This is a genomic window from Flavobacterium anhuiense, assembly GCF_900101855.1.
Classification (GTDB): Bacteria; Bacteroidota; Bacteroidia; order Flavobacteriales; family Flavobacteriaceae; genus Flavobacterium; species Flavobacterium anhuiense.
The window spans coordinates 173,014-230,684 of record NZ_FMVC01000006.1 but is presented as its reverse complement, the minus strand read 5'-3'; the positions used below and the strand labels follow the sequence as shown (position 1 = coordinate 230,684).

Here is a 57,671-nt window from a genome sequence, read left to right as displayed (position 1 = left end):
CAATGCATCTTCTTTTTGCCCTAAAGCTAAAGCTGTTTTTCCAGCTTTTAACAAGAAACGAGGCGTTGTAAAATCATTTTTATTAGACTCAGCAGCTTTTACATAAAAATCTAAAGCTTCTTTTTGCTGATTTTTTTGAGAATAAGCATCACCTGTAGCCCCTTTAGCCAAAGCACTTAAGATTGCGTCTTCAGATTTAAATTCACCTAAATATTTAATTGCCTCATCAAATTTACCCGTATTTAGGTAAGCAATACCTGCATAGTAGTTTGCTAAGTTTCCAGCGTCTGTTCCAGAATATTCTTCAGCGATTTTAATAAATCCGAATTTACCTTCCGAACCATTTAATGATAATTTGAATAATGAATCGCTAGAAACACCGTTTACAGCTTTCTCAAAGTTTTGCTGCGCAACAAACATTTCACTTGCAGCTTCTTCTTGTTTAGGAGTTTCAATAAATTTTTGGTAAGCCAAATATCCAATTGTAGCGACTGCAATACCTGCAACTAAACCAATAATGATTTTCTGATTTTTAGCCACCCAATCCTCAGTTTTTGAAGCCGTTTCATCTAATTTTGAGAAAACTCCAGCCGTTGTACTGTCTTTTTCGTCAATAATTACTTGCTGCTCTTCAGTAACTACCTCTTTTACTTCCTTTTCTTTTGGTGTCTTATATCCTCTTTTATTGTAAGTTGCCATTTAAAATTTATTTAGTGAACGGCAAAAATAAAATTTTTCTTGAAACTGAGGTAAAAAATTTCAATTTTATCACTATTTTAAAAAAAATATTTTCCGTATTCGCTCATCCTTTCGCGGAAGCGGTAAAATAAATATGCCCAAGAAAGCGCCAAAGCCAATTATATTGATAATTTTCGGTAATTTGCAGCCTCAAATTTTTACTGTTCAAAAAGGGTAAATTTTATACGTGGAGTCCCGAAAAAAATGCATTTAAACAAAATCTCATTATTTAATTATAAAAACTTTTCAGAAGCAAGTTTTGATTTTGACATCAAAATCAACTGTTTTGTGGGAAAAAATGGCATTGGAAAAACCAATGTGCTCGATGCTATTTATCATTTAGCTTATGGAAAAAGTTATTTTAATCCGTTGGCGGTTCAAAATATCAAACACGGCGAAGAATTTTTTGTTATTGATGCCGAACTGGAAAAGAACGAAAGAACTGAACAGATTGTCTGCAGTTTAAAAAAAGGGCAGAAAAAGGTTTTAAAACGAAATGGAAAACCTTACGATAAATTTTCAGATCATATCGGGTTTATTCCGCTAGTAATTATTTCGCCAGCAGATCGTGATTTAATTATTGAAGGAAGCGAAACGCGCCGCAAATTTATGGACAGCGTGATTTCGCAGTTAGATGCCACATATCTCCACGAATTAATACAATATCAAAAGGTAATTACACAGCGAAATGCCCTTTTAAAGTATTTTGCCCTGAATCACGTTTTTGATAAGGATACCTTATCTATATATAACGAGCAATTGCAAGGTTACGGAAAATCGATTTTTGAAAAGCGAAAAGATTTTCTTGAACAATTTATACCTATATTTAATAAACACCATCAGGTAATAACGGGATCTGAAGAAAGTGTACAGCTGGTTTATGAAAGCCATTTATTTGAAAAAGATCTTTTAACACTTTTACAGGAAAATATAAATAAAGACCGTGCACTTCAATATACAAGTGTAGGAATTCACAAAGACGATTTGTCTTTTGAAATCGACTCGCATCCGATAAAAAAATTCGGATCGCAAGGACAACAGAAATCTTTTCTAATTGCTTTGAAATTGGCTCAGTTTGAATTTCTAAAAAAACAAAGTGGCGTAAAACCCATTCTTTTGTTTGATGATATTTTTGACAAACTGGACGAAACCCGCGTTGCCAAAATCGTTGAAATGGTAAACAGCGAAACGTTTGGACAGCTTTTTATTTCAGACACACATCCCGAAAGAACCGAAGCAATTGTAAAATCCACACATCAGACATATAAGATATTCAATTTGTGACTTGTAAAATTTGGTGTAATTTGTATCAGTTTTTAGAAGTAATCACAAAATAGAAATCAGTAAATTAGCCTGAGCAAAAAACTTAAAGACAACTGCAATAAAATATACAAGAAATATGCTAACGAAAGAATCATTGCAATTTTTAGACGATTTAAAAAAGAACAACAACAGAGAATGGTTTCAGGACAATAAAAAACGATACGAAGTTTTTAAGGAAGACTACCATCAGTTGGTGAGTGATTTTCTAGATATAATGAAACCTCTTGATCCGTCGTTGGAACTTCTTGAGATAAAAGACTGCACCTTTAGAATCAATCGTGACATACGATTTTCTAAAGACAAATCTCCTTACAAATCTCATTTGGGCGTTTGGATGTCAGCAGGAGCAAAAGGTGCAAATCGTTCTGGCTATTACGTTCATATTGAAAAAGGAGGAAGTTTTATTGCAGGCGGATTTTATTCTCCTGATGCAGAAGAACTAAAGAAAGTCCGTAAAGAAATCGCTTTTTTCTATGATGATTTACAGGAAATCTTAAATGATAAAAACTTTAAAAAAGAATTTGGAAGTTTGGACGTAAACGAAAACAATTCATTAAAAAGCATGCCACGCGGTTACGAAAAAGATCATCCTGCAATTGAGTTTTTAAAATTAAAAAGTTTTACAGCAAGCCAAACCTACGATATTTCTGAGGTTACAAAAAAGGATTTTGTAAAAAAAATGAGCGAAAAACTCATTGCTTTAAAACCGCTAAACGATTTTATAAATCGCGCTTTAGATACTGAAGAATTTTAGACAAAAAAAAATCGCCACGAATTCACTAATTATTCAAAATTAATTCGTGAATTCGTGGCGAAAAAACTTTTATAATGCAAAGGAAAATACTTTTTCTTGGAGAATCTTATCGCGCTGATGCCATCACTTGGATGAAAGGCCTTAAAGAATTTGGCGATTTTGAAATCATCACTTGGGAGCTTCAAACATCAAACAATCGCAGATCTAAACGCATTTTAGAATATTTCTTCGCTCCAATTTCTATTCGAAAAATAATTAAAAAAGAAAAGCCAGACATGGTAATTGCAGAAAGAACTACTAGTTATGGTTTTCTTGCAGCATTATCTGGATCCAAAACCATTGCGATCGCACAACAAGGCCGAACTGATTTATGGCCGGAAGAGTCTAAATTATATCCTTTTAAAAAATTCATTCAGAAATATGCTTTCAAAAAAGCGCATTTAATTCATGCTTGGGGTCCTGTAATGGCAATTCACATGAAAGCAGCTGGAGTTGACATGAACAAAGTTTTGGTCCTCCCAAAAGGAATTGACCTATCACTTTTTACACCTTCAACCAATAATTCAAATAAAATTGAAGCGATTGTTACACGTTCGCTACAGCCAGAATACCGACATGATTCCATTTTAAAAGCTTTCGGAATTTTAAATCAAAAAGGAATTGATTTTTCTTTGACAATTGTTGGCGACGGAAACAGATTGCAATTTTTAAAAGATCTTGCAAAAGAACTCCAAATAGAAAACAAAGTAATTTTTACAGGAAGAATTCCGAATACAGAACTTCCAAAATTACTGCAGCAATCAAATGTTTACATCAGCATGCCTACTACTGAAGGCGTTTCTGCCTCTTTATTTGAAGCAATGGCATGTAATTGCTATCCTATTGTTTCTGACATTCCTGGAAATCAAAGCTGGATTACACATCGAGAAAACGGGCAATTGATTGAAGTTGACAATATCGAAATGCTGGCCAATGAGTTAATTTGGTCTTTTGAAAATGCTGAATTACGAAACGAGACGATTATTCGAAATAGAAAATTTGTAGAAGAAAATGCGAATTATGATATTAATATGAAGGTTATAGCCGATCGATATCATAAATTGATTAATTCGAGAAAATAATTTAACCGCAAAGTTCGCAAGGGTTTACGCTATGAACGCGAAGCTTAGCGAACTTTGCGCAAACTTTGCGTCTTTGAGGTTAAACCAAAACTTATAATCCTTACTTTTGACTCAGATTAAAAAGCCTTTTATTTATGGAAATCCAATCCAATTTTTCTTTAAAAAAATACAATACTTTCGGCATTGAAGCTAGTGCTAAACAATTTGTTGCCGTTCATTCTATTACTGAATTGAAAACCATTTTGTCAGCAAACAAAAACGAGAAAAAATTCATTCTTGGCGGCGGAAGCAATATGCTTTTAACCAAAGATATTGACGCATTGGTTATTCATATTGATTTAAAAGGCAAAAAAATCATAAAAGAAGACGACGATTTTGTTTTGGTTGAAAGTCAGGCGGGCGAAACTTGGCATGATTTCGTTCTTTGGACGATCGACAATAATTTTGGCGGATTAGAAAATATGTCTCTGATTCCTGGAAATGTTGGTACAACTCCAGTTCAAAATATCGGTGCTTATGGAACCGAAATTAAAGACACTTTTGTTTCTTGCGAAGCGATGAATATTGCAACTCAGGAAATGAAAACTTTCAATAACGCTGAATGCAACTTTGGCTATCGCGAAAGCATCTTCAAAAATGAAGTAAAAGACCAATATATTATTACTTCGGTTATTTTTAAACTGACTAAACGCAATCATAAAATCAATACTTCTTACGGGGATATTTTGGCAGAATTAGCCAAAAACAATATTACAGAACCCACTTTAAAAGATGTGAGTAATGCTGTAATTGCCATAAGACAAAGCAAACTGCCAGATCCGAAAGAATTAGGAAATAGCGGAAGCTTCTTCAAAAATCCGATTTTATTGAAATCTGATTTTGAGAAAATCCATCAGAAATTCCCAGAAATGAAATTCTACGAAGTTTCAGAAACCGAAGTAAAAGTTCCAGCGGGATGGCTGATTGAACAAGCAGGTTTTAAAGGAAAGCGTTTTGGAGATGCCGGAGTTCACAAAAATCAAGCTTTAGTTTTGGTGAATTACGGAAACGCAACAGGACAGGAAATTTTAGCTGTTGCGAAAGAAGTTCAGAAAACTGTTTTTGAAAAATTCGGCATTCAGATTGAAGCGGAAGTGAATGTGATTTAAAACACAAAATTTCACTAATTGTCACGAATTTAACCCATTGTCAGACTGAGCGGAGTTGAAGTCTTCGCTATAAAGCATTTCGACTCCGCTCAATGTGACAAATTGTATAAACAACAAGATCATGTATACACCAGATTTATACAAAAACGAAAATCAGGAAGAAATAAGAGCTTTTTTGAAAGAAAACAGTTTTGGAATCCTGATTAATCATACTAACGGAAAGTTATGCGCAACGCATATTCCGATTGAATTGGAATTGAATGCTGATGGAAAAGAGATTCTTCAAGGTCATATTTCAAAACTAAATCCGCAAGCTGAAGGTTTTAGAGAAAATGATCAAGTTTTGGCTGTATTTACGGGTCCGCATAGTTATATTTCTTCTTCTTGGTATGATCACGAAAATGTTCCGACTTGGAATTATATAGCCGTACATGTTTATGGAAGAATCAAGATTGTAGATTATGAAAATTCGGTAGAGCAGTTGAAAAAGCTTGTAGACAAATACGAAGTGAATTCTAAGAATCCTGTGCGTGTTGAAATTTTATCTGAAAAAACCATGCGCGAAGCAAGAGGAATCTTTGGTTTTGAAATCGAAATTGAAGAAATTCAAGCTACAAAAAAACTCTCCCAAAATCGCGACGATCACAATTATAAAAACATAATTTCGGAATTGGAAAAAACCGAAAACCCTCAGTCTATTGCTGTTGCAAAAGAAATGTCAAAATGCCGAAAGTAAATCGGCTTTGGCTATTGAATTTAGCGAATTGATAAGTACATTTGCAGTCGCAGAACGTGAAATTAATAGAACCTAATAAATCAGATGCTTATATACATATTTTACTTTTTTATTGCTATTGTCGTAGTTCAATTATTTTATTATTTAGGAGTTTTTGGCAAATTTGCTTTTGCCAAACCACAGCATGTGAAACCTAAAAATCTTCCGGTTTCTGTAATTGTATGTGCTAAAAATGAAGAAGAGAATGTAAAAAAATACGTTCCGCTTTTGGCGCAGCAAGATTATCCAGATTTTGAAATTGTATTAATTGACGACGCATCTAGCGATGAAACTCTTGAAGTTTTTGAAGAATTTGAAAAAGAATTCTCTAATATCCGTCTAGTAAAAGTTGAAAACAATGAAGCTTTTTGGGGAAATAAAAAATACGCTTTAACGCTTGGGATAAAAGCTGCAAAGAAAGATTATTTACTTTTTACAGATGCAGATTGTTTTCCAAACTCTAAAGATTGGATTACTTCTATGGCTTCGCAGTTTACGATGAACAAAACAATCGTTTTAGGTTACGGAGGTTATGAAAAAGTAGAGCGTTCGTTTTTAAACAAAATTATTCGTTTTGAAACTGTCCTAACAGCACTTCAATATTTTTCATGGGCAAAAATAGGACTTCCTTACATGGGAGTTGGAAGAAATCTTGCCTACAAAAAAGAAGAGTTTTTTAATGTAAATGGTTTTATCGATCATATTCAGATTCGCTCTGGCGATGACGACTTATTCATTAATCAGGCAGCAAATAAAGCGAATACTACAATTTCTTATACACCTGAAAGTTTCACCTATTCAGAACCTAAGAAAACTTATAAAGAATGGTTTACTCAGAAAAGAAGACATATTTCTACTGCAGAACATTACAAGTTTTTTGATAAAATGCAGTTAGGATTATTTTTCCTATCACAATTATTTTTCTTTATTTTAGTTATTATACTGTTAGCATTTCAATTCCAATGGATTGCCGTATTAGCAATTTTAGCTACACGCTATACTATTGTGTGGACAGTCGTTGGATGTTCAGCAGGAAAATTAAAAGAAAAAGATATTAAAATTTGGTTTCCGGTTGTTGAGATAGCGCTTATATTAACGCAAATTAATATCTTTATAACTAATATCTTTTCAAAACCAGTATATTGGAAATAAATTCTAAAATAGAAAAAGCAAAAAAAGGCGATCAGATCGCCTTTACTTTTTTATTAGATCATTATTGGAATGAGGTGTACTCGTTTATGCTCAAACGTACCGAAAACGAAACCACCGCAGAAGATATTACGATAGAAACTTTCTCTAAAGCTTTTGACAAAATTGCTTCTTATAATCCAGAATTTCAGTTTAATACCTGGCTTATCGCCATTGCAAAAAACGTCTATATTGATTTGCTTCGAAAAAAGAAAACCAATCTTTTTATAGAAATCACGGACAACGAAGACCAACAGGCCTACAACATTGCCGACCCTACTCCATCTGCAGAAGACGCTTTAATCAAGGAACAGAATCTTTCCCGTCTGCTCTTATGCATCAAAGAACTCAAACCGCACTATCAAGAAGTAATTCAGCTTCGTTATTTTCAAGAAATGTCTTATCAGGAAATTGCTACTAAGATTGATGAGCCATTAAGCAGTGTTAAGGTAAAACTTTTACGCGCTAAAAAATTATTGGCCGAAATTATCGAACGTAATAGATAATTTATTATCTTTAATCAAAGAATAAATTATTCTCATATTTATTCTTAAAATAAAAACATTTCCACAACATTAAAACTACAACTTTTCGTTGCTAGCTCAAACCTAAACCTTTTCTGCGTATGATTTAAAGTTACTTAACCTTAAAACCCAAAAATTATGTCTAAATTAAGCATTTATGAAAACAAGTGGACCGATCTTGTTTTCGAGAACAAAAACAAGGAATACGGCGCGTACCAATTACGCCAAGAAAATTCTAAAAATTCTGTTACAGCTCTCTTTATGGGTTTATTGTTATTAACGGCTTTAGGGAGTGCATCTGCACTTATTAGCAAATTTAATTCCTCAGTAGTTCCAGTCGAGCCAGAACCAATGATTTACGACCCGATAACGCCCGTAAACATTGACCCTACTGTTGTGCCACCGCCGCCAGCACCACCTGCACCGATTGTAGAACAAACTGCAGCAAGTCAAACAGATGCGATTCAATTAACCAATCCTGTTGTTGCAAGAACTCAAGACGCTGTACAGGAGATCGCACCTAATACAGAAAATGCACCAGTTGTTGAAAACGCTAACGGAACAGGAACTTCGGTAAATGTATTGCCTACAACAGGAAGCGGAGGAGGAAATGGTGACGCTGCTTCAGTTGCACCACCAAGCAATGAACCTGTTTCAACAGCTATATTGGATAAACTTCCTGAATTTCCGGGCGGAATTGCTCAGTTCTACAAATATGTTGGAAACAATTTCCGCAGACCAGAACTTGACGTAGAAAAAACACTAAGAGTGTATGTTTCTTTTGTGGTTGAAAAAGATGGATCACTTACAGACATTATTGTAAAGAATGATCCTGGTTATGGAATGGGGAAAGAAGCCATTAGAGTTTTAAAATCATTAAAAACAAAATGGGCTCCTGGAATTCTAGACGGAAAACCAGTTAGAACTGCATACAATCTTCCTATCACAATAAAAACAGAAGTCGAATAATATAAATATTTTGAAAAGTGAAAGAAGCAGGACTTAGGTTCTGCTTTTTTGTTACATTTAATTCCTAAATCAAAACTAAAAATCAACTAAATGCCTTTCACTTTTTCGCATCCTGCAATAATTCTTCCTTTGAGATATTTACCAAAATCATGGTTCTCTCTAACAGCATTAGTAATTGGAAGCCTAACACCAGATTTTGAATATTTTTTGCGTATGAGAGTTAAAAGCGATTACAGCCACACTCTAAATGGTATTTTTTGGTTCGATTTACCTCTTGCTCTTTTATTGACTTTTCTTTTTCATAATCTTGCTAGAAATCTATTATTTCAAAATCTTCCTTCATTTATCAGAAGTCGAATTTTGATTTTTACAGATTTCAACTGGAATGTTTATTTTAAAAGAAATTGGCTTATCATCTTAATCTCTTTACTTATTGGAATATTTTCTCATATTTTGTGGGATGCCTTTACCCATAAACACGGCTATTTTGTGAATCAAATTGAAACTTTGAAAAGCACGATAGCAATCTTTGGAACAGAAATCCCATTCTGGAAAATAGCTCAGCATTTAAGCACATTTATTGGAGCTGTAATCATATTAATAACTTTCTTTAATCTTCCGATAAAATTTACTTCTCCAATTCCGATTAAAAAATTCTATTGGGTTTCCGTGATTTTATTTACAACCGCAATCTTATTTATGAGATTTATAATAACCCCAAAAGATTTAAACATTGGGAATTTAGTTGTGACTTTTATATCATCTTTCCTAATCGCAATAACATTAGCCCCATTAATAATTAAATTTAATTCAACCCAAAAAAATTAACAAAATCCACTACATTTACTCCTTCAAAACGGAAATCATTTTAACTAAATTAAAACAAAGTAATGGGAATATTTTCAGCTATTCTTGGCAATGCAGGTTCTGTAAGTCAAGAAGATTTAATTAAAAAATACGGGCAGCTTTTAACAGCAAATGAAGAAATTGAAATGGGTTTTAAACTTATTCGCGACACTTTCATTTTCACCAACAAAAGGCTAATCTTAGTAGATGTACAAGGAATCACAGGAAGCAAAACAGAATACAAATCTATTGCTTACAAAAACATCACAAGATTCAGTGTAGAAACTGCAGGAACATTTGATCTAGATGCAGAATTAAAAATCTGGATTTCTAGCGAACAGCAGCCAAGCATTGTAAAACAATTCAATAAATCCGTTAATGTTTATGAAGTGCAAAAGATTCTTGCTTTTCATGTACTAGGATAAAAAAAAAACAAACCCAGCAAATGAAATTGCTGGGTTTTATAATTTAAGAAACAACTCTTATTTCTTTTTTGTGGTAGTTGTTTTCTTTGTGGTTGTCTTTTTTGCAACTGGAGCTGTATTTACAATTTTTTGCTGTACATACGGTTTATACAAACCATCTTTCTCTGCTCTTTTTTTGGCATCGTCAGCCCTTTTCTTTGAATCTGGATGCGAGCTCATCATTTGGTCAATAAATGAAGCCTCAGAACCTTCACTCATTTTTGCTAAAATTCTAAACGCAGATTCTTCAGCATTTACATCGTAACCATTTTTCTTCATGAAATTGTAAGCAAATAAATCTGCTTCCGATTCTTGTTTACGGCTGTACTTGCTGTCAATAATTGCACTTCCAATTTTTCCAAGTTGGCTGTCTGTAACTGTCGCTACAGTTGCCGATTGAGAAGCCGCACCATCCATTAATGCTTCTTTCTGATAAGCCGCACGAATTGCATCTCTAGAATCGTTGTTTGCTACGTGTCCAATCTCGTGCCCGATTACAGCGATTAATTCATTATCATCCATGATATCCATTAATCCTGAATACACACGAACGCTTCCGTCTGCGGTTGCAAAAGCATTTACTTCTTTTAATTTATATACTTTATAATTTAAAGTAAATCCGTCTCCCGATGCATGTTTTCCAAAAACACGATTTAATCGTATTGCATAACCATCAGTTGGCCCAGCAATTTCATGCTCTGCATCTAATTTAGCTACCGCTTCTTTAGATAATTTTGCTGCATCGGCATTACTAAAAGTAAAACCAGTGACCCCTTTTTGAACTGCCCCAATTGCTTTATCTCCAAAATTAATCTGTGCAGTCATTTTAGTTAAACCAAATGCTGTAAATAAAAGTCCTACTATTATAAATTTCTTTTTCATATTTTTTATAATTACAATTTAACAACAAATGTAGCATAACAAAATGCTATTTTAAATTCACACAAAACTTGTTTTTCAACAAATAAAGATATAACATTTTTATGAACTGATAATCAACTATAACCGATTTTGGTTCTATACTAAAAAAGAAAAAACCGGCAAATTATTAGATTTACCGGTTTTGTATTATGTAGCGCTTATTTCTTCTTTGCAGTACTTGTTTTCTTTGTTGTTGCAGTTGTTTTCTTTGCTGCTGTTACTGGAGCTGTATTTACAATTTCCTGTTGCTCATACGCATGATACAATCCGTCTTTTGTTGCTCTTTTTTTAGCCGCGTCAGCTCTTTTTCCAGAATCAGGATGAGAGCTCATCATTTTAGTCATAAAAGACGCCTCCGCTCCTTCGCTTAAATTTTGAAGAATTCTAAAAGCCGACTCTACAGCATTCACATCGTAACCATTTCTTTTCATGAAATCATAAGAGAAATTATCCGCCTCAGATTCTTGTTTTCTGCTATGTTTGCTATCAATCATAGCGCTTCCTATTTGCCCTAATTGAGATTGGGTAAGAGTTTCTACTTTTCCTGATTGAGACGACGCAACATCTAATAAAGCTTCTTTTTTATAAGCTGCTTTTATAGCATCTCTTGTATCATGATTAACAACATGTCCGATTTCGTGACCGATAACAGCAAGCAACTGGTTATCATCCATAATATCCATTAAACCTGCAAACACACGAACACTTCCATCAGCACATGCAAAAGCATTAATATCTTTTACTAAATACACTTTATAGTTTAAAGTAACTCCTTCGCTTGTAGTATGTTTCCCAAATAAACGGTCTAAACGAATTGAATATCCATTTTTTGGATCTGCAACAGGATTGTTTGCATCCAATTCTGCAATAGATTGTTTTGCTAAAGCCGCAGCGTCTGCATCACTAAAAGTAAATCCTGAAACGCCTTTTCCTAAAGCTCCCATAGTTTTATCTGAAAGTATTTGCGCATTTGTTTTAGTAAGGCTTAAAATTGCAAATAAAGCTCCTAATACAATAATTCTCTTTTTCATGGTTTTAAAACTGTTAAATTAACAGCAAAATTAGTATTGCATGAATTTTGCAAGTTCCCAAGAAGCCAAATTTGTAACAGATTAAGACCGAACTTTTATATTCCACAAAAACCAAATGAAACATTAAAACATCAGACATAAATCAAAAAAAGCAACCACAAAATACACTTAAAACAATTTATTAACACTTGATTTATATTATCCTCAATATCTTCTATAAATATGATATGTAAAGGAAAAGCAAATAAACGTCTCAAAATAAACTACATTCCGTATCTTTGTACTTTGAACATTGATATATGGAAACAGTCGCTGAAAATACACAAACCACAAAACCAAAGTGGTTAAAAGTAAAATTACCTATCGGACAAAAATATACTGAACTTAGAGGTTTAGTTGATAAATATAGTTTAAATACCATTTGTACTTCTGGAAGCTGCCCAAATATGGGAGAATGCTGGGGTGAAGGAACAGCGACTTTTATGATTTTAGGAAATGTCTGCACGCGTTCTTGCGGTTTCTGCGGGGTAAAAACCGGAAGACCTGAAACGGTAGATTGGGACGAACCTGAAAAAGTAGCGCGTTCTATTAAGATTATGAATATCAAACATGCTGTCATTACAAGTGTTGACAGAGATGATTTGAAAGATGGAGGCTCTATCATTTGGATGGAAACTGTGAGAGCTATTCGTAGAATGAATCCTCAAACTACTCTTGAAACTTTAATTCCAGATTTTCAAGGAATTGAAAGAAACATAGACCGTATTGTAGAAGCAAACCCTGAAGTGGTTTCTCATAACATGGAAACAGTGCGACGTTTAACTCGCGAAGTTCGTATTCAGGCAAAATATGACAGAAGTTTGGAAGTGCTTCGTTATCTGAAAGAAAAAGGAATCAACAGAACCAAATCTGGAATTATGCTTGGTCTTGGAGAAACTGAAGAAGAAGTTTTCCAGACGATGAGAGATTTAAAAAATGCAAATGTTGACGTGGTAACAATTGGACAGTATTTACAGCCGAGTAAAAAACATCTTCCTGTAAAAGAATTTATTACTCCTGAACAATTCGCCAGATATGAACAATTTGGTCTTGAATTAGGTTTCAGACATGTCGAAAGCGGACCTCTTGTTCGTTCTTCATACAAAGCACAAAAACATATTTTATAAATTTTTAAGTTAATCGTTTAATCGTAGAGACGTTTAACGGTTTGAAAACAATTAAGCGATTAACCAATTAAACGAATAAACCAAATAATTGAAAACAAGAATTGCTATTAATGGATTTGGAAGAATTGGAAGAAATTTATTCCGATTGCTTTTAAATCACCCTGAAATTGAAGTCGTTGCTATAAATGACATTGCTGACAACAAAACCATGTCACATTTAATTAAATATGACAGTATTCATGGGGTTTTGCCATATGAAGTAAGTCATGACGAAAATAGCATCATTGTAGACGGAAGGCATTTTTTCTTTTTTCACGAAAAAAGTATTTCAAATTTAGATTGGAAATCACACTCGATTGATATTGTTATCGAATCGACTGGAAAGTATAAAACGCATGATGAACTAAATGCGCATCTTGAAGCTGGAGCAAAAAAAGTAATTCTTTCTGCTCCATCAGAAGTGGATACTATAAAAACAGTAGTTCTTGGAGTAAACGAACATATTTTGGATGGAAGCGAAAATATAGTTTCAAATGCAAGCTGCACCACAAACAATGCTGCCCCAATGATTAAAATCATTGAAGAATTGTGTGGAATTGAACAAGCTTACATTACGACTATACATTCTTTTACCACCGACCAAAGCCTTCACGACCAGCCACATAAGGATTTGAGACGTGCAAGAGGCGCCAGTCAATCGATTGTTCCAACAACTACAGGTGCAGCTAAGGCATTAACAAAAATTTTTCCTAAATTGCATAATAAAATGGGTGGCTGTGGTATTAGAGTCCCAGTTCCAGACGGTTCATTAACAGACATAACCTTCAATGTAAAACGTGCCGTTAGCATTGAAGAAATAAACAAAGCATTTAAACAAGCCTCAAAAACAAATTTAAAAGAAATATTAGATTATACCGAAGATCCAATTGTTTCGGTTGATGTAATTGGCAACACACATTCTTGTTTATTTGATGCTCAGTTAACTTCGGTTATCGACAAAATGGTAAAAGTTGTAGGCTGGTATGATAATGAGATTGGCTATTCATCAAGATTGATTGATTTAATTTTACTGATAAGAAAATAATAAGATTCATTGTAAAAGCATTGCCATACATGAAATACTGTCTTTTTATTGCTGTTTGTTTTTTTAACTCGCTTTTGTATTCTCAAGCCAAAAAGAATACGGATAGCTTGACCTATTATAACAAGCTGGCCAATTCTAATCTGAGCAATAAAAAGTACAATCAGGCTATTTTTTACACAGAAAAGTCTATTAATTTCTGTGAAGAAAATGGCAAAAAAGAGAATTTGGCCAATCAGACTTTTAAGCTTGGAAAAATTTACTACAATCAGGGAAAATTTGAAGATGCATTAAAAAATTTCCATAAAACGGTTTCTTTATTTGACACCTTAAAACCTAGCTGTACAAAAGTTTTAGCTCTGCATTATATCGGCGCAGCCAACACGGCCACAGGTGATTATAAAACAGCTGCCGTATATTACACAAAAGCTGCAGATCTACTAAAAGAACTGAACATCAATGACAATGCTGGAATTTTAGACTACCAGAAAGCCTTGGCATTTAAGACCAATAACGATCTTAAATCGGCAGCAAGAACTTTTAAGACTATTATTAAAAAACCTGACAATACTGCCAATATAAAAACCAAAATAGATGCGTATTATCAGCTTGGCTTAATTGAAAGCCAGCTTAAAAGAAATGATTCAACTATAATATATTTTAACAAAGCCTTAGATTACAACGCTAAAATCAATGATCTTCCCAAAAAAGCAAAAATCGTTTTAGCAATAAGCCAATACTACAAACAGAATAAAAATTATGATTTGGCGTATTCGTATCTAGATGAACATTATCAGCTGGAAAATTATCTTCTAAAACTAAAAAATGCCAAAATTGATTTGGACGAATATGAAAAATTCAAAAAAAATCAATCTTTAAGCAATAGCATAAAAAAAGAAAGCGAAGAAAAATTTCAGCTTAAAACCTATCGTTATTCTAAGTTAGTCAGCATTTTGGCAATTGCCTTGATTTCGATTCTATCTCTATTGAGTTTGGCTTTGTACAAAAACAATATCATAAGAAACCAAAACAATTTACTACTTCGCGAGAAAAACAAAGAATTAATTTTAGCCAAAAATAAAGCAGAAAAAGCATCAAAAGCCAGATCTGAATTTTTGTCGACAGTAAGTCACGAACTCCGGACACCGTTGAATGCCATTAACGGAATTACTCATATTCTACTTGAAGATAAACCAAAGAAAAAACAATTAAAATACTTAGAATCTTTAAAGTTCTCCGGTAATTATTTGACCACTTTTATCAATGAAATTTTAGAAATTAATAAAATTGATTCGACTAAAGCTGAAGTTGAAAATATCAGCTTTAATTTGAAAGAATTGCTTTTTAACATTCAAAGTTCGCTCAAAGAACTGGCGACAGCCAACAAAAACTACTTCAATTTAGAAATAGACAAAGCGATTCCAGACAATTTAATTGGAGACCCTACAAAACTATCTCAGATTATACTTAACTTAATCAACAATGCTTTAAAATTTACCCAAAACGGACATGTAAATGTAATTGCCAAATTATATTCGCAAGAAGAAGATAATGCAACAGTATATTTCGAAATTGTTGATACCGGGATAGGAATTCCAGAAGACAAGCTTCAATCTGTCTTTGAAAGCTTTTCTCAAGGTTCTATAGAAGTAAACAGAAAATATGGAGGAACAGGCCTTGGCCTTACTATTGTAAAAAAATTAATAGAACTTTTAGGAGGCGAGATAAAACTAAAAAGTGAAGTAGGTAAAGGCTCTACTTTTACCTTCAAATTAAATTTCAAAATTAACAACGAACCATTGGAAGTAATCGAAGAAGTAAAACCATATAACGACAAACAATTGAAAAACAAATCTATTTTATTGATCGAGGACAACAAAATCAATCAGATGATCACTCGTAAAATGCTCGAAAACAAAAACATTACCTGTGAGATTGTTGACAATGGAGAAGATGCTGTTGAGCTTTTAAAAATTAAGCGATTTGACATGATTTTAATGGATGTCCATCTTCCTGGTATTAATGGAACTACAGCAACCAAATTGATTCGCGAATTTGACAAAGCGACTCCAATTATAGCTTTAACAGCAATTTCGCTCGACGAAAACCGCGATATGCTTCTTTCTTTTGGAATGGATGATGTAATTACAAAACCTTTTGTTCCAGACGATTTCTATAGCACTATTGCTAAGTTTTTTAATTAGCTAAGGTTCTAAGTTTTCTTTTACATACTCTAAAATCGTAGCATCGAAGTCTTGCTGATGGTTAATGAAAGAGCTTTTTATTGGCAGATAATATAATTGATCAACCAATTCGGAGTCTTTCAAGCGAACATAATCTTTCTCAGTTGTAATGATTTTTCTTCCGTTTGCTTTGCGTAGAATTGAATCTAAATCTGCATCAGAAAAATGATGATGATCTGGAAAAGTAAGACATTCGTCACTCTCATTTTTTAAATAATCAAAAAATGGTTTTGGTTTTGCAATTCCAGCCAGCAACAATTTTGATTCTGATTTAATTTCGTTGACAGCAATTTTTTCATTTTTACCGAAAATGACCATATCATAATCTATAAAAGTAAAAAAGACTTGCTGTACAGCATTTAACTTCAATTTCAATCTAATTTTTGTCTGCTCTTCTTCAGTCAATATTTTAGGGCATTTTGTCACCACAACAATATTGGCTCTTTCTGCTCCGTTCCTGCTTTCCCTCAAATTTCCAGTTGGCAGCATAAAATCATCCGCATACAAATCTCCATAAGAAGTCAGCAGAATATAAAAACCAGCCTTTACTTTTCTATGCTGATAGGCATCGTCCAGCAAAATAATTTCAGGCTTTTCATCTTTCGTAAGCAATTGCTGAATTCCGTTTGTACGATTAGCATCTACGGCCACCATTACATTTGGAAATTTCTGATGAAACTGAAAAGGTTCGTCTCCCAAAATTTCAGCATTCGAATTGTCGTTAGCCAAAACAAAACCTTCCGATTTTCTTTTATAGCCACGGCTTAAAGTTGCGACTTTATATTTATCCGATAATAATCGAATTAAGTATTCTATCTGAGGCGTTTTTCCGGTTCCGCCCACGCTCAAATTTCCGACGGCAATAACAGGAAGATCAAATGAGGTCGATTTTAAAATTCCTTTATCAAAAAGAAAATTGCGGATTGAAGTAATGAATCCGTATAAAATAGCAAATGGGAAAAGTAATTTTCGAAGTAAGTTCATTTTACGAAAGTATAATTTTTTTCGTTAATTTGTTTTAGGTTTTGCACAAGTCAAACAACTTGAAACCTGAAACCAAAAACTTGAAACAAAAACTCAAAATGAAAATCAAAAATATTATATCGGTTCTTGAAGAAATGGCTCCTTTGGCTTACGCTGAAGATTTTGACAATGTTGGGCTTTTAGTTGGAGATTCCGAAACTGAATGCTCAGGTGTTTTAGTCTGTCATGATGCGTTAGAAAATGTAATTGGTGAAGCTGTTGCAAAAAACTGTAATCTTGTCGTTTGTTTTCATCCGATTCTATTTTCAGGAATTAAAAAGATTACTGGCAAAAATTATGTAGAGCGTGCCATCTTAAAAGCCATCAAAAATGATATTGCCATTTTTGCCGTCCACACCGCTCTTGATAATCATTCGCAAGGAGTCAATAAAATTTTCTGCGATGCTCTAGGATTGACAAATACAAAAATATTAGTTCCTAAAAATAATTTCATCCAAAAACTAGTCACTTATACTGTTCCAGAAAATGCCGATAAGGTTAGAAATGCAATGTTTGAAGCCGGAGCAGGAACAATTGGCAACTATGATAATTGCAGTTTTAACACTCAAGGTTTTTTTACTTTTCAAGGAAACGAAGACAGCAATCCTGTAATTGGAGAAAAAGGAAAACTTCATACTGGAGAAGAAATCAAAATCGAAGTAGTTTTTGAAAAACATCTTCAATCGCGAATTTTAAAAGCGCTTTTTGCCAATCATATTTACGAAGAAGTAGCATATGAAATTTACAATCTCGAAAATTCGCATCAAAATATTGGTTTAGGAATGATTGGTGAATTTGAAACTGAAATGGACGAAAAAGATTTTCTTCATTTTGTAAAAGATAAAATGATTGCCGACGGAATTCGTCATTCTGCTTTTTTAGGCAAAAAAATAAAAAAAGTAGCTGTCTTAGGAGGCTCTGGAAGTTTTGCTATCAGAAATGCGATAAGCGCAGGAGCTGATGCTTTTTTGACAGCTGATTTAAAATATCATCAATTTTATGAAGCCGAAAACAAGTTGCTTTTGGCAGATATTGGTCATTTTGAGAGTGAACGCTATACAAAAAATTATATTGTTGATTATCTTCGAAAAAAAATTCTTAATTTTGCAATCATTTTATCGGAAGAAAATACAAATCCAGTTAAGTACTTATAAAATATGACGAATACGAAAGAATTAAGTGTTGAGGACAAGTTAAGAGCAATATACGATTTACAGCTTATTGACTCTAGAATTGACGAAATCAGAAACGTTAGAGGAGAACTTCCTTTAGAAGTTGAAGATTTAGAAGATGAAGTTGCAGGTTTGAGCACTCGTTCAGAGAAACTGAAAGGTGAACTTGAAGTGATTGAGGAGCAAATCAAAGCAAAGAAAATTGCTATTGAGGAGCATAAAGAGGTTATTAAAAAGTACACTAAACAACAAGAATCAGTACGTAACAACAGAGAATTTAATTCTTTGACAAAAGAAGTTGAATTTCAAGAATTAGAAATTCAATTGGCCGAAAAGCAAATCAAAGAAATGAAAGCTTCTATCGAGCACAAAAAAGAAGTTATTTCTAATTTAAAAGAAAAACTTGACGCTAAGAGCTCTCATTTAAAACATAAAAAATCTGAATTAGACGCTATTATGGCTGAAACTCAGAAAGAAGAAGCATTCTTAACTGAAAAGTCTGCTGAATTTGCTGCACAAATCGAAGAAAGATTATTGGCAGCTTACAACAGAATCAGAAGCAGTGTTCGTAACGGATTAGCTGTAGTTTCTATCGAAAGAGGAGCTTCTGCTGGATCTTTCTTTACAATTCCACCTCAAACTCAGGTTGAAATTGCGTCAAGAAAGAAAATCATCACTGATGAGCACTCTGGAAGAATTTTAGTTGATACGCAATTAGCTGAAGAAGAAAAAGAAAAAATGGAACAATTGTTCGCAAAATTCTAAATATCAAGTCCCGATTAAATCGGGACTTTTTTTTTGCTTTTATTTTTGCTGTAATTCCACTAATTATCACTATTTACTTTTTTTATCTATTAATACTGAGAATAAAAATTCGTGCTCATTTGTGTAATTCGTGACAGACCTTTTTTTTACCTTTAGAAAAAAATTTAAGTTTTGGGAATTAAAAAAGGCATTCGTTTTATCACATTAAAATCAGTTGGATCTTATATTAACTTTTTGAGTTATGTGCGTCCGCAAAAGGCTATGGAACTTTCTTATGCTCTTTTTAGCCAGCCACGAATTGGGCGATTAAAAAAAGAAGAGCTTCCAAAAGTTTTGCGACATGCTGAAACAGAAATATTTCATCATAACGAACATCATTTTCAAACTTATGTTTGGAAAGGAAATGAAACTAAGATTCTTTTAGTCCACGGTTGGGAAAGCAATGCTGCACGCTGGAAAAAAACTTTGCCTCATCTTCAAAAATCTGGTAGCACAATAATTGCCATTGATGCGCCTGCACATGGACAAAGCAGCGGAAAAGAATTTAATGTGCCGCTTTATGCCGAATTCATCAATAAAGCGGTAGAAAAATATCAACCCGAAATTATTATTGGACATTCTATTGGGGGCGCTGCTTGTGTTTATCATCAATACTTATTTCCGAATACAAGCATTAACAAAATGGTTATTCTTGGCGCTCCTTCTGACTTAAAGACTTTGATTGATAATTATATTTCGATGCTTAGTTTGAATAGAAGAATGCTACCTCTTTTGGAAAGCAAATTCATAAATCGATTCAATTTTAAATTAGAAGACTTTTCAGGACAAAAATTCGCATCAGAAATTACTATTCCTGGTTTCATTGCTCATGATACTTCAGACAAAATTGTTGCTTTCGCAGAAGGAAAAAAAATAGCGCAAGGTTGGAAAAACAGTCAATTTATTGAAACTAGCGGTTTAGGTCACGGTATGCATGATGATGATTTGTATAATAAAGTGATTGAGTTTCTTTTTGAAGGTTCTGAACCATTAAGTCGCTAAGACACTAAGTTTTTCAAATCCAAAATCTACAATTAAAATGATAGCTGTAATTTTTGAAGTTATTCCTAATGAAGGAAAAAAAGAAGAATATCTGGATATCGCAGCGAGTCTGCGTCCGGAATTAGATAATGTTGAAGGATTTATTTCGATAGAACGATTTCAAAGTCTCTCCGATTCTTCAAAAGTGTTGTCTTTATCTTTTTGGCGAGATGAGGAAAGCATTCAGCAATGGCGAAATCTTGAAATGCATCGTGCCGCACAGGCAAAAGGAAGAAATGAAGTTTTTAAAGATTTTCATTTAAGAATTGCATCTGTAGTTCGTGATTACGGAATGTTCGACAGAAAAGAAACTCCAGAAGATAGTTCCATTTTTCATGATTCGTAGAAAAAAGATGCTAAGATTCTAAGTTTCTAAGTTTTTTCTAAAATCTAAAGTCTAAAATCTAAAGTCTGAGATCTAAAGTCTGAAATCTAAAATTCTAAGAAGTCTAAACTTTTAGCTACTTTTGCAGTATGGAAGAAAATTTAAAACGTCTTAATAAATTTATTGCTGAAACGGGCTTTTGTTCTCGTCGCGAAGCCGATAAATTAATTGAAGAAGGACGCGTAACAATAAATGGTGCTGTGCCGGAAATGGGAACGAAAGTTTCGCCAGAGGATGAAGTGCGCGTTGACGGAAAATTAATCGTTGAGAAAAACGAAAAAATGATCTATTTGGCATTCAATAAACCTGTCGGAATTGAATGCACGACCAATCTTGAAGTAAAAAATAATATTGTTGATTATATTAATTATCCGAAACGAATTTTCCCGATTGGAAGATTGGACAAAGCCAGTGAAGGTTTGATTTTTATGACCAATGACGGCGATATCGTAAACAAGATTCTTCGAGCCAGAAATAACCATGAAAAAGAATATACGGTTACGGTAAACAAACCGATCACTGAACGTTTTATTCAGAGAATGGGAAATGGAGTTCCGATTTTAGATACGGTTACTAAAAAATGTAAAGTCGAGCAGATCAGCAAATACACTTTTAAGATTATACTAACTCAGGGATTAAACCGTCAGATTAGAAGAATGTCTGAATACTTAGGTTATGAAGTTACGGCCTTAAAACGTATTAGAATCATTAATATCTCTTTGGACGTTCCGGTTGGCCGTTATCGTGAATTAACCGATGCTGAAATAAAAGAATTAAATCAGTTAATTGAACCTTCTAGTAAAACGGAAGAGGCTAGTTTTCCTAAGGTTGAAAGTTCGGCTTCAAGCGCAACTCCAACTAGAAGAAAAGCATTTATTTCAAAACACGATCCTCGATTTAAAAAAAGAGGTGATAATAAATAAAGAAAATCCCATTCGTTTAATATGAATGGGACTTTTTGTTATTTCTTTTCTTTATCCAAAAACTCATAATACAAAGCTTTTGACAAAAAACTTGAGTTTTGATAATTCAAAATCAATTCTTCTCTTACTGCTTCTACATATTTTCCATCCAGATTATTCTTTTGCAAATATTCACGACGAGCATCATCGTTGAAATTCAAACCGCTTAAAAAAACAGGTTCTACTCCTTTGTTTACAGAGATATTGTAATTTGTAATAAGGCTTCCCCAATTAATATAACTACACAAAAGAATTGTTCCGTAGAAATACCAAACCATCTGATTGAAAAGATAAGCGTTCGTTTTTTGTTTTCTTATCTTTTGAAATGAAACCACTAATCCGATAACAGCTAAAATTAAAAAAGCATAAACTCCAAGACGTTTGTATGTTAGGCCATAAAAAGAAACATACTCTGTATTCTTAACCATAGCACTCACAATTAAAACCAGATTTAAAACAAGCCAGGTTTTTGCCAAATTCTTTAAAGTTTTGGCTTTTTCATCAAAATTGAATCCGCCTTTAAAGTAAAACAAGATTACTCCAACTGCCATAAGAATTGAAAAAATTACAGCATTTACACGTTCGTGTGTATCTGCACTTAAATTTGTTTTTTCTACTGCTTCAAAAAACTGTTCATAGTTATAAGTTCCAATAAAAACCAAAAGCATGATATTTAGGAAAAACAATGTAATTTCTCCACTTTTCCTTTCGAAGTCCAAATCAAGAAATGAAAATGTGTTTCGGTTTTTAACTTCAGAAACATTTGTGAAATCGTTATTCAATTTTGGATTGAATTCATAACAAGCATCTGGAACCCAATAATTCCAAAAACTGAACGAGATATAAAACCCTAAAATACACATTGCAATTAATTGCGGCAGATTGATATCTAACTCATAATCTGTAAATAATGAAGAGAAATGATCGCTTCCGAAAGAGTAAACGATAAAAAACAATCCTAAAAATAGTATTGGAATAACTACAAACGCCACTAATTTTTTAGCAAAATCGTTATGAATTTTTCTTTCTGGAAGCCATTGGCTGAAAAGAAAAATACGTCCTACTGATGTAAATCCGTTTAAAATTATTAACGGAAAGATTTGAATCGTTTTGAGTTCGTCATCTTGAGTTTTAAATTGCAAAAACAGAATTGATAATGCTAAAGCAAAAAACGATGCTGCATCTCCATACCAAGCAAAAGCAAAACATGACAGAATAGAAGTCATTACCAAAATAAGGTGTGATCTGTCTACAAGCTTTTCTTGAAAGAAATAGCTAATTAAAAGCGTTAGCAAAACGCCAAAAATAGAAATATTGATACCGACAGATTCATTGTAAAAAAGCAGTATAAAAACCGCTGTACATGCGAAGATAATTTGATGTTTTTTCATGATTTTAGTTTTTAAAAGTACTTTGCAATTCAAAGTTTTTGGATAAAAAATTTTAGTTTCTAAGATTTCATTAATTTTTCGAGGTAAGAAAGGTGCTCTTTGAACGCCGCGCGGCCAAGCGGTGTTACCTGATAAGATGTTTTTGGCTTTTTGCCCACAAATTCTTTCTTAATCTCGATATATTCAGATTTCTCCAATGCGGAAGAATGACTCGCTAAATTACCATCTGTGATATTCAAAAGCGTTTTCATCTCGGTAAAATCTACCCAGTCATTAACCATCAGAACGGACATAATGCCCAGTCTGACACGGCTTTCGAAATCTTTATTTAGTTTGTCAATAATTCCCATTCAATTATTTGTATTTTTTGAACATTACCAATCCGTATAAGATATGAAGAATTCCGAATCCAAGAATCCAGAAAATCAATCCATATCCGATATAGAAAAGAGCAATTAATCCTAAACAAAGTTCGCAGAAACCTAAATATTTTACATCAGAAAAAGTATATTTTTCTGCATTAATAAGTGCCAAACCATAAAACAGCAAAGTAGATGGCGCAACCAATCCGAAGTAACCGTGATACATCATCGCTAGACAGAATACACCTCCTGCAAAAAGCGGAACTGTTAAGTTGAATAGCATTTTTTTTGTTGCAGATGTCCAAATTGGCAAATTGTATTTTCGGCTTTTTCTAATAGTGAAAAAGATTCCGAATGCAAATGCGCAAACTAAAATTCCGATCCCAATCCAGAATAATTCCGAAACCAAATTGGCAGAATACAATCTATGCTCGTCGGTCAAATAATCCATTCCATTTGCTTTGAACAACTGGCATACATAGATCCCACCAATTAAAGCCGAAAGACCTGCGAAAACTCCTGAAAGTCCGCTTAACGATATAAATCTGGAAGAGCGCTCCATCATGGAACGAATATGTGCTAAATCTTCTTGGTGCTTTTGATTCATAATTAAAGTACTTTGCGTTACAAAGTTATTATTTATTTTGAATTGGCAAATAAAAAACGTGAAAAAAATAATTGTTTTATATCTTAATCTGTACTCTGCCTTTTTAAATGTATAATCCCTACGGGATATCTTATGCGGGTATTTTGGGTTACCAATATTTAACTCCTAGCGGAGTTATCTCGGAGAGATTAAATATTGGCGCGCAAATTAATTTAATATTTGCCTTTTTGCCTGCCGAAGCCTACCGATATTTCACTCCTAGCGGGGTTATCTCGGAGAGATTAAATATTGGTAGAACAATAATTTACGTCGTTTTTTTTGTCCCGTAGGGACTATATTTAAAAGATATCCAACAAGACCTAACAGGTTTTAAAAACCTGTTAGGTCTCTCCGTAAAGTTGCGTGAGGGATAGTAGCAAGCTACCGAAGTAGCGCGGATAGCCCGACCCCGACCCGTTGAGAGGGCGCATAAGCGAAAGTATATTTGCCCTCTCGATGGGTCGGGGTCACGCCCAAGATATAAAAACGAAAAAGCCCATTCTTAACGAGTAGGCTTTACATATTTAAAGTTTTAGAACCATCTTCTGCGTTTGAACAAAAAGACTCCAAAAGTGGATAGAATTATTGAAACTAAAAGTAAGATCCAGATGCCGTATTTGCTTTCTTCTAATCCGTTTGGGACGTTCATTCCGTACAAACTGGCGATTAGGGTTGGAATCATCAAAATGATTGAAATTGATGTCATTTGCTTCATGATGTTATTCATATTGTTTGAAATTACCGAAGCATAGGCATCCATCATTCCAGTTAAGATGTTGTTGTAAATATTGGCTGTGTCTTGCGCCTGATTTAATTCGATTTCAACATCTTCCAATAATTCGGGATCGTAACTAGCCTTGTGCGCTTTTAGATTTTTGATTCTTTGAAACAAAACGTCATTTGCTTTTAGCGACGTGATGAAGAATACAAAACATTTTTCGATTTGAAGCAGTGCCTGCAATTCTTCGTTTTTGATCGATTTCTCTAAATTATCTTCGGCTAATTTTATTTTCTGGTTGATTTGTTTCAGGTATTTTAAATACCATACGCTTGAAGACAAAAGCAATCTTAAAACTAAATTGAAGTTATCTTCTATGTCAATGTTTTTGCGCTGTGAATAAGCCACAAAATCTTTTATGATTTCTGTTTTATAAAAACTGATTGTAACGCAGATATCATCTTTAAAAATGATTCCGAGCGGAACGGTATGAAATGGAATTTTCACATCGCCGCTTTTAATAGGAATGCGCATGATAATAAGTGTCCAACCGTCTTCGATTTCGATACGAGGCCTTTCGTCGATATCCTCTATATCATTGTAAAAAGCTTCAGGAATTTGAAGTTCTTCTAATAAATAATTTTTATCTGATTCTGTTGGAGATTCGATGTGAATCCAGCAATTTGAAGTCCATTTTTGGATTTCTACCAATCCGTTGTTGTTTGTGTAAAAGGCTTTCATTTCAAAATACAGGTTTTTAGCGCAGCATTTTGAAAATTTCAAAAGCTGCTTAATTTAATACTAACGAATAATAATAATCGTCCATTTGGAGAAGTGTTATTTTTAAAGTGCTGCAAAAGTATCCTTTATTTTTAAGACCCGAAACTTTAAACTATTAATTATATATTAAAATGGCTTTTTCTGTTAGATTTCTAAACACATAGAAACATAGATATTCTAAATGCAGAAAAGACGCTTCACTTTTTGTAAATAAACATAGCGTAGCTATGCGAGAGAAATTTGTTTCTCTTTTATATTCTTTTTAGAAACCAATTCTATGTTTCTATGTGTTTAATTTTGCGATTACTCAATAAAAAAAGCCTGCTCGATAGAACAGGCTTTCATAATATTAAAAAAAGAAATTATTGATTTCTTGCGCTTCTCATTTTTCTTGCTAAAAGTGTATTTTTAAGCAGCATTGCAATTGTCATTGGTCCTACTCCACCTGGAACTGGTGTAATGAACGATGCTTTTTTACTCACGCCGTCAAAATCAACGTCACCTTTAATAACATATCCTTTTGGGTTTGAAGCGTCGTCTACGCGAGTAATTCCAACGTCAATGACGGTTACTCCTTCTTTTACCATATCTGCTTTTAAAAATTCTGGAACTCCTAAAGCTGTAATGATAATATCTGCATTTTTGGTGAACTCTGCCAAGTCTTTAGTTCGACTGTGCGTTAATGTAACTGTAGAATCTCCTGGATTTCCTTTACGACTCATCAAGATGCTCATTGGACGCCCAACGATGTGGCTTCTTCCGATTACAACAGTATGTTTTCCTGAAGTCTCAACTTTATAACGCTCCAACAATTCCATAATTCCAAATGGTGTTGCTGGAATAAAACTTTCCATTTCCAAAGCCATTCTACCAAAGTTTGTTGGGTGGAATCCGTCAACATCTTTATCTGGATCGATTGCTAATAAGATTTTTTGCTCGTCGATATGTTTTGGCAATGGTAACTGAACGATGTATCCGTCAAGATTATCGTCTTCGTTCAATTCCTTAATTTTTGCTAAAAGCTCCTCTTCTGTAATCGTTTCTGGTAAAGCAACCAAAGTTGAATCAAAACCGATTTCTTGGCATGATTTTACTTTACTTCCCACGTAAGTTAAACTTGCTCCGTTGTTTCCCACTAAAACTGCTGCTAAATGAGGCACTTTTCCTCCCGCTGCTTTTATGGATTGAACTTCGGCTGCAATTTCGTTTTTAATGTCGTTAGATGTTTTTTTACCGTCTAGTAGCTGCATGTGTTGTGTTTATTTTGTTTCAAGTTTAAAGTTTCACGTTACTGGCGAAACTTAATAGTTATGTAATTAAAAAAGTTTCAAGTTTTGGCCTCTTAATTTGAACCCTTAAACTTGAAACTTTGTCTTATTTTATCTCGGCATTCCTCCTGGCATACCACCCGGCATCCCTTTCATACCTCCCATCATTTTCATCAGATTTTTTCCGCCTGGGCCTTGCATCATCTTCATCATCTTGCTCATTTGGTCAAACTGCTTCATAAGCTGATTTACTTGCTCGACTTTAGTTCCCGAACCTTTCGCGATTCTGGCTTTTCTTTTCACGTCGATAATGGCTGGTTTGCTTCTTTCAGCTGGCGTCATCGAATAAATGATCGCTTCGATATGTTTGAAAGCATCGTCTTCAATTTCTACATCTTTCATGGCTTTTGAAGCTCCTGGTATCATTCCAACCAAGTCTTTCATGTTACCCATTTTCTTCACTTGCTGAATCTGCGTTAAGAAATCATCAAAACCAAATTCGTTTTTAGCGATTTTCTTTTGAAGTTTTCTTGCTTCTTCTTCGTCAAATTGCTCCTGAGCTCTTTCAACAAGAGACACAACGTCTCCCATTCCTAAGATTCTCTCAGCCATACGATCTGGGTAGAAAATGTCAATTGCTTCCATTTTCTCTCCTGTACCTACAAACTTGATTGGTTTGTTTACAACCGATTTGATTGAAAGTGCTGCTCCACCTCGAGTATCACCATCTAATTTTGTTAAGATAACTCCATCAAAATTCAAGATATCGTTGAAAGCTTTTGCTGTATTTACAGCGTCTTGTCCTGTCATAGAATCGACAACGAACAATGTTTCTTGAGGCTGAATTGCTTTGTGTACGCGAGCAATTTCGTCCATCATTTCCTGATCTACTGCCAAACGACCTGCTGTATCGACGATTACAACATTGAATCCGTTTGCTTTGGCGTGTTTGATTGCGTTTTGAGCAATCTCTACAGGATTTTTATTTTCTGGTTCTGAGTAAACCTCAACACCTATTTGATCTCCTACAACATGCAACTGATTAATCGCCGCTGGACGGTAGATATCACAAGCTACAAGAAGTGGTTTCTTGTTTTTCTTTGTTTTTAAGAAATTAGCTAATTTTCCTGAGAAAGTAGTTTTACCAGAACCTTGAAGTCCTGACATTAAAATAACCGTTGGATTTCCTGATAAGTTAACACCAGCAACATCTCCTCCCATTAATTCAGTCAACTCATCTTTTACCAGTTTTACTAATAATTGTCCTGGCTGTAATGTTGTCAATACATCTTGACCAATTGCTTTGTCTTTTACTCTTGCTGTAAAATCTTTAGCAATTTTAAAGTTAACATCGGCATCAAGTAATGCACGACGAACTTCTTTTAAGGTATCAGCAACGTTTACTTCTGTAATTTTACCGTGCCCTTTTAATATATGGAACGCTTTATCTAACTTATCACTTAAATTATCAAACATATCATTTTCTTTATATGAAGTGCAAAGATAATCTAATTAGATATTTCAGGCAATTTATTTTTTAAGGTTCAAAGTGGCAAAGTAACAAAGGCGCAAAGTTTTTTCTTTGCTGCTAATTACACCAATTTCACTGATTATTTCTCTCGCAGATTTAGCAGATGATTCAAATTTCTATTTTAAATAATTAAAAATTTAAATCTGCTAAAATCTGCAGAATCTGCGCGAAATAAATCTTTTTAATCCTTTTAATCTGTGGCAAACAAAAAAAGGCGCAAAGAATAAAAACCTTTGCGCCTTTGTGCCTTCGTGGCCATATCTTTTTAGAACTGGAAATAAATAAACGGCTGTGAACCGGCTACTGCTGTCGCATAAACAATCCAGTATACAAATCCTAAGATTATTGCTTTTATCAGTAATGGCGTTTTGTCGAAAACAGATTTCATTCCGTTTGTGAAAGTTTCTGGCAAGAAATGCCAAACATAACCAAACAACATTAATCCGAAAACATTTTTATATCCAAGAACAATTGTTTTCCAAAGTTCTGGTTCGAAAGTCAATTGTCCGATATTATTAATTACTTGTAATGCTGTTTCAAAATCTCTTGCTCGGAAAAAGATCCAACAGAAAACTACAAAGTGAAATGTAATTACGATTGAGAAAAATCTCCATAAGAAATTCGGACTTTTATCTTTTTTGGATGGAAAAAATTCCATGAATATTTTATGAACCGCCAAAGCCAATCCGTGAAGCGCTCCCCAAACAATAAACTGCGCTCCTGCTCCGTGCCACAAACCTCCTAAAAGCATTGTGGTAAACAAGTTAAAATTGGTTACTAAGGTTTGTTTTATTTTGCTTGACAGTAAAAACGACAAAGCAAAAATTAAAATACTGCTTCCTGCAATGATAAGCGGAATTATACTTTCGTTATAACAAGACATTCCCCAAAGCAATAATCCGAAGAAGAATAAACTTGGGAACAAAAATCCTGCGAAAGAACCTTCACGATTTCCACCAATTGAAATGTATAAAAAGTCTTTTAACCAAGTCGAAAGCGAAATGTGCCATCTTCTCCAGAAATCGGTAATCGAAGTTGATTTATATGGTGTTCTAAAGTTGACTGGCAATTTAAATCCAAGCAATAATGCAATACCAATTGCCATATCTGAATATCCTGAGAAATCGCAGTAAATCTGAATGGCATATCCGTACGATGCCATTAAGTTTTCGAAAGAAGTATAACTCATTGGCGTATCAAAAACACGATCAACAAAGTTTACCGAGATATAATTTGAGATTACGGTTTTCTTTATTAAACCTCCAATAATCAAAAACAAGGCATTGTTTACGTCTTGTTTTGTCAAATTTAATTTTTGATAAATCTGAGGAAGAAAATCTTTTGCGCGCACAATTGGCCCAGCAACTAATTGCGGGAAAAACGAAACGAAGAATAAATATTCGATGTAGTTTTTTGTCGGTTTGATTTCTTCTCTATAAATCTCAATAATATAACTCATCGATTGGAACGTATAAAACGAAATTCCAACAGGAAGAAAAACATTATGCAGTTCAAAATTACCATGAAACATATCGTTGTATGTCCCAATCAAAAAGTTCATGTATTTGAAATAGCCCAAAAGCGCCAAATTCAAAATAACACTTATCACCAAGTAAAATTTCTTGACGCTGTCTCTGCTTTCTCTGTAAATAATTTGGCTCAAACCATAATCTACAACCGATGAAAGCAATAAAAGAAGGAAGTAAATTCCACTTGATTTATAGTAAAAGAACAATGAGAAGAGGATAACATACGTTAATCTCAAATAAAATGTTTTGCGTAAAAAACCATACACAAAATAGAAAACCAGAAATAAACCTAAGAATAAACCGGTATTAAATAAAAGTTTTTCGTCTTCATTATAAATGAACCAACTTTTAACTTGTTCTATTGTAATTGCACCAAAGTTTTGAATGAACCAATTATTAATGCTCTCTATTGTCGTCAACTTACTTCTTTAATTTAAAATTATCGTATGATCTTAAAATCGCTTGAGTAAACAAATCTCCCTGTTTCTCGTATCCTTTTTTTGAATAATGAACCCAATCTGGCCCAATTAATCCTTGCACTTTTAATTGTCTGATTCCGCTCATGCCTCCAAATTCGTCGTACAAATCCCAAACCGCAAGACCATCTTTCTGAGCTATATCTATAATTTGTCTCGCATAATTATCAATATAAGTATTGGGCTTTCTTCTTAGCAATGATGGCGGAGGTGTCATTACAATTATCGGTGCATCTATTTTTTGTGCTCTGATATTATTAATAAATTCTCGTAATTCTTTAATATAATTTTCCGAATCCAGATGATCATAGCTTTCATTTGTTCCCAGTGAAAAAACCAGCAGATCGGGATGCAATGATTTCAATTGTTCAAAGAATAATGGATATTTATTGTAATCTGAATATTTAGCTCCGTTTACTCCAATTCCACTATAAATAATACCAGGAGTATCTTTTTCCAATACAATTCCGTTTAACTCATAATCCTTTGCTTCTTTGTTCGGAATCAAGAATATTCGGCTTAAAGCATTTTCCGAGTTGTAATAATGCGAAAAAGAATCTGATTCGATTGCTAACGGAACAAACTCTGACATTGAAATGGTCTTTGCTCTAGTTTCGTTTGTGGCAATTTTTAATGTTCTTCCTGCACGAATATTATTCCCTTTTAAACGATTGTCTCTTTTAATTTCAGCAATTGAAACATTGTATTTGTCTGCAATGGTCCCAAGTACTTCGCCTTTTTTAATCTTATGGGTAATAACTCTTCGCTCGGTTGTCTGAATAGAATTGATTTTAGACGAAATTGCCAAATCGAACATATTCTGATTCTGGGGCGTAATAATTTTTATTGTATTGAATTTATACGCTGGATCTTTAACATTCATTTCCAGAACAAATCCGCCAGAATCTCTCCAAAGGCCAATTCCGCTTATCCCAATCGGGCATTGTTTAAATGGGTGAATATTTCTATAGCTTTCCCAAGTTCTGTTAGATCGAAAACGTTCGTTGTAAGATCCATTTGTTTTGGCCAATTGATATGGAAATACTAAACCACGCCCAGCATTACCAAACCTCTGCTGCAATTTTTTTCTGATTTCATTGGTCATCAAGTCGCCTTGAATATGCGAATCGCCAATATGCACAATATTGATTTTTTGATTCTTCTGATCTTCGTTTTTTTCTAGTTTTTCAAAAAAATCACTTATCGCTTTTGCGTTATAAATCTGGCCATCAGAAGGAGCATCAATTGCTGCTGTATCCACTTTTTGAATCATACTTTTGGGTGTTGGCTGTACGTCTGTTTTAGGAGTTTTATCATTTGTTGTAAAAAAAAGACAACAAAAGAAAACCATAAGTTTATTTATCATACACTATCTTTTGTTACTGAAATAGAATCGGGTCTAGCTCTTTTTACTGGTTTTGGCTTAGTCCCTTCAGCATCTCTTTTTTGTCTGAGTACTTTATATTCTTCGTATCCTTTATTCAATTGTCCGTAAAGCAAATTACCAATTGCTTTTGCGCCACGCTGGTTAAAGTGCGTATAATCTTTATTTGCTTTTGCCGGAGTTTCGTCAACCCACTTTATCATAGAGCCGTCTCCACCCATCAAAGTATATAAGTTTACAAACCCTGCATGAGTTTCTAAAGCATAATGTTTTTGCGCTTTCATTAAAGGAACTACCGCTGAATCGGTTTTCATTTCCAAATCATATTTAGTCGATTTATCAGCAGTTGAAACGATTAAAATTGAAACACCAGGGAACGATTCTTTAATTTTATTAACGGTCTTTGTCATTCCTCTTTCATACCAAGAATAATTTTTAGTTCCGTAATTTAAAACGTTGGTTCCGTAATGAAGGATAACCAAGTCATATTTCAAACTATTATTGAAAGCCCTCATTACATCAGCATTGAACATCGAAATCGGAAGTCCTGAATTTCCTCTCTGAGAAAAATTATCTACGTGAACTCCGCTTCCGTTATCAAAATTAAAACCGTAAATCGGAATTGAATCTGCCTGAACAAAATTAGCTTTAAAAGCTTTTAAACTTCCCGATGAAACTTTTAACGTGTTCACTAAATTATTTGGAGAAAGGCTTTTCTTAATTGTATCTTTTCCGATAATGAAATTCACTTTTCCTGTTTTAGTAGCACGCCCATAAAACAATGTGGCGTTATCTAAAGAAGTTGAATATTTGTTCAATCCAGCTTCGTACTGAACCCAAGTCGGATTAGATTTATCATTTGCAAAAAACACATGTCCGTTAACTCCGAAAGGACTTGTCGGTCTTTTTACATTTAAGTAAGATTGCGTTTTCCAGTTTTTAGAATAAGTTGATTTTACAGAACCTCTCGAAGCAGCAGATTCTGAAGTAATAGGAACAAATCCAACTCCATTTCCTCCAAAACGTTCTTGATAATTGGCACGAACATCTTGAACGATTAAATCGCCATCAGTCATAGAATCTCCATAATAAGCGATTCTAACTTTGTTCTGCGGATTTTTCTCTAGCTGATACAGTTTCTCGTAAAAAGAAATCAGGTATTGATATCCTTTATAATTTTCGAATGTTTCAGCAGGAAATTCAATTCCTTCAGTTTCATCAAAAACAATTTTCTGCTGATTCAGTTCTTTTTCACTTTCAGCAATACTGTCTTTGTCCAGAGAAAGAGAATCTTCTGCCACAGATTCTAAAAGCAGACTGTCTATTAATATATTTTTAGAATCTAACTTACTCTCAGAAAATATTTTGTCTGGAAGGACTTGTTTGAATCCAATAAAAGCAACCAATGCCAAAGCAACAATCGCAAAAGACTGAAAAAAATAAGATTTTGTGTTCACTTAATAATTATAAAAAATATGAAGGACTGCATTCAAAAATTAAACCAATTCAATAATGTTTAATCTACAGCAGAAAAAATTTGTGCAAAGATAGAATAACATTTTGTTTCTATTTCATTTTAACAAGAAAGTAGAACAAAAAAAAGAGGTTAGAAAATTCTAACCTCCTTATCAAAAAAAAAATAAAAAAAACAAAGCTAATGATTGACTAGATTTTTGATGTTTTATTTAAGAGTACATTTTATAAAACAAACTATTCGAGATTAATACTCTTTATTAGAATGTAGTAGTGCTATTTGCCTGGTAAGCGAAATTAAAAGTGTAGTATGGCGACTCAGAAGTTAATGTTGGACTTGCAGGTGCATCTTTATAATAACTCAATATTTCAAATTTTGCATATTTACCATCGTGTGTTTTTACTACAAATACTTTTCCTGCAATAGGAGAAATAATATGAGTTTCTGCATTATAAGAATACCAACCTTTTCCGCTTCCTGTCGGAATTGAATAAACTGTTGATGCATCTTGAGCAAAAGTACTTGCCGCAGGAAATGCAGTTACACTAGCAAATGTACCAGACACAATGCTTACTGCGCCAGATCCTGTTCTTTCTGGTTCATCTGTAAGACCAATTTTAGCTCCTCCATTTACAATGATTGTAGTCCCACGGAAAGCAATATCCCAGCTATTATCTGTTACCAACTTATTTTGAGAAAAACTAAATTTTGCAAATGCGCCACCTGCTGGTTGTCCCTGCCCGCCTGTCTGCGGCGCAGCAATATTAGAAACTTTTGTAGTTACTACTGGTACTACTTCATTTTTATCGTCATCGCTACTACAAGATACTGTAAAAATAAATAATGCTAAAAGCGAAAGCTGTAAGAATTTTGTTTTCATTTTGAAAAGGTGTTAAATAAATATTGATTAAAAATTATATTGAATTCGTACAAAAAACTGTCGTCCTGCCAGGTTGCTAATTTGGCTAGGATCTGTAAAATCAAATAAATTATTAGCTCCCGCTTGAAGCATAAATTTATCTCCGATATATTTTGAAATTGATAAGTTTGTCAAAAAGTAACCATCTACAAATGTGTCATATTTGTCCAGTATCTGATTACCATTGGTGTCAAACATCCCATATTTGCTTCTATAAAAAACGCGTAAGTTGATGTCGGTCTTAATTTTAGGAATAGTGTAAGCAAACTTAACATTGGCCGTATGTTTTGACCTGTTAAACAATCCAAAATAATCAGATTTTTTAATTTGAATGGTTTGTAAATCTGAGTTACGGATATATTGGTAATCTTCGAAATTATCCAGAACCGATTTGTCTTTTGCTGTTAAAAACTGATAACCAAATGATATTGATAATTGTTTTGTAAAATCATATGTTGAATTAAACTCTAAACCGTAGGTGAAAATTTTACTGATATTAAAATAACTGAAGACATTCTGACCATTATTTTTTTGAGCAACAACACGAGTATCAATTAAATTCTCTATTGAATTATAGAAAGCATTGACGTCCAATCTTAATTTATTTTTCTTATAAAAAGTTCCAAAATTGACATTAATTGAGCTTTCTGGCTTCAACGGCTCACCAAAACTTACCCCGTCAACCCTAGACAAAAGCTGTCCTTGTTCTTCAAGTTGATCTAAGCGATCTTCTGCAACGTTGTATCCTAAAACCGTATATCCAACTGATGGATTTGTAAAGTCAAAATACAATTGGCGAAAATCTGGCGCTTTATATCCATAGCCTACGGAAGACTTAAGAGAAAAGTTTTCATTAAACTTATAGTTGACTGCTAGTTTCGGACTAAACTGTGAAGCATATTCACTATGATTGTCATATCTAAATCCAGCAAGAACATTCCATTTTCCTGTCGGATTATAATCGTATTGAATATAAACATATTGCGAATTAAAATTGACTTGTTTCTCAAAATAAGTCCTGTCTAGCGTCTCATAATTTAATCCAACTCCACCAGTTAGTTTATCATTTTTCAGAGAAATTGTTGTTCGAAGTTCTGGTCGAATTAACCATTGATTGTAATAGGCACTTTCAAAAACGATATTATTCTGGTCTTTTAAAAATGAATCATTTTTATAGTTTGTAGCATAAAATTCATATTCAGAATATACTTTCGAACTCCATTTATGTTCAAATTTTAATTGCGAATTCCATTCTTTCTCTTTGGCATCCCCCGTATAGTTTTCAGAATCTATAATTGCTCTATTATCCATTTTCATATCATAAAAACGGTTATTCACAATTAATTTTAGATTCTCCGAAAAGTCGTAATATATCTTAGGCTGAATAGTAAAATTGTAAAATGGTTCTAGATTCTTTAACGGTGTATTTTTATCTAAATCATAACCTTCTGTAGAATAAAAATTAGCAAAAAGATTAGCTGAGAATTTCTTCTTTTTCCACAGCAAATTTGTATTGGCATCACTGGTGTTAAAAGTTGCATATCGATAAGAAAGACTACCTGTAAACATATCTTTTTTTGGTCTTTTTGTAATTACGTTTATCACTCCTCCCATTGCTTCAGAACCATATAATGCAGAAGAAGCGCCTTTAACAATTTCGATTCTTTCTATATTCCCTACTGAAACCCTTGATAAATCTAAAACACCAGAACTTCTCCCTACTAATGGTACACCGTCAATTAAAATCATGGTATAAGCGGCATCCAATCCCTGCATTTGAATTCCTTCAAAACCACTTTCGTCTGGAATTAAAATAATACCGGTCTGTTCGCTTAAAATTTCATTTAATCTTGTAACGCCTGACTTCATAATAGCTTCAGATGTAATAATTGTCATGGGTAAAGGCAATGACGAAAGCACTCTTTCCGTTCTAGTTGCAGTAGTAACTTTAACTTCTGATAATTCATTTGTTTCGACACTATCTTTTTGAACCTCTTGAGAAACAGAAATTTGACAAAAAAGCACAACAGTAAAAAGAGTTATTTTAAAATTCATTATTTTTATTCAGTCTTAATAATCGATGCAAATATATAACTATTTTTAATTGTTCTAAATAAAATTTATATATTTGCGAAAATTTAAACAAAACAATAAGTTATGATTTCAAAAAGCCTTTTTTTGTCAGCCGCTATGGCTTTAACATGTGGTCTTGGTTTTAGTCAGGACAAAAAACAACAAGACATAAAATCTATTAAATCAATGTGTGGTTGTTATGAGGTAAAGTTTAACTTCACAGAAACTTTCTCATATCCAAAAGATTCTCTTACTTATAAACCTTCTGAAACGAAACACGAATCTGCCTTAGAATGGGTAGAGTTATTAGAAGACACTCCTAACAAAATTGTGATGCAGCACTTATTGATTGTAAGCGACGATATGATTATCAAACACTGGAGACAAGATTGGCTATACGAAAACACAGACTTATATACATTTGACAAAGGCAATTCTTGGAAATACAAGAAATTAGACAAAAAAGCCGTTAAAGGTCAATGGACTCAAAAAGTATATCAGGTAGATGATAGCCCAAGATATGAGGGATCTTCAACTTGGGTACATGTTGACGGACAAGATTATTGGGCAAACGTTGCTGATGCTCCACTTCCAAGAAGAGAGCAAACAAAACGTAACGATTATAATGTTTTGAAAAGAAGAAACATACACGAAATCACTGCTACGGGATGGAATCACGAACAAGACAATGATAAATTAGTTCGCGACGATACTGGGAAAGATGTTTTACTAGCTCAAGAAAAAGGATTTGATGTTTACACTAAAGTTCCAGATGTAAAATGCATTGCTGCTCAAAAATGGTGGAAAGAAAATAATGCATTATGGAAAAACGTTCGCGATAAATGGCAAACTCTTTTTGACAGACATCAAGACTTAAACTTAGAAGCTAAAGTGGACAGAAAAGCTCTTTATTCTCTTTTATTTGATTTAAAACCAGATACTGCAAAAGCAGAAACAGATAAAATCATTGACAAATTTGTTAAGTAATTAGAATTGGTTGTTAAAACGAAAAACCCGGAGGTTTAAAAACCTTCGGGTTTTGTTGTATTGCTAAATTTAAAACAGAAACTAAAGAATCCTATCAGGTGGTAATATGGATAAATTTGCAGCAATAATGTTCTATAAATTGAAAAAGCTGGTAACTTAAATTACCAGCTTTTTACTTAAATACATTTAGTATTCATCTTCTTTAAAACCTGTTCTTTTTGTTCCAACATAATCATACTTAACACCAGGTTCGTTACTATACTCAACAGTAAATGAAATTTTATCGACAGTATGCCCTCCTTTTGATGTTCCTGCCTGTTTTTCAATTTTACCATTTGTAATCGTTACAGTTTGATTAGTCTGTCTCAGATTTGGAGTATTTGTATCAGACGCAAAATTTCCTGTACTCAAATTAATTGAATATTTGGCTTTCAAAAGTTGCGACGTGGGTTTAGTCTGAGACAAACCATTATCATCAATAAACATAGTATTGTCGTTTGCTGACGTATTGTAAGTAGAAAACCTGATAAACTTGCTTACCCCTTCTACCTTTACATTAATAAACCAATCACCTGCAAAGTCTTGCGTAGTCGTACCTCCTGCTTCAGGATCACCACCTGCATCACAAGACGCAAATGAAAACGAGATAAGAATACCGCAAAGTATTTTTATAATATTGTTTTTTAAATTTTTCATTTTCAATAATTTGTTTTTTTTATTATTTATTCCACCAAATTTTCACTGTTGCGGCTTGCAGTTCAGGAGCATTTGGGTTATAATTTCTTTCAGATAGAGGATAAGGAATTCTTTTTGGAAAAGTTCCATAAGGAACCACAACATCTGGACTTGCAGAAAAAGCAAATTGGCCACCTACATAACTTGAAATGTTTTGAGCCACTGGAGAAGTTCTCGGATAATCTGTTCTATTTTTCTCAAAAAAAGCTTCAAATCCATTTTCTGGAAAACTAGCCACCCATTTTTGAACAATAATTGCCTCTAATTTTTCATCGAATGTACCTGTTTCAGGGTAAGCGTACGTGCCACTAATAAAACTATTTGCTGTTGTAGAATTAATACCATTTTTTCTGAAGTTTTCGACTATTGCAGCGTCATATTTTGCTTTCCCGCTTAAACCAATTCTTTCTAACGCCTCTGCTTGTAAAAACAAACTTTCTTCTAATGACAATAAATAGACTGGCTTTTTAGCCCCATCATAAATAACAGCAGGTATAGACGAATTTGTCGGCCCTTTTGCATATCCTAAACTTGAATTTACGTCGTAATTTCCTTGATCTTGAAAAACATAAGCTTTTGGACTAGTATTTGCAGGATTCCAATAAATAAACGGATCTTTTCTTGGATCAGCTTTATCAGTTAAAAACTGTCCCAATGTTCTGCTCATTCTTATATTTGTTCTCGTATTTAATTTATAATTAAACTCAAACAAAGGATTTTCATAATTCGGTGATCCTGTAAAATTAGATTCCGCAGCATCAGTATCTAAGAAAGAAACATTTGGATCATTAAGTAAAGATGCAATCCCGCTGTCTGAAATCGCTTTGTTTTTTTCTGACTGTCTGATGTAAATTTTTAATTTCAGTGTGTTGGCAAATTTCTTCCAAAGTGTCATATTTCCAAGAAAAATGAAATCATCTTTACCAGGAACAGCTCCTTTTGAAACTTTTAAATCTTTAGAAAGTGCATCATCCAAGTCTTTAATCATCAATTCATATACTTCTTGACCAGTATTAAATTTAGGAGTCAATATTGTTGGATTACATCCTTCTTCGTAAGGAATATCACCATAAAAATCTGTCATTATTTGAGATGCTTGAACGTATAAAGTGGTAGCTATTAAATAATAATTCCAATTTTGTTCAGCTAAAGCCTTTCTCTGTATCATTCTTATATCGCTAAGTCCATCATACATAGTGTTCCATGCATAATTGTAGTCATTTGTCGTAATATTGTAAGAATCTATATTTCTAAATTGATTAGCACCTGATGACTGCGTGTAATATTGTGCCCAAAAACCTCCTATTATTGACATTATACCTCCTTCGGCACCAACAATACCAATAATTCCTGAAGGAAGTTGTGTTGCTAACGGAGTCTTTTCTGGAGTCAAAAGATCTGGATCTTGGTTAATATCCAAATCAGTACTGCATCCTATGAATACAGTAGATAAAATCAGTATGTTTATAATAATTTTTTTCATTTTATATTTTTTTAGAATGTTACTTTAAAACTTGCTCCATAAGATCTTTGAGAAGGATTCGTTGCAAATTCTCCAGCTTCACTCAACAATCCATCTCCATATGTTGATAATTCTGGATCCACATAAGGATTAGCTTTTGGTGTCCACATAAAAAGATTTTTCCCATATATGCTTAAACTCGCAGTTGCAATCTTAAATTTTTGCACGAATGTCGTCGGAACGTTATATGTCAAAAACAAATCTCTCAAACGAATGAATGTTTTATCGATAACATGTCCAGCTTCTATACCAGGGTTTGAAGAAGTATTCCAAAAGCTAGTCACTTTACTTGTGGTCATTGGTACTGTGTTTTCAGCATAAGTAATATTTCCTGTCGCATCTTTTACCTCTATTACAGAGTTTGGTATAATATAAGTATTCCTGTCATTGAAGGTTGTTTCTATACCATTTCCAGAAAATTCGTTAATTCTTTTTGTATAAGAATACATTTTACCACCTTGTTTCCAATCAAAACTACTACCTAATGTGAAGTTTTTATATTTAAAGTTATTTCGCAATCCCATTACAAACTTTCTCTGTGAAGTACCAACATTACTTTGATCGTTTCCAACAGTATAATAACCTGTACTAGGAGAAACAATTGGTCGTCCGTCTGGCGTTAACCTAGGGGTGAAGGCAGTAAACATACCTAAAGGCTGTCCTTTTTCTGCAACGAAATTTACTCCATACATAGATGCCAAAGTCAATTTATCTAAGCCATAAGCTATATCAAGAACCTTTGATACGTTTTTAGAAAATGTAGTGGTAAAATCCCATTGGAATTTTTTTACCTTAACTGGCACGACGTTTAAAACCACTTCAACACCTCTATTTTGAAGATCTAAAATATTATCTGTCTGTGATGTAAATCCTGTAGAAGCTGCTAATGGTCTAGAAAATAATAAGTCAGTAGTTTTTTTATGGTACACTGAGAAATCTAGATTAACCCTTTTGTTAAAAAAATTGCTTTCAAAACCTAATTCATATTCGGTGGTTCTTTCTGGTTTTAAATTTGGATTACCTAAATTTCCGCTTAACTCATATCCGTTTACGCCACCGATTGGAAGAAGAATATTTCCAAATCCTAATGCAGCATTAGCAGGAATCATAGAACTTTTTGTTTGATAATACCCCGTATCATTTCCGATTGAAGCAATACTACCTCTTAATTTAACAAAGTGCTGGGTATTGTCTAAGACAACTCCACTTAAGCTTAACGAAGGATAGAAATAGGAATTTTTGCCTTGCGGAAGTGTCGATGTCCAGTCGTTTCGACCTGTTACCGTAAGATAAATTTTTTCTTTATATGAAGCTTCAACAGAAGCAAACACACCATAACTTCTTCTTAAATAATCATCTTGAACAACAATAGGTGACAATATTGAATTTGATAATTCGTAGAAGTTTGGAACATCTAAATTTGTAACATTTGCTTTTAATGAAGACCCGCTTCTTTGGTTAGTATTAAATCCAATCATTCCATTAAAAGAAAAATCTTTGCCAACTGGAGTAACATACGTCAAATTGAAATTGGTATCTGTTTCAATATTTTCTGCTGTTTTTTCTGTAACACCACCCACTACAGGTGCTTTTGAAGCATCAGCATTTGCAGATCCTGGAAAATAATCCATTATTGCACCATATGATTTGATTTTTTCATTTCTGTAATCTCCTCCTATTTGGTACGTTGCCGTTAATTTATCAGTAATTTTATAACTCAAATTTACATTTCCGAAAAATCGATTTCCTTTAATGTTTGTTGAATTCTCTTGCAAATCCCAATATGGATTATCTACATATGGAGAGTAAAGATTACTTGGCGTATTGTATGGATTATTTTTATAATCTTTTAATCCAACAACATCAATATCTCTAGGAGTTTGCGCCAATGCTTGTGCAACTGTACCTCCTTCAGTACCACCTTGACCAGTATTAACTACATTTTGATTCTTGTTTATATAGTTAACACTCGTTCTTACAGTAAATTTGCCTGTCGAAATTCCAGCATTAATTCCTAAAGTATTTCTTTTATAAGCATCTGCTGTTGTTGGAAAAATACCGTCTGAATTAACTGTAGAAGCATTCAAAGAGAAATTAGAATTTTCGCCGCCTCCACTTATACGCATACTATTTGTAAATGTTGTACCCGTTGTGTAAAAATCTTTAATGTTACTAGGTAAAGCAACATACGGTTTAGCTTGCTGAACACCATTAATTATAGCGCCCCAAGGTCTTACTTCTCCATTATATTTTGCTCCCCATGAACCATTTTCATTACTTGCAGTATTATTGGCATTTGCAACTCCAGACCAAGTTGAATAAGAAAGCCCACTCCATCCTTGTCCAAATTCATTTTGTAAATGTGGCACTCTTGCCACTTGATTAAAGTCTGTTGAAGTTAAAAAATCGATACTGATTTTTGATTTGTTCTTTGCTGATTTTGTAGTAATTAAAACTACTCCATTTGCAGCTCTTGATCCATACAAAGCAGATGCTGCCGCGCCTTTTAGTATTGACATACTCTCAATATTATTTGGATCTAAATCACTAATACCATTTCCAGCATCAAAACTTCTAGTGCTATTAATTGATTTCCCATCGGCTGTTGTACCGCCACCATTACTACTATTATTGATAGGTGTTCCATCAACAACATATAGCGGACTGCTATTGGATAATGAATTAAAACCTCGAATAACAACCTTAGAGGAGGCTCCTGCTTGTGCAGGTGTTGTTATATCTGCACCCGCTACTTTTCCAGAAAGGGATTCAAATACATTAACATTGGTAACATCAGTCAAATCTTTGGCACTTACACTAGAAGTAGCATAACCAAGAGATCTTTTTTGTTTTTTAATCCCCATGGCAGTAGTGACAACAACACTTTCTAATTCTTGCGCTCCTGCATCTAACATTTTTACATTTATAACTGATGAATTTGCCGTAATTTCACTAGTTTTCATTCCAATGTAACTAAACACTAACACTTGATTTGATGATGCCTTAATCATATACTTTCCATCAAAATCAGTTTGAGTTCCCAATTTTGTACCCTTAACTAAGACACTAACACCAGGCAAAGGTATTCCCGCATTGTCCGAAACCACTCCTGTAATTTTTTTCTCCTGAGCAATGCTTGACTGCAGAATCAGAATGAAAAAAAGCATCATAAGTCCTTTTAATTTTTGTTTCATTATTTTGTTTTTTTAATTAGAGAGGGCGAACTTAAAAAATTAAAATAATTTTAACAAGAATCTATTTACTTTTAACATTATAATTTGAAATATTAATACTACAAATTACGTACTAAATAGCTTATGCGATATTAAAAAAGTTTTTTATGATAGCTTTTGGAGGAGGAAATTAATTACTGAACTTTAATTAAGAATAAAAACCATCCAGTATATAGATGGTTTTTTCATTCTTTTCATCTCAACTAAAAGCGTACTAATTCAAAATAGCTAAAAATGAATATTTGAAGAATATAAATTGACTTGGAATTTATCACTTGCATTGTAACACTTACAAAGCCAGTGCAAAATTATCTAAGAATGAAACTACAGAAATGCCGGTAAAGCCAAAAAAGCAATAAAAAAAGCCAATAGTTTAAAACTACCGGCTTTTCTTCCTTAACTAGGTCTATATTTTTTTTACATTCTCTCTGGAACTTCAATTCCTAGCAAATGAAATGCCGATTTAATTACTTCGGCTACTTTTTGAGACAGCTGTACTCTGAATATTTTTTTCGTTAAATCTACTTCTCCTAATATATGCACTGATTGATAAAAAGAATTGTATTCTTTTACTAAATCGTAAGTATAATTCGCAATTAATGCCGGACTATGATTTTGAGCCGCATTCTGAATTACTTCTGGGAAAAGCTCGATTTGTTTTACCAATTCTTTTTCCTTCTCGTGCAATTCTTCAATTTCAATTTTATTAGAAAAATCAAAATCGGCTTTACGGATTATGGACTGAATTCTCGCGTATGTGTATTGGATAAATGGACCTGTATTTCCAGCAAAATCTACAGATTCTTCTGGGTTGAACAAAATACGTTTTTTAGGGTCTACTTTTAAAATGTAATATTTCAAAGCTCCTAAACCAATTGTTTTATATAGTTTAGCTTTTTCCTCATCAGAATAGCTGTCTAGTTTTCCTAAATCTTCTGAAATCTGTTTTGCTGTATCGGTCATATCTTGCATCAAATCATCAGCATCTACAACAGTTCCTTCACGGCTTTTCATTTTTCCAGAAGGCAAATCTACCATTCCGTATGATAAGTGATATAAACTGGAAGCCCAGTCAAATCCTAATTTTTTAAGAATTAAGAATAACACTTTAAAGTGATAATCCTGCTCATTTCCAACAGTGTAAACCATTCCTCCAACATCTGGCATATCTTTTACACGCTGAATTGCTGTTCCGATATCTTGCGTCATGTAAACCGCTGTTCCGTCAGAACGCAAAACAATTTTACGGTCAAGTCCTTCGTCTGTCAAATCAATCCAAACAGAGCCATCTGGATCTTTTTCAAAAACTCCTTTATCTAAACCTACCTGAACAACATCTTTCCCTAATAGATAAGTATTGCTTTCGTAGTAATATCTATCAAAATCAACTCCTAGATTCGTATAAGTTGTAGCAAAACCATCATAAACCCATTCGTTCATTTTTTTCCAAAGTGCAATCACTTTTTCGTCGCCAGCTTCCCATTTCTTAAGCATATCTTGCGCTTCGATAATAATTGGAGCTTGTTTTTTGGCTTCTTCTTCAGTTTTACCAGCTTCTACCAAACCGTTAATTTCGTTTTTGTATGCTTTATCAAACTCTACATAATATTTACCAACCAATTTATCTCCTTTTAAACCAGAAGTCTCAGGAGTTTCTCCGTTTCCGAATTTCTCCCAAGCCAACATCGATTTACAGATATGGATTCCTCTATCGTTGATAATTTGCGTTTTGTATACTTTTTTACCTGAGGCTTTTAAAATCTCTGCAACAGAATATCCTAACAAATTGTTACGAACGTGTCCTAAGTGCAAAGGTTTGTTAGTGTTTGGAGAAGAATATTCTACCATAACTGCTTTTTCATCTGGATTTGGAGCCACAAATCCGAATTGTTTTTGGTCTTTTATTCCGTTAAAGAAATTCACATAATAACTGTCTGAAATCACAATATTCAAAAAACCAGAAACTACATTAAAACGGGCAACTTCAGAAACATTTTCAACTAAATAATTTCCAATTTTATTTCCCAATTCAGCCGGATTGCTTTTAATCACTTTTAGCAAAGGGAAAATTACCATTGTAATATCTCCTTCAAACTCTTTTCTGGTAGTTTGAAACTCGATTTTATCAACAGTAACATCAAATAATGCTTGTATTGCTTTTTGTATAGAAGGTGTAAGAATTTGTTGTAATGACATGTAAACTTATTTTAAAGTGAGCAAAGATACTGCTTATTCATCAATTAGAGAAAATCAAAAACATATTAAATTAAAGAAAAGAGTTTCAATTTGACAAAAAAGAGCATTTTTTAATTGTTAAAATTATCAAAAAACCAAAACCCTAATCTCTTACAAAACAGCCAATGAGAAAAAAAATATATTTTTTTCTAGAATTTCTTGTAACATATCAACCGTAAAAGAGTCTTAATAGAGACTTTAATTTTTTGAAGTCAGGAAAAAACAAAAAAAAGAAAAACTAACAAAACGAAATCATCATCAATCAAATCAAAAAATAATCAGTAAAAAAATCATGAAATTAAAATTCTTTCTGTTTGCGTTATTAGGAATAATCGCAACTGCACAGGCCCAGAATACTGGAAGTGTTTCTGGAAAAATTACAGAAAAGTCAAACAACGCACCCATTTCTTATGCAACAGTTTCACTAAAAGAAAATGGAAAAATAGTTTCTGGCGTAAACACAGACGATAACGGGGACTTTTCATTTAAAAATATTGCTTTAAAAAGTTATACGATCGAAATTCAATATATAGGATTTAGAAAATATATCGGTTCTGTGCTTTTGAGCGAAAACAAAAAAACGGCAACTGTAAATGTTGCTCTTGAAGAAGAAGCAACACAACTTAAAGGTGTAAATATCGTTGCTGAACGTTCGACTATTGAACAAAAAATCGATAGAAAAGTGGTGAATGTTGGTAAAGATCTAACTACCGCTGGAGCTTCCGCATCAGATATTATGAATAATATTCCTTCTGTGAATGTAGATCAGGATGGAAAACTTTCGCTTCGCGGAAATGATAATGTTCGTGTATTAATTGACGGACGTCCAACAAATATTGATCCTGCTCAATTATTGAAACAAATTCCTTCAACTTCTATCAAGAAAATTGAATTAATCACTAACCCAAGCGCCAAGTATAATCCAGAAGGAATGTCTGGAATTATTAATATTATTTTGCATAAAAATGCAAACACTGGTTTTAACGGAAGCTACAGTGGCGGTATTACTTTTGGTGAAACGGCAAAATACAATCAGTCTTTAGATTTAAACTATAAAACTGGAAAAGTAAACTTCTTCGGAAACGTGGGACAAAACTTTGGAAAATACCATAATAAAGGTTTCATTCAAAGATTTGATGAAGATATTACCCAAAAAATAGATGTTTTGAATGATAATGATTCATACTTATACAAAATCGGAATGGATTATTTAATCGATGATCACAATACTTTATCTATCTATACTAATCAGAATAAATCTACAGGAAAAGGTTATGTAGATACTGATATTGATTACAATAATGTAACCGGTTCTGATATTTCGAATATCTTTCAAAAATCAAGATATTGGGGGCCAGATCAGGTTGGGACATACAATTTAGCATACAAACACATTTTCAAAAAAGAAGGTCACACTTTAGATTTTGAAGCCAACTACAGTGACAATAAAGAAACTCAAAATGCTTCTTTTGATACTGAAACGACAAAAACAGACAATACTGCAGGGAATGTCTTCTATGAAGATTATTTAAAAGGAACCAGAAAATTAAGCACGATAAACGTAGATTATGTTAATCCGTTAAACGAAAAAACAACGCTTGAAGCTGGTGCTGAAGCAAGAATTACAAGAACAGAAAACGATTATATTACCGGAAATCCTTTGCTACCTGTTGCAGATCAAATGTCTCACTATACTTATGACACAGATATTTATTCTGCTTATGTAACATTTGGGCAAAAATTCAAAAAACTAAGCTATCAAGTAGGTGCACGTTTTGAAAGCTATAAAGTTCAAGCCAACTTAAATTATGGTAAAGATAAATTTGATGACGATTACATTACTTTGTATCCATCAGCTTATTTAACATACAATATCACTGAGAAAAATACTTTACAGTTAAGCTACAGCCGTCGTGTTGACCGTCCGAGTTTAGAGCAGACAAAACCTATTCGTGAATTTGCTACTCCATTGGTGACTTCAATAGGAAATCCTGATTTAAGACCTCAGTTTACCAATTCTGTCGAGTTAAATTATACTAAAACCCTTGAAAAAGGAAGTTTTACAGTGGGTGTTTTTGTGAGAAGCATTAATGATCAAATTAGTAGAATTTTATATCCAGACCCTACGGATACAAGCGGGCAAAAACAGATCATGAGTTTTACAAATTTTGATCATAATACAGCTTACGGATTTGAAATGTCATTCAATTATAAAATCACAAAATGGTGGGATATTCAGCCATCGATTGATTTTTCTAGTATTGATCAATCAGGAGTTATATATGGTTTTATTCCAGAAAAAAATGAAATTGGGCCTAAAAACAAAACAGTTACTGTTTCTGCATTTAATGGACGTATGAACTCTAACTTTAAAGTAAACAAACGTTTAAGCTTCTTAGCTTTCGGATTCTACAGAGGCGCTACAGACGGACTTCAAAACAATAGCCACGAAATGTACAAAATGGATATTGGTACGCGCTACACATTGTTAGACAACAAAATGAATTTAAGTGTTCGTTTCAATGACGTTTTCAATACAATGAAATATGCTTTCGATACTGAGAATCCATATCCACAAGCTGGTCAGTTTAAATGGGAAAGCCAAACGGTTTACTTTGGTCTGACTTACAACTTTGGTGGTGGAAAAATCAAAAATTTACAGCGTAAACAAAGAGATGACAATACTAACAAAGGCGGGGGCGGAATGTTCTAACCTTGTCTGAGAAGATTTTTTAAATAATTTTTGAATAATTTCTTGTAGAAAAAAAGTCTGGAGCTTGCCAACTCCAGACTTTTTTTGTTTTTTAATTCTGCTAAAAATACTTTTGAAAATAATTTTTCACGCAGATTTAAAAAGATTAAAGCAGATTTACACAGAGTAAATTAAGTAGCTTGGTAATATCACCCAACAAATTTTAATCTATAAAAAATTGCGTAATTCTTTTATTTCTTCGGGATTGGCAATTTCAGAATTATCTGTGATCGCAGAAGAATGATAAAAAGTTAAATCTAATTTTTCTTGGAGTAATTTTATATTTGAAGATCGCAAGCCGCCACCAGGCATAATTTCTATTCTATCTCCTGCCAATTCCTGAAGTCTAGCCAAAGCCTGAATGCCTTCTTCGACATTTACACCTTGCCCAGAAGTTAAAATTGTTTTGAAACCACAGTCAATGATAGATTCAAGCGATTTTTCGGGATTTTTTACCACATCAAAAGCACGGTGAAAAGTACAAGATAATGGGTGCGCCAAATGCACTAATTCTTTATTTTGCTTTTTATTTATTTTTCCGTTTTCTTTTAAGATTCCAAAAACAAAACCGTCAACCCCCAGCTTTTTATAGTGCTTAATATCTTGCTTCATTTCGGTAAGCTCTTCATCCGAATAAACGAAATCTCCTCCGCGAGGTCTTATAATGACATGCATTTTTATATTCAAACTTTCACGCACTTTCACTACCAAAATAGAATTTGGAGTGGTTCCTCCCAGTTTCATGTTTTCACATAGCTCAATTCTGTCCGCGCCATTTGCTTGAGCAATTAATGCCGATTCATAATTAAAACAAGCTATTTCCAGTTGATTTTTTTTCATTTTGATTTAAATAGTTTTTCTCCAAATGAAACCTAACAGGTTTTTAAAACCTGTTAGGTTTGAGTACGCAATTTATAAAAAAACCTGCTCCCAATAAGAAGCAGGTTTTAAAAAATATAAATGTAAGATGATTATTTTACCATTTAATAATAGCACTAGCCCAAGTAAATCCACTTCCGAAAGCTGCTAAAACTACAGTATCTCCAGATTTGATCTTTCCTTGTTCCCAAGCTTCTGTCAGAGCAATCGGAATAGACGCTGCTGTTGTATTTCCGTATTTCTGAATGTTGTTGTGAACTTGGTCGTCTGTTAATTTAAATTTGTTTTGAATGAATTGTGAAATTCTCAAATTTGCTTGATGTGGAATCAGCATATCAATGTCTGAAACTTGCAGCCCATTTGCTTCTAATCCTTCATTGATTACTTCTGCAAAACGAACTACTGCATTTTTGAACACAAACTGTCCATTCATATATGGATAATAACTTTCGTCATTTGGATCATTGTCTGCAATAATATCTGTTACCCAACGCGCACCCATTCCTGGCGCTTGCAAAGCTAACTCTTCAGCATGTTCTCCTTCTGAATGTAAATGAGTTGATAAAATTCCTTTTGTTAAGTCTTCTTCACGGCTCAAAACTGCCGCTCCTGCTCCATCTCCAAAAATTACCGAAACACCGCGTCCGCGAGTAGTCATGTCTAATCCTGTAGAATGAACCTCAGAACCAATTACCAAAATATTTTTATACATTCCGGTTTTAATATATTGGTCTGCAACAGAAAGTGCATAAACAAAACCAGAACATTGGTTTCTAACATCTAATGCTCCAACTGTTCTTAAACCTAAATCTCTTTGAACCAAAACACCTGGTCCTGGAAAATAATAATCTGGACTTAATGTAGCAAAAACTACAAAATCAATATCTTCTTTGGCAACACCAGAACGCTCTATTGCAATTTTAGCTGCTTTTACTCCCATTGAAGTCGTGGTGTCTTCTCCACGAATGATGTGTCTTCTTTCTTGAATTCCAGTTCTTTCCTGAATCCATTCATCATTGGTATCCATTATCTTAGACAAATCATCGTTAGTCACCACATTGGAAGGAACATAATATCCTAAACCAGCTATTTTTGAATGATACATAATCAATTATTATTTATTAAAAATTTGGATTGCAAATTTACGCATACTTTAAAATATACGTATACAAAATACTATTTTTTTCGTTATTAGCAATTTAATATATTCTAATTATACAACCACTTATAATCATTTACTTCTTGAAAAGACAGCATTCAGACGCAAACATTGAAAAAAATTAAAAATCACGCATTAGATGTAACAACATAAAAGTATTTTAGACAAACATTTTGAATACTATTACAAACTCCTAAAATTTAAACTATGAAATTAAAGATTACGCTGTTTTTATTTCTAAATATAAGTTTTTTCTCTTTTGCTCAAGAGAATCTAACTTATCAAAAACCTTCTAAATCTATTTTAGATTTGGCAGATTACCAAAGAGCGCCTTCTGTATCTATGGATACCAAAAAAGAAAACATGCTTTTAATGTATCGCAGTACCTATAAAACACTAGACGACCTCAATCAAGATGAAGTTCGTTTAGCAGGCTTAAGAATTAATCCCGTTACTAATATCTCAAGTACTGTAACTTATCTAAACAACTTAAAACTAAGAAAAATAAGCGGTAAGGAAGAAATTCAGGTAAAAGGCCTGCCTGAAAATCCAAAAATAACAAACATTCTTTGGTCGCCAAACGACAAAAAAATCCTATTCTCCCATACTACAAATTCTGGGGTTGAACTTTGGGTTTTGGATGTGGCAACAGCACAAGCTACAAAACTTACAGAGGCTAGAGTAAATGCAAATCTTGGAAATCCGTTTAGCTGGTTTTTGGATAGTGAAACTATATTAGTAAAAATGCTTCCTAAAAATAGACAGCCACTTTTGGATTCTAAAAAAGATCTCCCAACAGGTCCGATTATTTCTAACACTTCAGGAGAAAAATCACAAAACAGAACCTATCCTGATATGTTGAAAAACAAAAATGACGAAGCTAATTTTGAAAACTGCATCACTTCTGAATTATATAAAATAAAACTAAATGGCGACGCTGTTTTATATAAAGAAGCGGCTATGTTTGCCGGAGAAAGAATCTCGCCAGATGGCAATTACATCATGCTGACAACCATTCAAAAACCATTTTCTTATGTAGTTCCATTAAATAGATTTCCATCCAAAACCATTGTTTATGATTTAAGCGGAAGAGAAATTAAAACGGTAAATGAGGTTCCTTTAAATGAAATTATGCCTAAAGGTTTTATGGCTGTCCGAAAAGGAAAAAGAGAAATGGCTTGGAGAAACGACAAACCTGCAACTTTATCTTATGTTGTGGCTCTAGATGAAGGTGATCCAGCAAATAAAGTTGATTTTAGAGATGAAGTTTTTCTTTGGGATGCACCTTTCGACAAAGAAGCTTATTCATTAGCAAAAACACCGCAGCGTTTTAGCGACATTATTTGGGGAGATGATAATCTAGCCGTTCTTTCAGAAGAATGGTACGACACGAGAAACACCAAAACATTTTTGATAAATCCATCAAATCCAAGTCAGCAGCCAAAATTGATTACTGATAGAAATTCTCAAGATGTTTATTCAGATCCAGGAGTTTTAGAAACAAGAAAAAATGCCTACAATAAATATGTTTTAGCTATCGAAAAAAATAATCTGTACAGAATTGGTGAAGGTTATACTAAAGACGGACAATTCCCTTTTGTGGACGAATTCAATCTGGAAACTTTAAAATCAAAACGTATTTATACTTCTCCATACAAAGACAAAAAAGAAGATATTTTAGAAATTGAAGATTTTAAATCTGGAAAAATATTAGTTCAAATTCAGTCAAAGACAGAATATCCTAATTATTATTTCAGAAATATTAAAAAACAAAACAGCTTAACACAAGTTACTGATTTCAAAAATCCGTTTGAAAGCATTAAAAATGTTAGCAAAGAAGTAATTAAGTACAAACGTAAAGACGGTTTGGAACTTTCAGGAACCTTATATCTTCCTGCTGGTTACGATAAAGCTAAAAAAGAAAAATTGCCGCTACTGATTTGGGCTTATCCTGCAGAATATAAAGATCGAAATAGCGCTTCGCAATCGACTCAAAATTCTAACGAATTCACATTCCCTTATTATGGATCGTTTGTATACTGGGTTACAAAAGGATATGTTGTTTTAGACGATGCCGCTTTCCCAATTATTGGCGAAGGAACAACAGAACCAAACGACAACTTTATTTCGCAATTGGTAGATAATGCAGCGGCGGCTATTGACGCGGTTGACGCTTTGGGTTATATTAATCGCAAAAAAGTAGCTGTTGGCGGACACTCTTACGGAGCATTTATGACAGCAAATTTATTGACGCATTCCAATCTTTTTGCCTGCGGAATTGCGAGAAGTGGGGCTTACAATAGAACTTTAACCCCATTCGGATTCCAATCTGAGCAAAGAAACTACTGGGAGGCCCCAGAAGTTTACAATGCAATGTCTCCATTTATGAATGCAGAAAAAATGAAGACTCCAATTTTATTGGTGCACGGAGAAGCTGATAATAACCCTGGAACTTTTACTTTGCAGACGGAACGTTATTTTCAAGCATTAAAAGGTTTAGGAGCGCCTGCAAGAATGGTTATTCTTCCAAAAGAATCTCATGGCTATGTTGCTAAAGAAAATATTCTTCATTTGCTTTGGGAGCAAGATCAGTTTTTAGAAAAGTATCTGAAAAACTAAATTCCTAATTTAATTCCAAAAGTAAACCCGACAGGTTTCGGAAACCTGTCGGGTTTATTATTTTAACAATTAGAAATTATCTAATTTTCTAATTGAGACATTCCCAAGTTATAAATAATTTAAAGCTAAAAACACTTCTTGTTCGAGCGGTAAATCTATTTCGCTTTCAAAGAAAATCAATTGCCTCTTATAAACCGTTTCAATCAAATAATGGCTTCCTCTAAAATAAGTTCTCCTAATTTTCACCATCAGTTTTGACTCTGAAACCATTTTAAATTGGTGTGGATAAACTAATGTTTTATGAGTTTCGTCTTCATATGACAATAATAAATGAGTCGGAATTTCATTCACTTCACCAAACAAAGAAGCAACATATTTAATTTTAGGGTCTTCATATATTTTTGCGGGATCATCCTTAACTAGCACTTCTCCGTTTCGCATCACTATGGCCTGATCTGCAAAAGACAAAGCATCGGTACTGTCATGCGTTGCAATAATGCAGGTAATTCCTTTTTGCTTTAAATAACGGAACAAGTTACGGCGTAAAGCATTTTTTCTAAAAGCATCAATCTGACTGAATGGTTCATCCAGTAAAATCACTTCTGGTTCTAAAGCCAAAACTCTTACCAAAGCCACTCTTTGCTGCTGTCCTCCACTCAAGAATTTTGTTTTCACATTTGAAAACTGCTCCATTTCTACCATTTCCAATAATTCTTGAACACGAAGTTTTTTCATGTTTGCAAAACCATTTGATAGAAACTTACCGACGTTTTCTGCAACAGTCTCGTATGGAGACAAATCAAAATCCTGAGCCAGATATTTCATGTAAGGCATTCCTGGAATCAAATTAAACTTTGGTCCCAAAACTGGTTTATCCCCATAAAAAATCTTTCCCTCGTCTAGATCATAAAGTCCATATATAAGCTTGAGCAGCGTACTTTTTCCGCAGCCACTCTCACCAATAATGGCAATGTTCTGGCCTTTTTCAATAGAAAAAGAGATGTTTTTTATAACGGGACTTTCGGTGTACGAAAAAGATATATTTTGTATGTCGAGCATGAGTTGTAATATGAGACGTCAAATTTACAATGTTTAATTTCTAAAGTCAAAAAAAAGCTGCTTCAATTATTTGAAACAGCTTTTCTGATAATTTATTTTATTAGAAACTATTTTCCAGCTTCTGCTTTAGCATCGTTTACCATTTTGTCGTTTGCTGTAATGGCAAATTCAACACGACGGTTTTGAGATCTTCCTTCTGGCGTATCATTAGTTGCTATAGGGTCTGCAATTCCTAAACCTGAAGTTTTGAAACGGCTTGCTTTTAATCCTTTAGAAACTAAATAAGCTTGAACAGAAGCTGCTCTCTGGCCAGAAAGCGTTAAGTTATATTCTGGTTTTCCAGTATTATCAGTATATCCGAAAATTTCAATATTGGTATCTCCGTAATCTGTAAATACAGGAACTAATTTGTCTAAGTTTGCTTTTGCTTGAGCTGTCAAAGTAGATTTGTTTGTATCAAAACGAACAGCATTTTCATTTAAAGTCAAGTGAATTCCTTCACCAACTCTTTCAACATCTGCACCTGGCAAAGCTTGATCAATCTCACGAGCTTGTTTATCCATTTTGTTTCCAATCAAAGCTCCAGTTCCACCACCTACCGCAGCTCCAATTGCAGCTCCTAAAGCAGCGTTTCCGCCTTTACCTAAATTATTTCCTAAAATACCACCAATAACACCACCTGCTACAGCACCAATTCCAGCTCCTTTTTGTGTATTATTTGCATTTTTTACTGAATCGCAGCTTGTAAAAAAGCTAGCTAATACTAGTAAACTACTTAATCCTAAAACCGTTATCTTTCTCATTTTTTATACTTTAAAATATTAATTAGCTCTTTGAAATTGGTAAGTCACGTCTTTTACTTGACCTCCAACATTAATGTTATCGATTAACTGAAAAGAGTTATCAGTCACACCAGCTACTTTTAGCAGATATCCTTCTTTAACGTTTTTAGATTTTGTTCCTGGATTTACAATTTTAAGAACAAAAAGCCCTTGATTGTTGATACTCCAAACAATTGGCGAATTAAAAGCTGTACAACTAGGAGAATTTAAAGCCATTGTGCCTTTATTGTTGTTAGAAATAAAACTCCAAGAACTTCCGATAAAACACTTAGAATCAGCCAAATCAAAAGAAGTTACTTTGATATAATCTGAACCAGGATAAGACACATTGGTAAGCACCCAATTTCCTTTTAACGCTACTTGAGTCGGTCTGTCTAGTTTTGTTGAAAGTGTAGTAGCCTCAGAGGACGAAGCTGTTGTCGACGAAGATGATTTACACGCAAAAAACAAAGCGGCAATCATACATATAAAAATACTCTTCTTCATTTTGTACAATTTTTTTAGATTAATAACTTGCCTTTTTAACAATTATTGTACCACAAATATACGATTCGTTGAGATAATTTTCGTTTTAGAATCTATTTATTTTCTTTCAAAATTAACATTTCCGACATTTTGTCACCCAAAAAACAATTGGTATTCTATTTGAATAAATGAAAATCATCAAATTAAATCAAAAAATAAAAAATATGGCAACAGGTAAAATTAATGTTTCAGTAGAAAACATTTTTCCTTTAATTAAAAAGTTCTTGTACAGCGACCATGAAATTTTCTTGCGTGAGCTTGTTTCTAATGGTACTGATGCTACTTTAAAATTAAAACACCTTATCAGCATTGGCGAAGCTAAAGTTGAATACGGAAACCCGATTATCGAAGTAAAAGTGGACAAAGAAGGTAAAAAAATCCACATTATAGATCAAGGTTTAGGTATGACTGCTGATGAAGTTGAAAAATACATTAATCAAGTAGCGTTTTCTGGTGCTGAGGAATTTTTGGACAAATACAAAGATTCTGCTAAAGATTCTGGAATTATTGGACATTTTGGTCTTGGTTTCTATTCAGCGTTTATGGTAGCTGAAAAAGTTGAAATCATTACAAAATCGTACAAAGATGAGCCAGCTGCACACTGGACATGTGACGGAAGTCCTGAGTTTACTTTAGGGCCTGCTGACAAAACTTCACGCGGAACTGAAATCATTCTTCACATTGCAGAAGATTCTCTTGAGTTCTTAGACGATTCTAAAATCAGCGGTTTATTAAACAAATACAACAAATTCATGCCTATTCCGATTAAATTCGGAACAAGAACTGAAACGCTTCCAAAACCAGAAGATGCTCCAGAAGATTACGTTAATGAAACTGTTGAAACTGACAACATCATTAACAACCCTAATCCAGCTTGGACAAAACAGCCTTCTGAATTATCTGATGAAGATTACAAAAACTTCTACAGAGAATTGTATCCAATGCAGTTTGAAGAGCCGTTATTCAACATTCACTTAAATGTAGATTATCCGTTTAACTTAACTGGTATTTTGTATTTCCCTAAATTGGGTACAGATATGCAGATCCAGAAAGATAAAATTCAGTTGTACCAAAATCAAGTTTACGTTACTGACAACGTAGAAGGAATTGTTCCTGAATTCTTGACGATGTTAAAAGGTGTAATCGATTCTCCAGATATTCCGTTAAACGTTTCTCGTTCTGGTTTACAGGCAGATGGAGCGGTTAAGAAAATTTCTAACTACATTACTCGTAAAGTAGCTGATAAATTAAAAGCTTTATTCAACGAAAACCGTGCTGATTTCGAGCAAAAATGGAATGACATTAAAATCGTTTTAGAATACGGAATGCTTTCTGAAGAGAAGTTCTACGAAAAAGCAGGTGCATTTGTTCTGTACCCAACGGTAGACGACACTTACTTCACTTTGGATGAACTAAAGGAAAAACTAAAAGAAAACCAAACCGACAAGGATGGTAAACTAGTTATTCTTTATGCAGGAAACAAAGATGCACAGCATTCTTACATCCAGGCAGCAAAAGATAAAGGTTACGAAGTATTGCTTTTAGATTCTCCGATTATCTCACACTTAATTCAGAAAATCGAAAACGACAATAAAGACTTGACTTTTGTTCGTGTCGACTCTGACCACATCGATAACTTGATCAAAAAAGAAGAAAATGCTATTTCTAAATTATCTGATGACGAAAAAGCAGCTTTAAAAACTTCTTTAGAAGCATACATTCCTAAAGCATACAGCGTTCAGCTAGAAGCTATGGATTCTCAAGCTGCTCCGTTTATCATCACGCAGCCTGAATTTATGCGAAGAATGAAAGAAATGAGCCAAACTGGCGGCGGAATGTTCGGAATGGGTAATATGCCAGAAATGTACAATTTGGTTGTAAACACAAATTCTGACTTAGCTTCAAGTATTTTAAATACTGAAGACAAAACACACCAAGAACATTTAGTGAAACAAGCTCTAGACTTAGCTAAATTATCTCAAAACCTTCTAAAAGGTGAAGCACTTACTGCTTTTGTTAAGAGAAGTTTTGAAATGATTAAATAATCATTTGAAAATAATATTTCTGAAATCCTGCAAATTAAGTTTTGCAGGATTTTTTTTTGATCGAAAATCGCTCTTAAAAAAGGGTCATTTTCCCCTTTTCTCAAAAACAAACATCGCATATATTTGATTACCAGAATATTAAATAAAAAAATCTAAAATTCTAGAAATCATGGACAAGAGAAAGTTTACAGAAAACGGAGAAGTTCTAGCAATTATAAAAGATTTAAAAGAACAGATTAAAGGCAAAAAATTTTCTGATATTATAGATGATAATAACTGCCAATATGTTGATCTTGTACAAGAAGGCGGAGGCGTCCTTGGAATTGCATTGGTCGGCTATGTATATGTTTTGGAGCAAATGGGAATTCGGTTTTTAAGTCTGGCAGGAACCTCAGCAGGAAGCATCAATACCATGCTGATGGCTGCTGCAGGAACATGTGATATTCAAAAATCAGAATGGATCCTGGAATGTTTATGCAACAAAAATTTATATGATTTTGTTGATGGCGATCATGACGCCCGCGAATTTATCGACGCTTTGCTAAGTGACGCCGGAAATCTGAAATTAATAATGAAAGGCTGTCAGGTTGTGGATAATTTTAAAGATGATTTAGGATTAAACCCTGGAAACAATTTTCATCAATGGATGACGAATCTTCTTTCGCAAAAAGGAATAAAAAACTATGCTGATTTGAGAGCTTTAAGAGAAAAAGGCGTTTCTGACAAAAACAAGTTATATCGAATTAATCTGCCAAATCACGGAGATAAAATAGAATATACCCGAGTGGATCATTGGAGCCAAATGGCAATAATAACTGCTGATATTACCACCGAAAGCAAAATCATTTT

The 57,671-nt window shown here is 33.5% G+C and carries 47 protein-coding genes (2 of these 47 only partly in view); 23 read left to right on the top strand and 24 right to left on the bottom strand.

Features of this window, described 5'->3' with window-relative positions:
* A protein-coding gene (locus BLP44_RS17045) for a tetratricopeptide repeat protein (RefSeq protein WP_008464552.1) crosses the window boundary here: on the bottom strand, positions 1–699 show its 5' portion. It extends 84 nt beyond the left edge of the window; only the first 699 of its 783 coding nucleotides appear in the window; its start codon is at positions 697–699; the stop codon falls past the left edge of the window.
* A 243-nt stretch (positions 700–942) separates the two neighbouring features.
* Between BLP44_RS17045 and recF the strand changes: the two genes are divergently transcribed.
* The 10 genes from recF (at position 943) to BLP44_RS16995 (ending at position 9,811) form a co-directional block, all read left to right on the top strand.
* Positions 943–2,022: a DNA replication/repair protein RecF gene (recF, locus tag BLP44_RS17040; protein WP_091134709.1), complete on the top strand. Its 1,080-nt coding sequence runs from the start codon at positions 943–945 to the stop codon at positions 2,020–2,022.
* A 115-nt stretch (positions 2,023–2,137) separates the two neighbouring features.
* Positions 2,138–2,815 carry a DUF2461 domain-containing protein gene (locus tag BLP44_RS17035; protein ID WP_091134707.1) on the top strand — a complete coding sequence of 226 codons (678 nt, stop codon included), beginning with the start codon at positions 2,138–2,140 and terminating at the stop codon, positions 2,813–2,815.
* A 74-nt stretch (positions 2,816–2,889) separates the two neighbouring features.
* Positions 2,890–3,936, top strand: coding sequence for a glycosyltransferase (locus BLP44_RS17030; protein ID WP_091134705.1), 1,047 nt, complete (start codon positions 2,890–2,892; stop codon positions 3,934–3,936).
* A 134-nt stretch (positions 3,937–4,070) separates the two neighbouring features.
* On the top strand, positions 4,071–5,084 hold the full coding sequence (gene murB, locus BLP44_RS17025; protein WP_091134703.1) for a UDP-N-acetylmuramate dehydrogenase: 1,014 nt from the start codon (positions 4,071–4,073) through the stop codon (positions 5,082–5,084).
* A 121-nt stretch (positions 5,085–5,205) separates the two neighbouring features.
* A complete protein-coding gene (locus BLP44_RS17020; protein ID WP_091134701.1) occupies positions 5,206–5,820 on the top strand; it encodes an FMN-binding negative transcriptional regulator in 615 nt (204 codons plus the stop codon).
* A gap of 84 nt (positions 5,821–5,904) precedes the next feature.
* Complete coding sequence (locus tag BLP44_RS17015) at positions 5,905–7,011, top strand: glycosyltransferase (RefSeq protein ID WP_091134699.1); 1,107 nt, start codon at positions 5,905–5,907, stop codon at positions 7,009–7,011.
* Entirely contained in the window at positions 7,002–7,553 is a 552-nt protein-coding gene (locus BLP44_RS17010; protein ID WP_091134697.1) for an RNA polymerase sigma factor, read from the top strand. Before BLP44_RS17015 ends, BLP44_RS17010 begins: the two co-directional genes overlap by 10 nt.
* Before the next feature lie 156 nt (positions 7,554–7,709).
* A complete protein-coding gene (locus BLP44_RS17005) occupies positions 7,710–8,540 on the top strand; it encodes an energy transducer TonB (protein ID WP_091134694.1) in 831 nt (276 codons plus the stop codon).
* A 90-nt stretch (positions 8,541–8,630) separates the two neighbouring features.
* A complete protein-coding gene (locus BLP44_RS17000) occupies positions 8,631–9,368 on the top strand; it encodes a DUF4184 family protein (RefSeq protein WP_091134693.1) in 738 nt (245 codons plus the stop codon).
* A gap of 62 nt (positions 9,369–9,430) precedes the next feature.
* Positions 9,431–9,811 (top strand): PH domain-containing protein, encoded by a 381-nt coding sequence (locus BLP44_RS16995; protein ID WP_008464535.1) that lies wholly within the window; start codon positions 9,431–9,433, stop codon positions 9,809–9,811.
* A 57-nt stretch (positions 9,812–9,868) separates the two neighbouring features.
* Here the strand turns inward: BLP44_RS16995 and BLP44_RS16990 are convergent, their stop codons facing one another.
* Both BLP44_RS16990 and BLP44_RS16985 read right to left on the bottom strand, forming a co-directional pair.
* Positions 9,869–10,732, bottom strand: a complete 864-nt coding sequence (locus BLP44_RS16990; RefSeq protein ID WP_008464532.1) for a M48 family metalloprotease — start codon at positions 10,730–10,732, stop codon at positions 9,869–9,871.
* Between the two features lie 197 nt (positions 10,733–10,929).
* Positions 10,930–11,802 carry a M48 family metalloprotease gene (locus BLP44_RS16985; RefSeq protein ID WP_091134691.1) on the bottom strand — a complete coding sequence of 291 codons (873 nt, stop codon included), beginning with the start codon at positions 11,800–11,802 and terminating at the stop codon, positions 10,930–10,932.
* 299 nt (positions 11,803–12,101) lie between these two features.
* Here BLP44_RS16985 and lipA point away from each other — a divergent pair, with 299 nt between their 5' ends.
* The 3 genes from lipA (at position 12,102) to BLP44_RS16970 (ending at position 16,253) form a co-directional block, all read left to right on the top strand.
* The gene (gene lipA / locus BLP44_RS16980; RefSeq protein WP_008464530.1) at positions 12,102–12,968 is read left to right on the top strand and encodes a lipoyl synthase; all 867 of its coding nucleotides are present in this window, start codon (positions 12,102–12,104) and stop codon (positions 12,966–12,968) included.
* Between the two features lie 88 nt (positions 12,969–13,056).
* The gene (gene gap, locus BLP44_RS16975; protein WP_091134688.1) at positions 13,057–14,052 is read left to right on the top strand and encodes a type I glyceraldehyde-3-phosphate dehydrogenase; all 996 of its coding nucleotides are present in this window, start codon (positions 13,057–13,059) and stop codon (positions 14,050–14,052) included.
* A 29-nt stretch (positions 14,053–14,081) separates the two neighbouring features.
* The gene (locus BLP44_RS16970) at positions 14,082–16,253 is read left to right on the top strand and encodes a tetratricopeptide repeat-containing hybrid sensor histidine kinase/response regulator (protein WP_091134687.1); all 2,172 of its coding nucleotides are present in this window, start codon (positions 14,082–14,084) and stop codon (positions 16,251–16,253) included.
* Here the strand turns inward: BLP44_RS16970 and lpxK are convergent, their stop codons facing one another.
* The gene (lpxK, locus tag BLP44_RS16965; RefSeq protein ID WP_091134685.1) at positions 16,254–17,276 is read right to left on the bottom strand and encodes a tetraacyldisaccharide 4'-kinase; all 1,023 of its coding nucleotides are present in this window, start codon (positions 17,274–17,276) and stop codon (positions 16,254–16,256) included. It lies immediately after the preceding gene.
* Between the two features lie 98 nt (positions 17,277–17,374).
* Between lpxK and BLP44_RS16960 the strand changes: the two genes are divergently transcribed.
* The 5 genes from BLP44_RS16960 to rluF all read left to right on the top strand — a co-directional run bounded on the left by BLP44_RS16960 (position 17,375) and on the right by rluF (position 21,640).
* Positions 17,375–18,469: a Nif3-like dinuclear metal center hexameric protein gene (locus BLP44_RS16960; protein WP_091134892.1), complete on the top strand. Its 1,095-nt coding sequence runs from the start codon at positions 17,375–17,377 to the stop codon at positions 18,467–18,469.
* 3 nt (positions 18,470–18,472) lie between these two features.
* Positions 18,473–19,252, top strand: coding sequence for a zinc ribbon domain-containing protein (locus BLP44_RS16955; RefSeq protein ID WP_008464525.1), 780 nt, complete (start codon positions 18,473–18,475; stop codon positions 19,250–19,252).
* Between the two features lie 171 nt (positions 19,253–19,423).
* Positions 19,424–20,293: an alpha/beta fold hydrolase gene (locus BLP44_RS16950; RefSeq protein WP_091134683.1), complete on the top strand. Its 870-nt coding sequence runs from the start codon at positions 19,424–19,426 to the stop codon at positions 20,291–20,293.
* A 37-nt stretch (positions 20,294–20,330) separates the two neighbouring features.
* Positions 20,331–20,678: an antibiotic biosynthesis monooxygenase family protein gene (locus BLP44_RS16945; protein ID WP_091134681.1), complete on the top strand. Its 348-nt coding sequence runs from the start codon at positions 20,331–20,333 to the stop codon at positions 20,676–20,678.
* Positions 20,679–20,806: 128 nt separating this feature from the next.
* Positions 20,807–21,640 (top strand): 23S rRNA pseudouridine(2604) synthase RluF, encoded by an 834-nt coding sequence (rluF, locus tag BLP44_RS16940; protein ID WP_066033635.1) that lies wholly within the window; start codon positions 20,807–20,809, stop codon positions 21,638–21,640.
* Between the two features lie 38 nt (positions 21,641–21,678).
* Here rluF and BLP44_RS16935 read toward each other — a convergent pair whose 3' ends face one another.
* The 11 genes from BLP44_RS16935 to BLP44_RS16885 all read right to left on the bottom strand — a co-directional run bounded on the left by BLP44_RS16935 (position 21,679) and on the right by BLP44_RS16885 (position 36,212).
* Positions 21,679–23,070 carry a DUF4153 domain-containing protein gene (locus tag BLP44_RS16935; protein WP_091134679.1) on the bottom strand — a complete coding sequence of 464 codons (1,392 nt, stop codon included), beginning with the start codon at positions 23,068–23,070 and terminating at the stop codon, positions 21,679–21,681.
* 59 nt (positions 23,071–23,129) lie between these two features.
* On the bottom strand, positions 23,130–23,420 hold the full coding sequence (locus BLP44_RS16930; RefSeq protein ID WP_008464519.1) for a winged helix-turn-helix domain-containing protein: 291 nt from the start codon (positions 23,418–23,420) through the stop codon (positions 23,130–23,132).
* A 4-nt stretch (positions 23,421–23,424) separates the two neighbouring features.
* Positions 23,425–24,039 carry a hypothetical protein gene (locus tag BLP44_RS16925; protein WP_091134677.1) on the bottom strand — a complete coding sequence of 205 codons (615 nt, stop codon included), beginning with the start codon at positions 24,037–24,039 and terminating at the stop codon, positions 23,425–23,427.
* A gap of 571 nt (positions 24,040–24,610) precedes the next feature.
* Positions 24,611–25,537, bottom strand: coding sequence for a magnesium transporter CorA family protein (locus BLP44_RS16920; RefSeq protein ID WP_091134675.1), 927 nt, complete (start codon positions 25,535–25,537; stop codon positions 24,611–24,613).
* Positions 25,538–25,938: 401 nt separating this feature from the next.
* Entirely contained in the window at positions 25,939–26,826 is an 888-nt protein-coding gene (locus BLP44_RS16915) for a bifunctional 5,10-methylenetetrahydrofolate dehydrogenase/5,10-methenyltetrahydrofolate cyclohydrolase (protein ID WP_091134673.1), read from the bottom strand.
* 129 nt (positions 26,827–26,955) lie between these two features.
* Positions 26,956–28,320 (bottom strand): signal recognition particle protein, encoded by a 1,365-nt coding sequence (gene ffh / locus BLP44_RS16910; RefSeq protein ID WP_066033631.1) that lies wholly within the window; start codon positions 28,318–28,320, stop codon positions 26,956–26,958.
* A gap of 320 nt (positions 28,321–28,640) precedes the next feature.
* Positions 28,641–30,323 carry an MBOAT family O-acyltransferase gene (locus BLP44_RS16905; protein ID WP_091134671.1) on the bottom strand — a complete coding sequence of 561 codons (1,683 nt, stop codon included), beginning with the start codon at positions 30,321–30,323 and terminating at the stop codon, positions 28,641–28,643.
* Position 30,324: 1 nt separating this feature from the next.
* A complete protein-coding gene (locus tag BLP44_RS16900) occupies positions 30,325–31,746 on the bottom strand; it encodes a GDSL-type esterase/lipase family protein (protein ID WP_091134669.1) in 1,422 nt (473 codons plus the stop codon).
* Positions 31,743–33,221: an SGNH/GDSL hydrolase family protein gene (locus tag BLP44_RS16895; RefSeq protein WP_091134667.1), complete on the bottom strand. Its 1,479-nt coding sequence runs from the start codon at positions 33,219–33,221 to the stop codon at positions 31,743–31,745. The genes BLP44_RS16900 and BLP44_RS16895 overlap by 4 nt, the downstream gene beginning before the upstream one ends.
* A 276-nt stretch (positions 33,222–33,497) precedes the next feature.
* A complete protein-coding gene (locus BLP44_RS16890) occupies positions 33,498–34,118 on the bottom strand; it encodes an HmuY family protein (RefSeq protein WP_091134666.1) in 621 nt (206 codons plus the stop codon).
* Between the two features lie 27 nt (positions 34,119–34,145).
* A complete protein-coding gene (locus BLP44_RS16885; RefSeq protein ID WP_091134664.1) occupies positions 34,146–36,212 on the bottom strand; it encodes a TonB-dependent receptor plug domain-containing protein in 2,067 nt (688 codons plus the stop codon).
* Between the two features lie 102 nt (positions 36,213–36,314).
* On the opposite strand from BLP44_RS16885, the gene BLP44_RS16880 reads away from it, so the two are divergent.
* Positions 36,315–37,217 (top strand): DUF6607 family protein, encoded by a 903-nt coding sequence (locus BLP44_RS16880; RefSeq protein WP_008464503.1) that lies wholly within the window; start codon positions 36,315–36,317, stop codon positions 37,215–37,217.
* Positions 37,218–37,403: 186 nt separating this feature from the next.
* Here the strand turns inward: BLP44_RS16880 and BLP44_RS16875 are convergent, their stop codons facing one another.
* The 4 genes from BLP44_RS16875 to argS form a co-directional block, all read right to left on the bottom strand.
* Positions 37,404–37,913: a lipid-binding protein gene (locus BLP44_RS16875; protein WP_091134662.1), complete on the bottom strand. Its 510-nt coding sequence runs from the start codon at positions 37,911–37,913 to the stop codon at positions 37,404–37,406.
* Between the two features lie 22 nt (positions 37,914–37,935).
* Entirely contained in the window at positions 37,936–39,435 is a 1,500-nt protein-coding gene (locus tag BLP44_RS16870; protein ID WP_091134660.1) for a SusD/RagB family nutrient-binding outer membrane lipoprotein, read from the bottom strand.
* A gap of 11 nt (positions 39,436–39,446) precedes the next feature.
* Positions 39,447–42,668, bottom strand: a complete 3,222-nt coding sequence (locus BLP44_RS16865) for a SusC/RagA family TonB-linked outer membrane protein (protein WP_091134658.1) — start codon at positions 42,666–42,668, stop codon at positions 39,447–39,449.
* Between the two features lie 456 nt (positions 42,669–43,124).
* A complete protein-coding gene (gene argS / locus BLP44_RS16860) occupies positions 43,125–44,903 on the bottom strand; it encodes an arginine--tRNA ligase (protein ID WP_091134656.1) in 1,779 nt (592 codons plus the stop codon).
* Between the two features lie 331 nt (positions 44,904–45,234).
* Between argS and BLP44_RS16855 the strand changes: the two genes are divergently transcribed.
* A complete protein-coding gene (locus BLP44_RS16855) occupies positions 45,235–47,655 on the top strand; it encodes a TonB-dependent receptor (protein ID WP_091134654.1) in 2,421 nt (806 codons plus the stop codon).
* Between the two features lie 207 nt (positions 47,656–47,862).
* On the opposite strand, the gene BLP44_RS16850 is transcribed toward BLP44_RS16855, so the two are convergent.
* On the bottom strand, positions 47,863–48,534 hold the full coding sequence (locus tag BLP44_RS16850) for a copper homeostasis protein CutC (RefSeq protein WP_008464494.1): 672 nt from the start codon (positions 48,532–48,534) through the stop codon (positions 47,863–47,865).
* A gap of 136 nt (positions 48,535–48,670) precedes the next feature.
* Positions 48,671–49,678 carry a 3-oxoacyl-ACP synthase III family protein gene (locus BLP44_RS16845; protein WP_008464493.1) on the bottom strand — a complete coding sequence of 336 codons (1,008 nt, stop codon included), beginning with the start codon at positions 49,676–49,678 and terminating at the stop codon, positions 48,671–48,673.
* 261 nt (positions 49,679–49,939) lie between these two features.
* Between BLP44_RS16845 and BLP44_RS16840 the strand changes: the two genes are divergently transcribed.
* The gene (locus BLP44_RS16840; RefSeq protein WP_091134653.1) at positions 49,940–52,351 is read left to right on the top strand and encodes an alpha/beta hydrolase family protein; all 2,412 of its coding nucleotides are present in this window, start codon (positions 49,940–49,942) and stop codon (positions 52,349–52,351) included.
* A 108-nt stretch (positions 52,352–52,459) separates the two neighbouring features.
* Here BLP44_RS16840 and BLP44_RS16835 read toward each other — a convergent pair whose 3' ends face one another.
* The 3 genes from BLP44_RS16835 to BLP44_RS16825 all read right to left on the bottom strand — a co-directional run bounded on the left by BLP44_RS16835 (position 52,460) and on the right by BLP44_RS16825 (position 54,738).
* A complete protein-coding gene (locus BLP44_RS16835) occupies positions 52,460–53,410 on the bottom strand; it encodes an ABC transporter ATP-binding protein (RefSeq protein WP_008464491.1) in 951 nt (316 codons plus the stop codon).
* A 107-nt stretch (positions 53,411–53,517) separates the two neighbouring features.
* Positions 53,518–54,213 (bottom strand): YiaD family glycine zipper/OmpA-like lipoprotein, encoded by a 696-nt coding sequence (locus tag BLP44_RS16830; RefSeq protein WP_091134651.1) that lies wholly within the window; start codon positions 54,211–54,213, stop codon positions 53,518–53,520.
* Between the two features lie 18 nt (positions 54,214–54,231).
* Positions 54,232–54,738, bottom strand: coding sequence for a lipocalin family protein (locus tag BLP44_RS16825; protein WP_035691207.1), 507 nt, complete (start codon positions 54,736–54,738; stop codon positions 54,232–54,234).
* A gap of 203 nt (positions 54,739–54,941) precedes the next feature.
* On the opposite strand from BLP44_RS16825, the gene htpG reads away from it, so the two are divergent.
* Together htpG and BLP44_RS16815 are read left to right on the top strand one after the other, a co-directional pair.
* A complete protein-coding gene (gene htpG, locus BLP44_RS16820) occupies positions 54,942–56,822 on the top strand; it encodes a molecular chaperone HtpG (RefSeq protein WP_008464488.1) in 1,881 nt (626 codons plus the stop codon).
* A gap of 169 nt (positions 56,823–56,991) precedes the next feature.
* On the top strand, positions 56,992–57,671 hold the 5' portion of the coding sequence (locus BLP44_RS16815; RefSeq protein WP_091134649.1) for a patatin-like phospholipase family protein. Its footprint extends 586 nt past the window's final position; the window shows 680 of its 1,266 coding nt (coding positions 1–680); its start codon is at positions 56,992–56,994; the stop codon falls past the right edge of the window.

Excerpts from the sequence above, each read along its gene's own strand:
- recF (WP_091134709.1), top strand. The coding sequence starts at position 943 with ATGCATTTAAACAAAATCTCATTATTTAATTATAAAAACTTTTCAGAA.
- BLP44_RS17035 (WP_091134707.1), top strand. The coding sequence starts at position 2,138 with ATGCTAACGAAAGAATCATTGCAATTTTTAGACGATTTAAAAAAGAAC.
- BLP44_RS17030 (WP_091134705.1), top strand. The coding sequence starts at position 2,890 with ATGCAAAGGAAAATACTTTTTCTTGGAGAATCTTATCGCGCTGATGCC.
- murB (WP_091134703.1), top strand. The coding sequence starts at position 4,071 with ATGGAAATCCAATCCAATTTTTCTTTAAAAAAATACAATACTTTCGGC.
- BLP44_RS17020 (WP_091134701.1), top strand. The coding sequence starts at position 5,206 with ATGTATACACCAGATTTATACAAAAACGAAAATCAGGAAGAAATAAGA.
- BLP44_RS17015 (WP_091134699.1), top strand. The coding sequence starts at position 5,905 with ATGCTTATATACATATTTTACTTTTTTATTGCTATTGTCGTAGTTCAA.
- BLP44_RS17005 (WP_091134694.1), top strand. The coding sequence starts at position 7,710 with ATGTCTAAATTAAGCATTTATGAAAACAAGTGGACCGATCTTGTTTTC.
- BLP44_RS17000 (WP_091134693.1), top strand. The coding sequence starts at position 8,631 with ATGCCTTTCACTTTTTCGCATCCTGCAATAATTCTTCCTTTGAGATAT.
- BLP44_RS16995 (WP_008464535.1), top strand. The coding sequence starts at position 9,431 with ATGGGAATATTTTCAGCTATTCTTGGCAATGCAGGTTCTGTAAGTCAA.
- BLP44_RS16990 (WP_008464532.1), bottom strand. The coding sequence starts at position 10,732 with ATGAAAAAGAAATTTATAATAGTAGGACTTTTATTTACAGCATTTGGT.
- BLP44_RS16985 (WP_091134691.1), bottom strand. The coding sequence starts at position 11,802 with ATGAAAAAGAGAATTATTGTATTAGGAGCTTTATTTGCAATTTTAAGC.
- lipA (WP_008464530.1), top strand. The coding sequence starts at position 12,102 with ATGGAAACAGTCGCTGAAAATACACAAACCACAAAACCAAAGTGGTTA.
- BLP44_RS16970 (WP_091134687.1), top strand. The coding sequence starts at position 14,082 with ATGAAATACTGTCTTTTTATTGCTGTTTGTTTTTTTAACTCGCTTTTG.
- lpxK (WP_091134685.1), bottom strand. The coding sequence starts at position 17,276 with ATGAACTTACTTCGAAAATTACTTTTCCCATTTGCTATTTTATACGGA.
- BLP44_RS16960 (WP_091134892.1), top strand. The coding sequence starts at position 17,375 with ATGAAAATCAAAAATATTATATCGGTTCTTGAAGAAATGGCTCCTTTG.
- BLP44_RS16955 (WP_008464525.1), top strand. The coding sequence starts at position 18,473 with ATGACGAATACGAAAGAATTAAGTGTTGAGGACAAGTTAAGAGCAATA.
- BLP44_RS16945 (WP_091134681.1), top strand. The coding sequence starts at position 20,331 with ATGATAGCTGTAATTTTTGAAGTTATTCCTAATGAAGGAAAAAAAGAA.
- rluF (WP_066033635.1), top strand. The coding sequence starts at position 20,807 with ATGGAAGAAAATTTAAAACGTCTTAATAAATTTATTGCTGAAACGGGC.
- BLP44_RS16935 (WP_091134679.1), bottom strand. The coding sequence starts at position 23,070 with ATGAAAAAACATCAAATTATCTTCGCATGTACAGCGGTTTTTATACTG.
- BLP44_RS16930 (WP_008464519.1), bottom strand. The coding sequence starts at position 23,420 with ATGGGAATTATTGACAAACTAAATAAAGATTTCGAAAGCCGTGTCAGA.
- BLP44_RS16925 (WP_091134677.1), bottom strand. The coding sequence starts at position 24,039 with ATGAATCAAAAGCACCAAGAAGATTTAGCACATATTCGTTCCATGATG.
- BLP44_RS16920 (WP_091134675.1), bottom strand. The coding sequence starts at position 25,537 with ATGAAAGCCTTTTACACAAACAACAACGGATTGGTAGAAATCCAAAAA.
- BLP44_RS16915 (WP_091134673.1), bottom strand. The coding sequence starts at position 26,826 with ATGCAGCTACTAGACGGTAAAAAAACATCTAACGACATTAAAAACGAA.
- ffh (WP_066033631.1), bottom strand. The coding sequence starts at position 28,320 with ATGTTTGATAATTTAAGTGATAAGTTAGATAAAGCGTTCCATATATTA.
- BLP44_RS16900 (WP_091134669.1), bottom strand. The coding sequence starts at position 31,746 with ATGATAAATAAACTTATGGTTTTCTTTTGTTGTCTTTTTTTTACAACA.
- BLP44_RS16890 (WP_091134666.1), bottom strand. The coding sequence starts at position 34,118 with ATGAAAACAAAATTCTTACAGCTTTCGCTTTTAGCATTATTTATTTTT.
- BLP44_RS16885 (WP_091134664.1), bottom strand. The coding sequence starts at position 36,212 with ATGAATTTTAAAATAACTCTTTTTACTGTTGTGCTTTTTTGTCAAATT.
- BLP44_RS16880 (WP_008464503.1), top strand. The coding sequence starts at position 36,315 with ATGATTTCAAAAAGCCTTTTTTTGTCAGCCGCTATGGCTTTAACATGT.
- BLP44_RS16875 (WP_091134662.1), bottom strand. The coding sequence starts at position 37,913 with ATGAAAAATTTAAAAAACAATATTATAAAAATACTTTGCGGTATTCTT.
- BLP44_RS16870 (WP_091134660.1), bottom strand. The coding sequence starts at position 39,435 with ATGAAAAAAATTATTATAAACATACTGATTTTATCTACTGTATTCATA.
- BLP44_RS16865 (WP_091134658.1), bottom strand. The coding sequence starts at position 42,668 with ATGAAACAAAAATTAAAAGGACTTATGATGCTTTTTTTCATTCTGATT.
- argS (WP_091134656.1), bottom strand. The coding sequence starts at position 44,903 with ATGTCATTACAACAAATTCTTACACCTTCTATACAAAAAGCAATACAA.
- BLP44_RS16855 (WP_091134654.1), top strand. The coding sequence starts at position 45,235 with ATGAAATTAAAATTCTTTCTGTTTGCGTTATTAGGAATAATCGCAACT.
- BLP44_RS16850 (WP_008464494.1), bottom strand. The coding sequence starts at position 48,534 with ATGAAAAAAAATCAACTGGAAATAGCTTGTTTTAATTATGAATCGGCA.
- BLP44_RS16845 (WP_008464493.1), bottom strand. The coding sequence starts at position 49,678 with ATGTATCATTCAAAAATAGCTGGTTTAGGATATTATGTTCCTTCCAAT.
- BLP44_RS16840 (WP_091134653.1), top strand. The coding sequence starts at position 49,940 with ATGAAATTAAAGATTACGCTGTTTTTATTTCTAAATATAAGTTTTTTC.
- BLP44_RS16835 (WP_008464491.1), bottom strand. The coding sequence starts at position 53,410 with ATGCTCGACATACAAAATATATCTTTTTCGTACACCGAAAGTCCCGTT.
- BLP44_RS16830 (WP_091134651.1), bottom strand. The coding sequence starts at position 54,213 with ATGAGAAAGATAACGGTTTTAGGATTAAGTAGTTTACTAGTATTAGCT.
- BLP44_RS16825 (WP_035691207.1), bottom strand. The coding sequence starts at position 54,738 with ATGAAGAAGAGTATTTTTATATGTATGATTGCCGCTTTGTTTTTTGCG.
- htpG (WP_008464488.1), top strand. The coding sequence starts at position 54,942 with ATGGCAACAGGTAAAATTAATGTTTCAGTAGAAAACATTTTTCCTTTA.